This window comes from Citrobacter sp. Cf125, assembly GCF_030333935.1.
GTDB classification, from domain to species: domain Bacteria; phylum Pseudomonadota; class Gammaproteobacteria; order Enterobacterales; family Enterobacteriaceae; genus Citrobacter; species Citrobacter freundii.
In genome coordinates, this window is sequence record NZ_JAOWEY010000023.1 from 726874 (window position 1) to 784544 (window position 57671).

The 57671-nt window shown below is 51.9% G+C and carries 53 protein-coding genes (2 of these 53 only partly in view); 29 read left to right on the top strand and 24 right to left on the bottom strand.

Annotation, left to right across the window (positions count from 1 at the left end):
* The 4 genes from OGV89_RS13970 to OGV89_RS13985 form a co-directional block, all read left to right on the top strand.
* On the top strand, positions 1-1163 hold the 3' portion of the coding sequence (locus OGV89_RS13970; protein ID WP_003025096.1) for a glutamate synthase small subunit. 256 nt of this gene lie to the left of the window's left edge; 1163 of the gene's 1419 nt are visible here — the last part of the coding sequence; its start codon lies off the left edge, out of view; its stop codon occupies positions 1161-1163.
* A gap of 199 nt (positions 1164-1362) precedes the next feature.
* Positions 1363-2445, top strand: coding sequence for a PDDEXK nuclease domain-containing protein (locus tag OGV89_RS13975; protein ID WP_044701329.1), 1083 nt, complete (start codon positions 1363-1365; stop codon positions 2443-2445).
* A 137-nt stretch (positions 2446-2582) separates the two neighbouring features.
* Positions 2583-3833, top strand: coding sequence for a cytosine permease (gene codB, locus OGV89_RS13980; protein WP_003844832.1), 1251 nt, complete (start codon positions 2583-2585; stop codon positions 3831-3833).
* Positions 3823-5103, top strand: coding sequence for a cytosine deaminase (locus tag OGV89_RS13985; protein ID WP_003839918.1), 1281 nt, complete (start codon positions 3823-3825; stop codon positions 5101-5103). The genes codB and OGV89_RS13985 overlap by 11 nt, the downstream gene beginning before the upstream one ends.
* Positions 5104-5161: 58 nt before the next feature.
* On the opposite strand, the gene nanQ is transcribed toward OGV89_RS13985, so the two are convergent.
* The 5 genes from nanQ to nanR all read right to left on the bottom strand — a co-directional run bounded on the left by nanQ (position 5162) and on the right by nanR (position 10028).
* Positions 5162-5629 carry an N-acetylneuraminate anomerase gene (gene nanQ, locus OGV89_RS13990; RefSeq protein ID WP_003025108.1) on the bottom strand — a complete coding sequence of 156 codons (468 nt, stop codon included), beginning with the start codon at positions 5627-5629 and terminating at the stop codon, positions 5162-5164.
* A 2-nt stretch (positions 5630-5631) separates the two neighbouring features.
* Positions 5632-6501 carry an N-acetylmannosamine kinase gene (gene nanK, locus OGV89_RS13995; RefSeq protein ID WP_286558843.1) on the bottom strand — a complete coding sequence of 290 codons (870 nt, stop codon included), beginning with the start codon at positions 6499-6501 and terminating at the stop codon, positions 5632-5634.
* Positions 6502-6607: 106 nt separating this feature from the next.
* Positions 6608-8098, bottom strand: a complete 1491-nt coding sequence (locus tag OGV89_RS14000) for an MFS transporter (RefSeq protein WP_003025119.1) — start codon at positions 8096-8098, stop codon at positions 6608-6610.
* A gap of 110 nt (positions 8099-8208) precedes the next feature.
* Positions 8209-9102: an N-acetylneuraminate lyase gene (gene nanA, locus OGV89_RS14005; protein WP_016151064.1), complete on the bottom strand. Its 894-nt coding sequence runs from the start codon at positions 9100-9102 to the stop codon at positions 8209-8211.
* 134 nt (positions 9103-9236) lie between these two features.
* Positions 9237-10028, bottom strand: coding sequence for a transcriptional regulator NanR (gene nanR / locus OGV89_RS14010; RefSeq protein ID WP_003844825.1), 792 nt, complete (start codon positions 10026-10028; stop codon positions 9237-9239).
* Positions 10029-10388: 360 nt separating this feature from the next.
* Here nanR and dcuC point away from each other — a divergent pair, with 360 nt between their 5' ends.
* Positions 10389-11756 (top strand): anaerobic C4-dicarboxylate transporter DcuC, encoded by a 1368-nt coding sequence (gene dcuC, locus OGV89_RS14015; protein ID WP_032938268.1) that lies wholly within the window; start codon positions 10389-10391, stop codon positions 11754-11756.
* A gap of 56 nt (positions 11757-11812) precedes the next feature.
* On the opposite strand, the gene sspB is transcribed toward dcuC, so the two are convergent.
* The 5 genes from sspB to zapE all read right to left on the bottom strand — a co-directional run bounded on the left by sspB (position 11813) and on the right by zapE (position 15459).
* On the bottom strand, positions 11813-12316 hold the full coding sequence (sspB, locus tag OGV89_RS14020; protein ID WP_003025130.1) for a ClpXP protease specificity-enhancing factor: 504 nt from the start codon (positions 12314-12316) through the stop codon (positions 11813-11815).
* Between the two features lie 5 nt (positions 12317-12321).
* Positions 12322-12960 carry a stringent starvation protein SspA gene (gene sspA / locus OGV89_RS14025; RefSeq protein WP_003025132.1) on the bottom strand — a complete coding sequence of 213 codons (639 nt, stop codon included), beginning with the start codon at positions 12958-12960 and terminating at the stop codon, positions 12322-12324.
* 316 nt (positions 12961-13276) lie between these two features.
* Complete coding sequence (rpsI, locus tag OGV89_RS14030; RefSeq protein WP_003025138.1) at positions 13277-13669, bottom strand: 30S ribosomal protein S9; 393 nt, start codon at positions 13667-13669, stop codon at positions 13277-13279.
* A gap of 15 nt (positions 13670-13684) precedes the next feature.
* Entirely contained in the window at positions 13685-14113 is a 429-nt protein-coding gene (gene rplM / locus OGV89_RS14035) for a 50S ribosomal protein L13 (RefSeq protein WP_003025141.1), read from the bottom strand.
* A 218-nt stretch (positions 14114-14331) separates the two neighbouring features.
* Positions 14332-15459: a cell division protein ZapE gene (gene zapE / locus OGV89_RS14040; protein WP_003839902.1), complete on the bottom strand. Its 1128-nt coding sequence runs from the start codon at positions 15457-15459 to the stop codon at positions 14332-14334.
* Between the two features lie 192 nt (positions 15460-15651).
* Between zapE and zapG the strand changes: the two genes are divergently transcribed.
* The 3 genes from zapG to degS all read left to right on the top strand — a co-directional run bounded on the left by zapG (position 15652) and on the right by degS (position 18743).
* Positions 15652-16050 carry a Z-ring associated protein ZapG gene (zapG, locus tag OGV89_RS14045; protein WP_003025147.1) on the top strand — a complete coding sequence of 133 codons (399 nt, stop codon included), beginning with the start codon at positions 15652-15654 and terminating at the stop codon, positions 16048-16050.
* Positions 16051-16218: 168 nt separating this feature from the next.
* The gene (gene degQ, locus OGV89_RS14050) at positions 16219-17586 is read left to right on the top strand and encodes a serine endoprotease DegQ (protein WP_003025151.1); all 1368 of its coding nucleotides are present in this window, start codon (positions 16219-16221) and stop codon (positions 17584-17586) included.
* A gap of 89 nt (positions 17587-17675) precedes the next feature.
* Entirely contained in the window at positions 17676-18743 is a 1068-nt protein-coding gene (gene degS / locus OGV89_RS14055; protein WP_003025154.1) for an outer membrane-stress sensor serine endopeptidase DegS, read from the top strand.
* A gap of 56 nt (positions 18744-18799) precedes the next feature.
* Here degS and mdh read toward each other — a convergent pair whose 3' ends face one another.
* Complete coding sequence (gene mdh, locus OGV89_RS14060) at positions 18800-19735, bottom strand: malate dehydrogenase (RefSeq protein WP_003025158.1); 936 nt, start codon at positions 19733-19735, stop codon at positions 18800-18802.
* A gap of 436 nt (positions 19736-20171) precedes the next feature.
* Here mdh and argR point away from each other — a divergent pair, with 436 nt between their 5' ends.
* A complete protein-coding gene (gene argR, locus OGV89_RS14065; RefSeq protein WP_003025162.1) occupies positions 20172-20642 on the top strand; it encodes a transcriptional regulator ArgR in 471 nt (156 codons plus the stop codon).
* A 376-nt stretch (positions 20643-21018) separates the two neighbouring features.
* Positions 21019-21285: a peroxide/acid stress response protein YhcN gene (gene yhcN, locus OGV89_RS14070; protein WP_003025165.1), complete on the top strand. Its 267-nt coding sequence runs from the start codon at positions 21019-21021 to the stop codon at positions 21283-21285.
* A gap of 57 nt (positions 21286-21342) precedes the next feature.
* On the opposite strand, the gene OGV89_RS14075 is transcribed toward yhcN, so the two are convergent.
* The 4 genes from OGV89_RS14075 to aaeX all read right to left on the bottom strand — a co-directional run bounded on the left by OGV89_RS14075 (position 21343) and on the right by aaeX (position 24857).
* Positions 21343-21621 carry a barstar family protein gene (locus OGV89_RS14075; RefSeq protein ID WP_003025168.1) on the bottom strand — a complete coding sequence of 93 codons (279 nt, stop codon included), beginning with the start codon at positions 21619-21621 and terminating at the stop codon, positions 21343-21345.
* Positions 21622-21740: 119 nt separating this feature from the next.
* Entirely contained in the window at positions 21741-23708 is a 1968-nt protein-coding gene (gene aaeB / locus OGV89_RS14080) for a p-hydroxybenzoic acid efflux pump subunit AaeB (RefSeq protein ID WP_003025171.1), read from the bottom strand.
* 5 nt (positions 23709-23713) lie between these two features.
* Entirely contained in the window at positions 23714-24646 is a 933-nt protein-coding gene (aaeA, locus tag OGV89_RS14085; protein WP_003025174.1) for a p-hydroxybenzoic acid efflux pump subunit AaeA, read from the bottom strand.
* A gap of 7 nt (positions 24647-24653) precedes the next feature.
* Complete coding sequence (gene aaeX / locus OGV89_RS14090) at positions 24654-24857, bottom strand: p-hydroxybenzoic acid efflux pump operon protein AaeX (RefSeq protein WP_003025177.1); 204 nt, start codon at positions 24855-24857, stop codon at positions 24654-24656.
* 184 nt (positions 24858-25041) lie between these two features.
* Here aaeX and aaeR point away from each other — a divergent pair, with 184 nt between their 5' ends.
* Positions 25042-25971: an HTH-type transcriptional activator AaeR gene (aaeR, locus tag OGV89_RS14095; protein WP_003839896.1), complete on the top strand. Its 930-nt coding sequence runs from the start codon at positions 25042-25044 to the stop codon at positions 25969-25971.
* Positions 25972-26057: 86 nt separating this feature from the next.
* Here aaeR and tldD read toward each other — a convergent pair whose 3' ends face one another.
* The 8 genes from tldD to csrD form a co-directional block, all read right to left on the bottom strand.
* Complete coding sequence (tldD, locus tag OGV89_RS14100) at positions 26058-27503, bottom strand: metalloprotease TldD (protein WP_003025183.1); 1446 nt, start codon at positions 27501-27503, stop codon at positions 26058-26060.
* 161 nt (positions 27504-27664) lie between these two features.
* Positions 27665-31480 (bottom strand): AsmA2 domain-containing protein YhdP, encoded by a 3816-nt coding sequence (yhdP, locus tag OGV89_RS14105; protein WP_286558844.1) that lies wholly within the window; start codon positions 31478-31480, stop codon positions 27665-27667.
* A 111-nt stretch (positions 31481-31591) separates the two neighbouring features.
* On the bottom strand, positions 31592-33061 hold the full coding sequence (rng, locus tag OGV89_RS14110) for a ribonuclease G (protein ID WP_003025190.1): 1470 nt from the start codon (positions 33059-33061) through the stop codon (positions 31592-31594).
* The gene (locus tag OGV89_RS14115; protein ID WP_003839891.1) at positions 33051-33644 is read right to left on the bottom strand and encodes a Maf family protein; all 594 of its coding nucleotides are present in this window, start codon (positions 33642-33644) and stop codon (positions 33051-33053) included. The genes rng and OGV89_RS14115 overlap by 11 nt, the downstream gene beginning before the upstream one ends.
* A 7-nt stretch (positions 33645-33651) precedes the next feature.
* Positions 33652-34140 carry a rod shape-determining protein MreD gene (gene mreD / locus OGV89_RS14120; protein ID WP_003025196.1) on the bottom strand — a complete coding sequence of 163 codons (489 nt, stop codon included), beginning with the start codon at positions 34138-34140 and terminating at the stop codon, positions 33652-33654.
* Positions 34141-35163 (bottom strand): rod shape-determining protein MreC, encoded by a 1023-nt coding sequence (gene mreC / locus OGV89_RS14125; RefSeq protein WP_003844819.1) that lies wholly within the window; start codon positions 35161-35163, stop codon positions 34141-34143.
* Positions 35164-35229: 66 nt separating this feature from the next.
* Complete coding sequence (mreB, locus tag OGV89_RS14130; protein WP_000913396.1) at positions 35230-36273, bottom strand: rod shape-determining protein MreB; 1044 nt, start codon at positions 36271-36273, stop codon at positions 35230-35232.
* Positions 36274-36579: 306 nt separating this feature from the next.
* Positions 36580-38520 carry an RNase E specificity factor CsrD gene (gene csrD / locus OGV89_RS14135; RefSeq protein WP_016151068.1) on the bottom strand — a complete coding sequence of 647 codons (1941 nt, stop codon included), beginning with the start codon at positions 38518-38520 and terminating at the stop codon, positions 36580-36582.
* Positions 38521-38745: 225 nt separating this feature from the next.
* Here csrD and acuI point away from each other — a divergent pair, with 225 nt between their 5' ends.
* From acuI to OGV89_RS14200, 13 genes are all read left to right on the top strand, one after another.
* Positions 38746-39720, top strand: coding sequence for an acrylyl-CoA reductase (NADPH) (gene acuI, locus OGV89_RS14140; RefSeq protein WP_286558846.1), 975 nt, complete (start codon positions 38746-38748; stop codon positions 39718-39720).
* A 119-nt stretch (positions 39721-39839) separates the two neighbouring features.
* On the top strand, positions 39840-40844 hold the full coding sequence (msrP, locus tag OGV89_RS14145; protein WP_044701347.1) for a protein-methionine-sulfoxide reductase catalytic subunit MsrP: 1005 nt from the start codon (positions 39840-39842) through the stop codon (positions 40842-40844).
* Positions 40845-41444, top strand: coding sequence for a protein-methionine-sulfoxide reductase heme-binding subunit MsrQ (msrQ, locus tag OGV89_RS14150; RefSeq protein WP_003839882.1), 600 nt, complete (start codon positions 40845-40847; stop codon positions 41442-41444).
* 392 nt (positions 41445-41836) lie between these two features.
* Positions 41837-42307 (top strand): acetyl-CoA carboxylase biotin carboxyl carrier protein, encoded by a 471-nt coding sequence (gene accB, locus OGV89_RS14155; protein WP_003025210.1) that lies wholly within the window; start codon positions 41837-41839, stop codon positions 42305-42307.
* 10 nt (positions 42308-42317) lie between these two features.
* On the top strand, positions 42318-43667 hold the full coding sequence (gene accC, locus OGV89_RS14160) for an acetyl-CoA carboxylase biotin carboxylase subunit (RefSeq protein ID WP_003025213.1): 1350 nt from the start codon (positions 42318-42320) through the stop codon (positions 43665-43667).
* Between the two features lie 107 nt (positions 43668-43774).
* The gene (locus tag OGV89_RS14165; RefSeq protein ID WP_003025216.1) at positions 43775-44017 is read left to right on the top strand and encodes a YhdT family protein; all 243 of its coding nucleotides are present in this window, start codon (positions 43775-43777) and stop codon (positions 44015-44017) included.
* Positions 44007-45458 carry a sodium/pantothenate symporter gene (gene panF, locus OGV89_RS14170; protein ID WP_003844811.1) on the top strand — a complete coding sequence of 484 codons (1452 nt, stop codon included), beginning with the start codon at positions 44007-44009 and terminating at the stop codon, positions 45456-45458. Before OGV89_RS14165 ends, panF begins: the two co-directional genes overlap by 11 nt.
* An 11-nt stretch (positions 45459-45469) precedes the next feature.
* Positions 45470-46351: a 50S ribosomal protein L11 methyltransferase gene (gene prmA / locus OGV89_RS14175; protein WP_003839878.1), complete on the top strand. Its 882-nt coding sequence runs from the start codon at positions 45470-45472 to the stop codon at positions 46349-46351.
* A gap of 172 nt (positions 46352-46523) precedes the next feature.
* Positions 46524-47255 (top strand): carbonic anhydrase, encoded by a 732-nt coding sequence (locus OGV89_RS14180; RefSeq protein ID WP_230131627.1) that lies wholly within the window; start codon positions 46524-46526, stop codon positions 47253-47255.
* A 298-nt stretch (positions 47256-47553) separates the two neighbouring features.
* Complete coding sequence (gene dusB / locus OGV89_RS14185; protein WP_003025224.1) at positions 47554-48519, top strand: tRNA dihydrouridine synthase DusB; 966 nt, start codon at positions 47554-47556, stop codon at positions 48517-48519.
* Positions 48520-48544: 25 nt separating this feature from the next.
* Positions 48545-48841 (top strand): DNA-binding transcriptional regulator Fis, encoded by a 297-nt coding sequence (gene fis / locus OGV89_RS14190; RefSeq protein WP_000462905.1) that lies wholly within the window; start codon positions 48545-48547, stop codon positions 48839-48841.
* Between the two features lie 88 nt (positions 48842-48929).
* Positions 48930-49814 (top strand): adenine-specific DNA-methyltransferase, encoded by an 885-nt coding sequence (yhdJ, locus tag OGV89_RS14195; protein ID WP_003839873.1) that lies wholly within the window; start codon positions 48930-48932, stop codon positions 49812-49814.
* Between the two features lie 82 nt (positions 49815-49896).
* Entirely contained in the window at positions 49897-50061 is a 165-nt protein-coding gene (locus tag OGV89_RS14200) for a DUF2556 family protein (RefSeq protein ID WP_003025279.1), read from the top strand.
* A gap of 45 nt (positions 50062-50106) precedes the next feature.
* Here the strand turns inward: OGV89_RS14200 and envR are convergent, their stop codons facing one another.
* A complete protein-coding gene (gene envR, locus OGV89_RS14205) occupies positions 50107-50763 on the bottom strand; it encodes an acrEF/envCD operon transcriptional regulator (protein WP_003025283.1) in 657 nt (218 codons plus the stop codon).
* A 419-nt stretch (positions 50764-51182) separates the two neighbouring features.
* Here envR and OGV89_RS14210 point away from each other — a divergent pair, with 419 nt between their 5' ends.
* From OGV89_RS14210 to OGV89_RS14230, 5 genes are all read left to right on the top strand, one after another.
* Entirely contained in the window at positions 51183-52343 is a 1161-nt protein-coding gene (locus OGV89_RS14210) for an efflux RND transporter periplasmic adaptor subunit (protein WP_048999056.1), read from the top strand.
* A gap of 11 nt (positions 52344-52354) precedes the next feature.
* Complete coding sequence (locus OGV89_RS14215) at positions 52355-55468, top strand: efflux RND transporter permease subunit (RefSeq protein WP_003844802.1); 3114 nt, start codon at positions 52355-52357, stop codon at positions 55466-55468.
* A gap of 270 nt (positions 55469-55738) precedes the next feature.
* Positions 55739-55960: a lipoprotein gene (locus OGV89_RS14220; protein ID WP_003025292.1), complete on the top strand. Its 222-nt coding sequence runs from the start codon at positions 55739-55741 to the stop codon at positions 55958-55960.
* A 460-nt stretch (positions 55961-56420) separates the two neighbouring features.
* The gene (locus tag OGV89_RS14225; protein WP_003025295.1) at positions 56421-57446 is read left to right on the top strand and encodes an amino acid ABC transporter substrate-binding protein; all 1026 of its coding nucleotides are present in this window, start codon (positions 56421-56423) and stop codon (positions 57444-57446) included.
* Positions 57447-57515: 69 nt separating this feature from the next.
* On the top strand, positions 57516-57671 hold the start of the coding sequence (locus OGV89_RS14230) for an amino acid ABC transporter permease (RefSeq protein WP_003844801.1). It continues 1026 nt past the right edge of the window; the window shows 156 of its 1182 coding nt (coding positions 1-156); its start codon is at positions 57516-57518; its stop codon lies off the right edge, out of view.

Genomic DNA, 57671 nt, shown 5'->3' on the forward strand with positions numbered 1-57671 from the left:
AGACCAACACCTTGCCGGAAGTCTGTGGCCGTGTATGCCCGCAGGATCGACTGTGTGAAGGATCCTGTACGCTGAACGATGAGTTTGGCGCGGTAACTATCGGCAATATTGAGCGCTATATCAACGATAAAGCGTTTGAGATGGGCTGGCGTCCGGATATGACCGGTGTTCGCCAGACGGACAAGCGCGTCGCCATTATCGGTGCCGGTCCTGCAGGTCTGGCGTGCGCTGATGTGCTGACCCGCAACGGCGTAAAGGCGGTGGTATTTGACCGTCACCCGGAAATCGGCGGCTTGCTGACCTTCGGTATCCCAGCCTTCAAGCTGGAAAAAGAGGTCATGACCCGTCGCCGTGAAATCTTCACCGGCATGGGCATTGAGTTCAAACTCAACGTGGAAGTAGGCCGTGACGTACAGCTCAATGATTTGCTGAAGGATTACGACGCCGTGTTCCTTGGCGTAGGAACCTATCAGTCGATGCGCGGCGGGCTGGAAAACGAAGACGCTGATGGCGTGTTTGATGCCCTGCCGTTCCTGATTGCCAATACCAAACAGTTGATGGGCTTTGGCGAAAGCAGCAATGAGCCATATATCAGCATGGAAGGCAAACGTGTCGTCGTGCTCGGCGGTGGCGATACCGCGATGGACTGCGTGCGCACCTCCGTACGTCAGGAAGCATCGCACGTTATCTGCGCCTATCGTCGCGATGAAGAGAACATGCCGGGTTCGAAACGCGAAGTGAAAAACGCGCGCGAAGAAGGCGTCGAGTTCCAGTTCAACGTCCAGCCTTTAGGTGTGGAAGTGAATGCCAACGGGAAAGTGTGCGGCGTGAAAATGGCGCGCACTGAAATGGGCGAACCGGATGCGAAGGGACGTCGCCGTGCGGAGATCGTCGCTGGCTCCGAGCACGTTGTTCCGGCTGATGCCGTGGTCCTGGCGTTTGGTTTCCGCCCACACAGCATGGAATGGTTGAAAGAGCACAGCGTCGAACTGGATTCACAGGGGCGCATTATTGCCCCGGAACGTAGCGACAACGCTTTCCAGACCAGCAACCCGAAAATCTTCGCCGGTGGCGACATCGTGCGCGGTTCGGATCTGGTGGTCACCGCGATTGCCGAAGGTCGTAAAGCGGCAGACGGGATTCTGAATTACCTGGAAGTGTAAAAGAGCCTTCTCTGGCCCCTGTTCACGTTTGTCGACAGGGGCTTTTTTTCTCCGTATTTCTCCACCATTCTTTGAAAGCTACTCGCAATTAAGACTGCAAGTCTTTGTAATTAGTAGAATGTGGATTGACCACTTCAGCACCCGGGCGTATTGATCGCGGAATATTTTTACACCGTAACTTTCACGAAAGGGATGAAGTATGACCACGCCGACGTCACTTCAGGATGCAGATGACTATCAGCAAATCCATAACGGAATTGTTCGACTACTGGACACCGCGCGGACAGAAACTGTCCGTAGTATCAATGCACTAATGACGGCGACCTACTGGGAAATTGGTCGACGAATTGTTGAATTTGAGCAAGGTGGTGAATCCCGGGCAGCCTATGGCGCTCAGCTTATTGAACGGTTGTCAGTGGATCTAAACCAACGCTATAAACGGGGGTTTTCCATGGTAAACATACGGCAAATGCGTATGTTTTATCTTTATTTTCAACAAATTGAGATTCAGCAGACACTGTCTGGTGAATCTCAAAATCTCATACAACTCGCCAAAACATTCCCACTACCCTGGTCGGCGTATGTCCGCCTCTTGTCTGTTAAAAATGCCGATGCCCGCACTTTTTATGAGAAAGAGACTCTCCGTAACGGCTGGTCAGTACGGCAGCTCAATCGACAAATTGCCACTCAGTTTTATGAGCGGACGCTGTTGTCCCGCGACAAATCCGCCATGTTGCAGAAGGCAGTCCCGACGGAGCCTGAAGTCTTGCCTGAAAAGGCCATCCGCGATCCGTTCATTCTGGAGTTTCTTGGCCTCAAGGATGAGTATTCAGAATCGGATCTTGAAGAGGCGCTGATCAATCACCTGATGGACTTTATGCTGGAGCTCGGCGACGATTTTGCTTTTGTTGGCCGTCAGCGTCGATTGCGCATTGACGATAACTGGTTCCGCGTCGATCTGCTGTTCTTTCATCGTCGTTTACGCTGCCTGTTGCTCGTTGATCTAAAAGTAGGCAAATTCAGCTATGCGGATGCCGGGCAGATGAATATGTATCTGAACTATGCCAAAGAACATTGGACGATACAGGGGGAAAATCCGCCAGTCGGGCTGATTCTGTGCGCAGGAAAAGGGGCGGGGGAAGCGCACTACGCGTTGAACGGCCTACCGAATACCATCCAGGCGAGCGAGTACAAAGTACAGCTACCTGATGAAAAATTACTTGCAGACGAGCTCATTCGTTCACAAACCATGCTGGGAACTCAACTCACAGACGCGGGTTAACTGTCGACCAAGGAAAATCAACGCAATCATCAACACCATAAATAATAACCATGTAAAGATTATACGTAATCGTTTGCTTTATTCTGAGAACTGTATATTATGCGGCGGATTTTTTGGGCAAAATTCATGGAGGCGTTGTGTCGCAGGACAACAATTATAGCCAGGGCCCCGTCCCTCTGGCGGCGCGGAAAGGCGTGGTTCCACTAACATTTGTCATGTTGGGGCTTACATTTTTTTCCGCCAGTATGTGGACCGGTGGCACACTCGGTACCGGTCTTTCCTATAATGATTTCTTCCTGGCAGTTCTCTTCGGTAATCTTCTCCTCGGTATTTACACTGCATTTCTCGGTTTTATCGGCGCAAAAACAGGGCTCTCAACCCACCTTCTGGCGCGTTACTCATTTGGTTTGAAAGGTTCATGGCTTCCCTCACTGTTGTTAGGCGGTACGCAGGTAGGCTGGTTTGGCGTGGGTGTGGCTATGTTTGCTATCCCGGTGGGCAAAGCGACGGGAATTGACGTCAATATCCTGATTGCGGTTTCTGGTCTGTTGATGACCCTGACCATCTTTTTTGGCATCTCGGCGCTGACCGTTTTATCTATCATCGCCGTGCCTGCCATCGTCGTTCTTGGCAGCTACTCCGTCTGGCTGGCGGTGAGTGATGTCGGCGGTTTAGACCATTTAAAAGCGATAGTGCCGCAGACGCCGCTGAATTTCTCCACCGCCCTGGCGCTGGTGGTCGGTTCGTTTGTCAGCGCAGGAACATTAACCGCCGACTTCGTTCGCTTTGGTCGCAACGCCAAAGGCGCGGTGCTGATTGCCATGGTGGCGTTTTTCCTTGGCAACTCCTTGATGTTCATCTTCGGCGCTGCGGGCGCGGCTGCGGTTGGACAGGCGGATATCTCTGACGTGATGATTGCCCAGGGACTGCTGCTGCCCGCGATTGTAGTGCTCGGTCTGAACATCTGGACGACTAACGACAATGCGCTGTATGCCTCAGGTCTGGGATTTGCCAATATTACCGGCCTTTCCAGCCGTACACTGTCGGTGGCTAACGGTATTATCGGCACATTGTGTGCGCTATGGCTTTACAATAACTTTGTCGGTTGGCTGACTTTTCTGTCGGCAGCAATTCCCCCGATTGGCGGGGTGATCATCGCCGACTATCTGCTGAACCATCGTCGCTATGCCGACTTCAGCAAAGCGCAATTTATTTCCGTAAACTGGATAGCGATCCTGTCCGTTGCATTGGGCATTGCCGCAGGTCACTATATTCCCGGTATTGTGCCCGTCAACGCCGTACTTGGCGGCGTATTCAGCTATATCCTGCTGAATCCACTTTTCAATCGCAGCCTTGCTAAATCACCAGAGGTCAGCCATGCAGAATAATAACATCACCCTTCGTCAGGCACGTTTACAGGGACGCGAAGGATTGTGGCAGCTCACGATTGAAAACGGGCGCTTCAGCCGGATTGAGCCACAGGACACCGCCACGTTACCGCAGGGCGAAGTGCTTGATGCCGAAGGCGGCCTGGCCATTCCACCGTTCGTTGAGCCACATATCCATCTGGACACCACGCAAACCGCAGGCGAGCCGAGCTGGAACCAGTCTGGTACGTTATTTGAAGGCATTGAGCGTTGGGCCGAACGTAAGGCAATGCTCACGCACGAAGACGTCAAAGCGCGCGCCATGCAGACGCTGAAGTGGCAGATGGCCAACGGCATCCAGTATGTCCGCACGCACGTTGACGTTTCCGATCCGACGCTGACTGCACTGAAAGCCATGCTGGAGGTGAAGCAAGAAGTCGCGCCGTGGGTAGAGCTGCAAATTGTCGCGTTCCCGCAAGAGGGCATTCTTTCTTACCCCAACGGTGAAGCGCTATTAGAGGAAGCCGTGCGTTTGGGCGCAGACGTCATTGGCGCGATCCCCCACTTTGAATTTACGCGTGAATATGGCGTTGAGTCGCTGCACAAAATTTTCGCTCTGGCGCAGAAATACGATCGGCTTATCGATGTGCACTGCGACGAAATTGACGATGAGCAGTCACGCTTTGTTGAAACCGTCGCGGCGCTGGCGCATCGTGACAATATGGGCGAACGCGTGACCGCCAGCCATACCACGGCAATGCATTCCTATAACGGCGCGTATGCTTCCCGCCTCTTTCGCCTGTTGAAAATGTCCGGCATTAACTTTGTCGCGAACCCACTGGTAAATATTCACCTGCAAGGGCGCTTTGATACGTATCCTAAACGTCGCGGCGTAACGCGCGTCAAAGAGATGCTGGAAGCAGAGATCAACGTCTGCTTCGGCCATGATGACGTCTTCGACCCGTGGTATCCGCTGGGCACCGCCAATATGCTGCAGGTACTGCATATGGGATTACATGTGTGTCAGCTGATGGGATACGGACAGATCAACGATGGGCTGAACCTGGTTACCACCCACAGTGCGAAAACCTTGCACCTGCAGGATTACGGTCTGAACGTGGGAAACTCCGGAAATCTGGTGATTTTAGCGGCAGAAAATGGGTTTGACGCGGTTCGTCGCCAGACACCTGCCCGTTATTCCATTCGTCACGGGCGAGTCATTGCTGAGACAGTGCCAAGCCAGACCACGCTGCATCTGACGCAGCCGGAAGCGGTGACGTTTAAGCGCTAAGTTGTTCTATCCAGTGTCGGATGGCGCAAGCCTTGCCATCCGACACGGTCTCTCATCGTCAGGCTTGTAATAAGCTGGCGCGCACCTTGATCACGACCTTTTTGATTTCCCCCGGCCCCCCCACCATACAGCCCGGTTTATGCGGCTCGCCCGGCATAAAAATCGCAAATCTTCCCGGCTTCAGTACGATCGCCTGCTCATCGGCAATCTCGCTGCACAACTGATAGTCATCCTCAACATGCATCTCATCGCACTGGCGAGCAGAATCGGTCATCCCGAACAGAATGCGTTCTTCGCCAGACAACAGCACCTGAATATCAATGTACTGCTGATGCAGTTCCGCTTTCTTTTGCTCTGGGCTCTGCGTCGCAAACTGCATGACATTCATAAAAATAGTATCGCCCTGCAACGCGTAGCGCCCTGGCGTTTTCTCCTGCGGATTCGCCGCAATGGCAAGCGTTAATGCCTGCTGTAAGACCGGATGTAATCCGGCAGAAGGCAGTGAACGCAACTCATCTGATATCATCATCATTCTCCCTGGGCCAACAGCGCGGCCCCCAGTAATCCAGCGTCATGGCGGTAATGCGCCGCCAGTAATTCCACGTGATAGGCCAAGGGCTCTTGTGCCAGATAATGTTCAACCAGCGCCAGATATCCTTCAGCCAGCCCAACGCTGCCGCCAATCACCACAATCTGGCAATCGGTCGTGGCCTTCACATCGCCGATAAGCCTTGCCAAAGTACGCGCCGAGCGATGGATCAACCTGCTTGCCTGCTCATCTCCTTGCCCGGCGCGGCTAAAAATGGTTTTGGCGTCGCATCCAGCAAGCGTACCTTCGGCTGCAGCCGCGATCCCTCGACCGGAAGCAATCGCCTCGACGCAGCCCACACGCCCGCAGCCGCAGGCCGGTCCATTGAGATCCGCCAGCGTATGTCCTAAGTGTCCAGCTAGACCACCAGACCCGGTGAGTAATTTGCCGTTGCTGATCACGCCGCCGCCGACGCCTGTCGACACGGTGATAAACACCATGTCGCTTATCTCATCCGCCATAGCGTGGTATTCCGCCCAGGCCGCTGCCTGTGCGTCATTGACTGCCAGCGTCGGCAGGCCGGTGATTTGTTCCAGCGTTTGTGTCAGCGGAAAATGCATCAACCCGCCAAGGTTATGCGGATTCAGCGCCAGTAAAGCCCCCTCACGGATAATCCCCGTCGAGGCGATCGCCACCCGATTAGCACGCCCCTGTAGCGGTGCAACCAGTGCTTGCAGCGCAGCGCGCAGCGCCTCCGGCGTTTTGCTGGCGGGCGTCGGCAATTCACGCCGCTCGCGAATTTGCAGATTACTGTCTAACAGCGCGGCAGCCAGTTTGGTACCGCCGATATCAATTGCCAATGTGGTCATGACACCGCCTTCTGCATCGCGGTGATACGCTTTTTATCCCGTTGCTCAAGTAACGACATACTTCTTCCCTTACGCTAATTGCCCGGTTCAACACCGGGCAATGGGATTAACTTTTGGATTTCACCATGGTGCTTTTGTCACCGCCGAACGGTACAGCCCCGCTAAACGGTCGACCATCAATGGCATCATGCGTACGCAACGCTTCAGGACGCAGCCAGCGCTGTACGCGGGACGGCATATCGAGACCAATCAGCAGGATCACCACAAATGTCAGACCGAAAGAGAGCGATCCCAGCGCCGTGCCCAGATCCAGACGTTGGGCAATCAGCGCGCCGATGATCGGTGCCAGAGCCCCACCCAGTGCGCCCACGTTATAGGTGAAGCCCAGGCCCGCCGCACGCTGGTCGGTATCGAAATAGCCGCCAATCAATTTTGGTAAGATCCCGGAGATCCCTTGGCCGAGCATTTGCTGGAAAAACAGCAGCAAACCCAGTACCCAGACGTTTGAACCGCCTATCGCAAACACCGGAATAATCAGCAACTGCGAGGCCAGCAAACTGCAGACATAGGCTTTACGCGTACCCAGCCAGTCGCCAAGAAAACCGCCGACGCAACAGCCGACCGCCGCGCCAAATCCGCTAAAGAACAGCACTCTGGCCACCGTGGAAGGATCGTACAGCAGTTCGGTTTTCAGATAGGTTGGCAACAGTGCCTGAATCGGCCACGAGTACAGGAAGGCGAATAGTACGACCACCATCAGCATGACGCCCGTCGGCCAGCGCTTCCCGCTGCTTTGCACCATAAAGCTAATGAAAATAAACGCACATATCAGGCCGAGGACCGCCACGATAGCCGCATTTTGCAGGTCGCCAGCAAAGCAGAACCACAGCGCGGTTGCAGCGGCGATCGTCATCAGAATATTAATTACCCGATGCTCGCCCCGGTAGAGAATATCCACCATCGTGCGCACTGGCGCTTTGCCTTCGTGTTTCTCTTTCCAGTCTTCCGCTTCCGGAATATTTTTACGCAGCCACAGGGCGAAGATAATTGGCAGGATGCCGATGAAGAACAGCGCACGCCACCCCCAGACCGGAACCACCAGGCTGTAGACCTGCGCGGCGATCACGGCACCAACGGAAAAGCCGGAAATCAGGAAGCCACTGGCTTTATTTCGCAGGTGTTTAGGCCAACTTTCAATAACATAGGTTGCACTGGAGCCGTACTCACCCGCCATTCCCATACCGATAACCAGACGGGCGATAAACATGGTGGTGTAGCCCGGCGCGAAGCCGCAGGCCAGCGTCCCCACGGAGAACAGAATGATGCTGGTGACCATTGCCAGACGGCGTCCGTAACGGTCGCCCATTGCCCCCAGCATTAACCCGCCAAACCAACGGGAGATAAAGGCGGCCGAGATCAGGCTGGCGGCCTGCACCGTCGTCAGTCCGAATTCGCCCTGCACTTCTGTCAGCACCAGGGCGATTAACACAAAATCGAAACCATCAAGCAAATATCCCAGCCAGGCGGCGGAAAATGCCCGCCATTGTGCCCGATTGAGATGGCGATACCACGGGATGCTCTGGGTAGAAGTACTCATTTTACTCTCCCGACGATCTTTGTTGTTGTGCCGGGTGGTGGCTTTGCCTTACCCGGCTTACGGTCGAAAAATCCAGGCCGGGCAAGCGAAGCGCCCCCGGCGACCCGCGATTACGCCTTTTCCGCCAGCAGTTGGTTTGCCAGCGCTTTCAGTTCCGGCAGATAGCGTTCATCTACCGGAGCAAAGGGTTTACGGCACAGTGGAACAGAAACCACATCCATATAGTGCAGTACTGTTTTCAGGCCGCGGAACACGCCAACCTTAATAAGCAGATCGATAACCTTATTGCACTCGGTTTGCAGCTTTTGCGCCGTGCGAATGTCACCTTCTTTGAGCGCTTTCACAATTCCCTGATAACGCCATCCCATGATGTTGTAAGTGCTACCGATACCACCATCTGCGCCTGCTAGCAGTCCAGAAGCGAAGATCTCGTCATAACCGTTATAAAGCACCAGATCGGGATGAGCGCGGCGGATCTGTTCCATCTGATAGAGATCGCCCGAAGTTTGTTTCAGTGCGCCAACGCCCGGCAACGTCACCAGCGTGTTGATCTGATCCAGCGTCAGTTTTACGCCGCTCAGCGCCGGGATGTTATAGACCACCATCGGCAATCCATTCGCTGAATCAATAATTGCGCGGTAGTGATCGCAGTGCTCTTCAAAGCTGAACGGATAGTAAAACGGCGTGACAGCGGAGACAGCATCAAAGCCGTAACGATGCGCGGCGCTCGCCAGTTGCTGGCTTTCTTCCGTACTGACCGTGCCAACATGGGCAATTAACGTCACTTTGCCTTTCGCTTCTTCAGCAACGATTTCCAGCACCTGCTCTCTTTCAGCGCGGTTTTGGACAAAGGCCTCACCCGTTGAGCCACCGACATACAGCCCATCGATCCCCTGACCAATGTTGAAACGCACCAGACGGCGCAGGCTCTCGATGTCCAGTTTCTGTTGGTTATCGAATGGAGTTAACAACGCTGGCATTACGCCTTTTAAATTTCTTGCCATAACGACCTCTGACGATGATTAGTGTTATCTGACCGCATACCTTTATACCTGTTATACCAGATCAAATAAGCAGCAATACAATAGAGAACGCTTATAGTGCGATCTGCTTCACTAAAAGATCGTCAGGATCGCGATTACTTACGCAATTTTTTACTTTTGCTGAAGGCGTGCCAGGTTGCGGAAACGCTATTGAGATGTTCTTGCAGTGCGCGGTCTGCTTCTTCAGGATCGCGCTGACGAATCGCATCGACAATAGCGATATGCTGCTGATAACTCACGTTATTGTGCTCATACAATTCTTGATCGGCAACGGCCGGACGGGCAGCAATTAACCAGTCTAACAGCGCAACATGGATCGCCATAAAGATGGGATTGCCCGGGATCTCCGCCAGTACGCGGTGAAAATCAACGTCCGAACGGATGAACAACGTATTGTCATCAAGCGACTGGCTGTTGATCTCCAGCGCTTTCGCCAGCCTGTCGATTTGCTCATCTGTCGCATGTTCGGCGGCGTATCGAACCAGGCTTGATTCAAAGAACAGTCGCAACTGCTCGAAGTGGGCAATGCCGCCGGGATGTGCGAGGAAATCTTTCGCCATACCAGACAGCTCACTGATGATGGTATCAGCTGAAGGACGCGAAACGCGGGCGCGCTCGCCGTTGTTGATTTGTACCAGACCTTTGCGTTTTAACGCGGCCAGCGCTTCTCGTACAGAAGGACGGCCCACGTTAAAGAAGGCCATCAGCTCCCGCTCAGACGGCAACTGTTCGCCCTCGCCAAATTCCCGACGACGAATCATCTGCTCCAGTTCTTCCTCAACCATTTCAGACAGTTTTTTACGCGCAAGCGGGCGATTGCGTAAGCTACGGCCAATGGTGGATGGAGAGTCTTCAGCTTGCGAATCAAATGCGTTCATAGGGTCCATTCAGCTAAGTCGTGGTGACAAACAACAGCGGGTTTATCCTAACACAGGATCGAAAGCAGGGTGAAATGATGGTCGATCCGCCCCCGCTGGCTTATTGATAACATACGTAACAGCAATATTATTTTAAGCGAGTATCTTCCGCCTATTTTTAATTTAATAGAGTTATATCATCTTCATGAAATTTATGAACATTAACATGATAATTTATCATAACCATCTATTTTATAACGATAAATAATTAAATCCTCGAATTAAAAATAAGATATTCACTCCATAAAAAATGCCCAGAAAAATATAACATCCGTTGGGATAACAGCGTTATTACCGGATTTATCTTCTTCTCTGGCATGGAGTGAAACAATGTTCGGCATCATTATCTCTGTCATCGTTTTATTAACGATGGGTTACCTGATCCTCAAAAACTACAAACCGCAGGTCGTGCTGGCCGCCGCCGGGATCTTCCTGATGATCTGCGGTGTCTGGCTGGGCTACGGCGTGTTGGTCGCTGACGATAAGAGCAGTGGCTATCTACTGGTCGATATTTACAACGAAATTTTGCGTATGCTCTCCAACCGCGCGGCCGGACTGGGGTTATCAATCATGGCGGTGGGTGGTTATGCCCGTTATATGGACAGAATGGGAGCCAGCAGAGCGATGGTTAGCCTGTTAAGCCGCCCGCTCAAGCTAATCCGCTCACCCTATGTTGTGCTTGCCGCCACCTATGTTATTGGTCAGATCATGGCGCAATTCATTACCAGCGCATCCGGGTTAGGTATGTTGCTGATGGTGACGCTATTCCCAACGCTGGTCAGTCTTGGCGTGAGCCGTTTATCTGCAGTGGCGGTCATTGCCACCTCAATGTCTATTGAATGGGGCATTCTGGAAACCAACTCGATTTTTGCCGCGCAGGTCGCGGGTATGAAAATCGCCACTTATTTCTTTCAATACCAGTTGCCCGTCGCGTCGTGTGTCATTGTCGCCGTCGCCATTGCGCATTTTTTCGTTCAGCGTCAGTTTGATAAAAAAGCCGCACCGGAAAGCAACGGATTTGCTGAACAAAAGACGCTGGAAAACGTACCTCCGCTCTATTACGCCATTCTACCCGTCATGCCGCTGATCCTGATGCTGGGCTCGCTTGCCCTTGCGCAAATGGGGCTAATGAAAGCAGAGTTGAATCTGGTGGTGGTGATGTTGATGAGCATGACGCTGACTATGTTTGTTGAATTCCTGCATAAACATAATCTGCGCGAAACGATGGATGATGTGCAGGCTTTTTTTGACGGCATGGGGACGCAGTTTGCCAACGTTGTCACGCTGGTGGTCGCCGGTGAAATCTTTGCGAAAGGGTTGACGACTATCGGGACTGTCGACGCCGTAATAAAAGGCGCAGAGCATTCCGGTCTTGGCGGCATCGGCGTGATGATCATCATGGCGGTGGTCATCGCCGCCTGTGCGATTGTCATGGGGTCAGGCAACGCACCGTTTATGTCTTTTGCCAGCCTCATTCCGGATATTGCCGCCGGGCTGCATATTCCTGCAGTAGTGATGATTATGCCGATGCATTTTGCCACTACGCTTGCCCGCGCGGTGTCACCCATAACCGCTGTAATTGTCGTGACATCAGGTATTGCCGGCGTATCGCCCTTTGAAGTAGTAAAACGTACAGCAATCCCGATGGCAGTAGGATTTGTGGTGAATATGGTAGCCACCATCGCGCTGTTTTACTGATCCCGAAGCCAGAAAACAGAACAGGCCCGAAAGGGCCTGTTTTTTTATTTCACTATTTATTTCACTACGCGCAGCGCCGGACGCCCACCGCGAGGTGGCGGCGGAGTGTCATCAGGATCGTTGTCGTCGCCATTGTCAGGCTTATCGCCATCAATGACCGACATGACTGTTTCACTCTCAAAACCAGACGCGTCGTTGTCGTCATCATTTAAGCTGGCGACATCTTCGTCGTAGGCGGCTTCCGGTTCGAACATCGTACCGGCGCCATTTTCACGTGCATAAATTGCCAGAACAGCAGCCAACGGCACAGACACCTGACGCGGCACACCACCGAAGCGCGCGTTAAAGCGCACTTCATCGTTAGCCAGTTCCAGGTTGCCCACCGCACGCGGTGCAATATTCAGAACAATTTGCCCGTCACGCGCATATTCCATTGGAACCTGCACGTCCTGGAGCGTCACATCCACCACCAGATGCGGCGTGAGCTGGTTGTCTAGCAGCCACTCATAGAACGCGCGCAGCAGATACGGACGGCGTGGTGTTAGCTGTGGCAAATCCATACAGGTTAACCCCGGCCCAGACGCATTTCACGTTCAGGCTCAGTCAGAGAAGCCAGGAAAGAGTCACGTTCGAAGACGCGAGTCATGTACCCTTTCAGTTCTTTCGAACCTGCACCGTTGAATTCAATACCCAGCTGCGGTAAACGCCACAGCAGCGGCGCCAGGTAGCAGTCTACCAGGCTGAACTCATCGCTCAGGAAGTAAGGTTTCTGGCCAAATACTGGCGCAATTGCCAGCAGTTCTTCGCGCAAACGCTTACGCGCGACTTCAGCTTCAGATGCAGAACCGTTCACGATGACATTCATCAGCGTGTACCAGTCTTTTTCAATACGCTGCATGTACAGGCGGCTTTCACCACGCGCAACCGGGTAAACCGGCATCAGCGGCGGATGCGGGAAGCGCTCATCCAGGTATTCCATAATGATGCGAGATTCCCACAGGGTCAGCTCACGATCCACCAGTGTCGGTACGCTCTGATTCGGGTTGAGGTCGATCAGATCCTGAGGTGGATTGTCCTTCTCCACGTGCTCAATCTCGAAACTAACACCTTTCTCAGCCAGCACAATGCGGACCTGATGGCTATAGATGTCAGTAGGACCAGAAAACAGCGTCATTACCGAACGTTTGTTGGCAGCGACAGCCATGAAAACCTCCAGGTATATTCAGAATTTTTACTGCTACCAGCCACTCAGTGGCCAGCCAGAAGTGATGTCACCCAGACTCGGGAAAGTCATTGCTGTTCAAAATACAAACAAAAAATGAACGATACCGGACATTTGGGCAGAAAATTGGATGATAGTTTACCAGATTTTGTGACCTTTGTGGTGAGTCGATTCTTGAAATGGGGAAAAAGAGGTGGCAATCAGCGGATTACCGTGGATCTGAGGCGAGAAATAACGATAAAAAAACCCGCCAAAGCGGGTTTTTTCGCAAATTGTCGTCTGCCGAAGCAGAGTACAATTAACGTTTGGAGAACTGAGGACGACGACGTGCTTTACGCAGACCGACTTTCTTACGTTCAACCTGACGAGCATCACGGGTAACGAAGCCAGCTTTACGCAGTTCGCCACGCAGGGACTCGTCGTACTCCATCAGAGCGCGGGTGATACCGTGACGGATCGCACCAGCCTGACCAGAGATACCACCACCTTTAACAGTGATGTACAGATCCAGTTTCTCAACCATGTCGACCAGTTCCAGCGGCTGACGAACTACCATGCGGGCAGTTTCACGACCGAAGTACTGTTCCAGAGAACGTTGGTTGATTACGATTTTACCACTGCCCGGTTTGATGAAAACGCGAGCTGCGGAACTTTTGCGGCGACCAGTGCCGTAGTATTGATTTTCAGCCATTGCCTATAATCCCGATTAGATGTCAAGAACTTGCGGTTGCTGTGCCGCGTGGTTGTGCTCGTTGCCAGCGTAAACTTTCAGTTTACGGAACATAGCACGACCCAGCGGGCCTTTTGGCAGCATGCCTTTAACCGCGATTTCAAGCACACGCTCAGGACGGCGAGCAATCATCTCTTCAAAGGTCGCTTGTTTGATACCACCGATGTGGCCGGTGTGGTGATAGTACACTTTGTCAGTACGCTTGTTGCCGGTTACAGCAACTTTGTCAGCGTTCAGAACGATGATGTAATCACCAGTATCTACGTGCGGAGTGTATTCCGCTTTGTGCTTACCGCGCAGGCGCAGAGCCAGTTCGGAAGCCAGACGGCCCAGAGTTTTACCGGTCGCGTCAACAACATACCAGTCGCGTTTTACGGTTTCTGGTTTAGCTGTAAAAGTTTTCATTAAAAGCTTACCCAAATAAATAAGTTACACGTTGGTGAACACCCAAACGTTTTGTCAGTTGAGGTTCACACGACATTGTCCAGCAAACCTACCCCTTCGAATAGCCTATGCCGGCGCATAGAAAGTTTTGGGAAAAAAACTCTCTCGTAACGTGGGGTCGCAAGATTATAGAGAAGTCAGGGTCAAAGATCGACCCCTTTATGTGATTTGCGGCAGGTTTAACCGGCTAAATGTTCCCGCTTCAGATACTCTTCGCTTTGCATCTCCTGCAAACGCGACAAACAGCGCTGAAATTCAAACTTCAGACGCTCGCCCTGATAAATTTCATAGAGTGGCGATGCCGCGCTGACCACCAGCTTGACGTGGCGTTCGTAGAACTCATCCACCAATGCGATAAAGCGCCGCGCTTCACTCTCCATCAGCGGGGTCATGACCGGCACATCAGACAACAGTACCGTGTGAAACAAACGCGACAGCGCAATGTAGTCATGCTGGCTACGCGCATCGACACAGAGCGTGGTAAATGACACCGCCAGCGTTTGGTTTTCGACGGCCAGCGTCTGCATCGGACGATGATTGATCTCCAGCGTCGGCGCATGTTCACCTTTGGTTCCCGCTAATGCCAGCCAGAGTTTATCCATCTGTTGGCGGGTTTCCTCATTCAGTGGCGACAGCCACAAATGCGCCTGCGTTAAGGTGCGCAGACGATAATCGACGCCAGCATCAACATTCATGATGTCGCAATGCTGTTTGATAGCATCAATGGCAGGAAGAAAACGCGCGCGTTGTAAACCGTTGCGATACAGCTCGTCTGGCGGAATATTGGAGGTCGCCACCAGCGTAATGCCACGGGCAAACAGTGCCTTCATCAGGCCGCCGAGTAGCATGGCGTCGGTAATATCAGAAACAAAAAATTCGTCAAAGCACAGCACGTCCGTTTCGGCCTTAAAGCGATCGGCGATGATTTCCAGCGGATCGCTCTGCCCCTGTAAGGCAGTAAGCTCTTCATGCACACGCAGCATAAAACGGTGAAAGTGCAAACGCTGTTTACGTTCGCCCGGCAGACTATGGTAGAACAGATCCATCAGCCAGGTTTTTCCGCGCCCAACTCCTCCCCACATATATAAACCACGCACCGGTGTGTTGATCGGCGACTCACGCTTGCCCAGCAATTTGCCAAAACGCGCCATCAGTCCGCTCTCCTGCGGCGCAGGACGTGCTGGCGTCGTAAGTGCCTGGAAAATTGTTTCCAGTCGATTCACGGCTTCTTGTTGTACATTGTCGGGCTGATGACTGCCGTCGTTGAGGGCTTGCTGGTAACGCGATGTCGGGGAAAGGCTTTGCATGATGTTATTGTTATTCCTTGAGAATCGATGTGCCGTCGCTCACGGTTGACGAAAAAAAGGCCGTTCTACATTACGTGATATAAACACGGGATTCCACTTCTACGGGATTAGCGGTTATAGTGGCATAATCAGGCGCAGGCATGGAGCCTAAAGCCAACACCCTACGGAAACACAAGACAACGGGAGATGTTCATGACCTGGGAATATGCGCTAATTGGGTTAGTCGTCGGTATCATTATTGGTGCTGTAGCCATGCGTTTTGGTAATCGGAAATTACGCCAACAGCAGGCATTGCAGTACGAACTGGAAAAAAATAAAGCTGAGCTGGAAGAGTACCGTGAAGAACTGGTGAGCCACTTTGCCCGCAGCGCTGAATTGCTGGATAACATGGCGGACGATTATCGTCAGATTTACCAGCATATGGCGAAAAGCTCCAGCAACCTGCTGCCGGGTATGTCGCCGGAAAACAACCCGTTCCGTAATCGTCTGGCAGAGTCTGAAGCAGGCAACGATCAGGCGCCGGTTCAGATGCCACGTGACTATTCTGAAGGGGCATCTGGCCTGCTGCGTAGTGGCGCAAAGCGCGACTAACCGCACATCGTTAAGAAATTTATTGGGCGCAGCAATTGCGCCCTCCGCTTCTCTTCCCGTCCCAGCTATTATTTAGTCGTTAGCCTCATTGTGACCAAACCGAAAATTCAATAACATCAAACTGTTTTGAATCATCTTCCGTTTACTCAAGGTACGAGAGCAGGATCCATGAAAAAACAAACCCAGCTGTTGAGTGCATTAGCGTTAAGTGTCGGGTTAACTCTCTCGGCGCCATTCCCGGCCGTCGCGTCGATTCCCGGCCAGGTTCCCGGTCAGGCTGCGCTCCCCAGCCTCGCCCCGATGCTGGAGAAAGTGTTGCCAGCCGTGGTGAGTGTAAGGGTCGAAGGCACCGCCACTCAGGGGCAGAAAGTCCCGGAAGAGTTCAAAAAGTTTTTTGGTGATGAACTTCCCGATCAACCTTCCCAACCTTTTGAAGGACTGGGTTCAGGTGTCATTATTGATGCCGCCAAAGGCTACGTCCTGACCAATAATCACGTTATTAATCAGGCGCAAAAAATCAGCGTTCAGCTTAATGATGGTCGTGAATTCGACGCAAAGCTTATTGGCAGCGACGATCAGAGCGATATCGCACTGCTACAAATTCAACACCCCAGCAACCTGACGCAAATTGCCATTGCTGACTCTGATAAACTCCGCGTGGGTGATTTCGCGGTGGCTGTGGGTAACCCGTTCGGTTTGGGTCAAACAGCCACCTCCGGCATTGTATCGGCTTTGGGTCGCAGTGGGTTGAACCTGGAAGGTCTGGAAAACTTTATTCAGACTGACGCCTCTATCAACCGCGGTAACTCCGGCGGCGCATTGCTTAACCTCAACGGTGAGCTGATCGGTATTAACACCGCGATTCTGGCCCCCGGTGGCGGCAGCATCGGTATTGGTTTTGCAATCCCGAGCAACATGGCGCGCACGCTGGCACAGCAGTTGATGCAGTTTGGTGAAATCAAACGCGGTCTGTTGGGCATCAAAGGCACCGAGATGACTTCCGATATCGCCAAAGCGTTCAAACTGGACGTACAGCGTGGCGCGTTTGTCAGTGAGGTTCTGCCTAACTCCGGCTCCGCAAAAGCGGGGGTGAAATCAGGTGACGTCATTACCAGTCTCAACGGTAAACCGCTTAACAGCTTCGCCGAACTTCGTTCACGTATTGCGACAACCGAACCAGGGACCAAAGTCAAACTGGGCCTGCTACGTAACGGTAAACCGCTGGAGGTTGAAGTCACCCTCGATACCAGCACATCATCGTCCGCCAGCGCAGAGATGATTGCGCCTGCGTTGCAAGGGGCCACGCTCAGCGACGGTCAGTTAAAAGACGGTACCAAAGGCATCAGAATTGATAACGTAGAAAAAAGCAGCCCTGCCGCACAGGCCGGACTGCATAAAGATGACGTTATTATTGGCGTTAACCGCGATCGCGTAAACTCGATCGCTGAAATGCGTAAAGTGCTGGAAGCGAAACCGTCGATCATTGCCCTGCAGGTGGTGCGCGGTAACGAGAGTATTTACCTGCTCCTGCGTTAACGCATGCAACCGGACATCAGCCCCTCGTGTGATGTCCGGTAAACTCGTGATATGCTGCAGCCGTTCCCTTTATTAATGACGCCGCCATCATGTTTGTGAAGCTTTTACGTTCGGTCGCGATTGGTTTAATCGTCGGCGCTATTCTGCTGGCCGCGATGCCCTCGCTGCGCAAAATTAATACGCTTACCGCACCGCAGTTCGATAGTGCAGATGAAACGCCCGCCAGCTATAACCCGGCGGTTCGCCGTGCAGCTCCTGCCGTCGTTAACGTTTATAACCGCAGTATGAACAGCACAGCGCATAACCAGCTTGAGATCCGCACGCTCGGCTCAGGCGTTATCATGGATCAGCGCGGCTATATCATTACCAATAAGCACGTCATTAACGATGCAGACCAAATCATCGTCGCATTGCAGGACGGTCGCGTATTTGAAGCGCTGCTTGTGGGGTCTGATACGTTAACCGACCTTGCGGTGCTGAAAATCAACGCCACTGGTGGACTGCCGACAATTCCGATTAATAACAAACGCGTACCGCACATCGGCGATGTGGTTCTCGCAATCGGGAACCCGTACAACCTCGGGCAAACCATCACCCAGGGGATTATCAGTGCCACCGGTCGTATTGGCCTGAACCCGACGGGGCGGCAAAACTTCCTGCAAACCGATGCCTCCATCAACCACGGTAACTCCGGCGGCGCGCTGGTCAACTCGCTGGGCGAGTTGATGGGTATTAACACCCTGTCATTTGATAAGAGCAACGATGGCGAAACCCCGGAAGGGATCGGCTTTGCTATTCCTTTTCAACTGGCAACCAAAATCATGGATAAGTTGATTCGTGACGGGCGCGTGATTCGCGGCTATATCGGCATCAGCGGCCGAGAAATTGCGCCACTACACGCCCAGGGCGGCGGGATGGATCAAATTCAGGGGATTGTGGTTAACGAAGTAGCCCCGGACGGTCCGGCAGCGCAGGCAGGTATTCAGGTTAACGATCTGATTATCTCGGTCAATAACAAACCGGCGGTATCTGCACTGGAAACGATGGACCAGGTGGCAGAGATTCGACCAGGTTCAGTTATCTCCGTGGTCGTGATGCGAGATGACAAGCAGTTGACGCTACAGGTCACGATTCAGGAATATCCGGCGACCAACTAATACGGATATAAAAAAACCGGAGCAAGTGCTCCGGTTTTTTACTTTTGGGCAGTTCGTTACTTAACGAACTCTTCGCCCAGAGTGATATCTTTCTTCAGCGTATCCAGCATACCTTCCAGCGCAGCTTGTTCAAACGCGCTCAGCTTGCCGATAGACTGACGCTCTTCTACGCCGTTTTTACCCAGCAGCAGCGGCTGAGAGAAGAAGCGAGCATACTGGCCATCGCCTTCAACGTAAGCACATTCAACCACACCTTTTTCGCCGCTCAGTGCGCGAACCAGTGACAGTCCGAAACGCGCTGCGGCCTGACCCATAGACAGGGTTGCAGATCCGCCACCGGCTTTAGCTTCCACAACTTCAGTACCCGCATTCTGGATACGTTTGGTCAGGTCAGCTGCTTCTTGCTCGGTGAAGCTTACGCCAGGAATTTGTGACAGCAGCGGCAGAATGGTCACGCCAGAGTGGCCGCCAATAACCGGGACTTCAACGTCGCCAGGCTGCTTGCCTTTCAGTTCCGCAACAAAGGTGTTGGAGCGGATGATGTCCAGCGTGGTCACGCCAAACAGTTTGTTCTTATCGTATACGCCTGCTTTTTTCAGGACTTCTGCAGCGATAGCAACGGTCGTGTTCACCGGGTTGGTGATGATACCGATACATGCTTTCGGACAGGTTTTAGCAACCTGCTGCACCAGATTCTTCACGATACCGGCGTTAACGTTGAACAGGTCGGAACGATCCATACCCGGTTTACGTGCGACGCCCGCGGAGATCAGTACTACATCAGCACCTTCCAGTGCAGGGGTAGCGTCTTCGCCACTGAAGCCTTTGATTTTCACAGCAGTAGGGATATGGCTCAAATCAACGGCCACACCAGGCGTTACTGGAGCGATGTCGTACAGGGAGAGTTCTGAACCTGAAGGCAGTTGGGTTTTTAACAGTAATGCTAGCGCCTGACCGATACCACCAGCAGCGCCGAGGACTGCAACTTTCATCCTAAACTCCTTATTATATTGATAAGCAAAGTGTCTATTGCTCCGCGGCGGCGACCTTAATTCACAAATCCAACGAATACAACAACCACGCGTCAAGAATGCGTAGTCACGCAAATTTGGCTTTTATGCATTTAACTTACGTAAAATAAAACCTAAGTTACGTAATTCAAAACCACCCGCACAGTAGAGCAACTTTCCAACAGGTGCTGACAATATACCCTACCCACCTCTCAAAACAACATCAATTTGATAACATTTAATTTACTTTTAACCTTATTTGCGAGCCGTGACACAGGCATGTTTCTTGATAACGAAATTTGATAAAATTCCGCTCTTTCATAACATTATTTCAGCCTTGAACAAGGCAGACTGTTTGCATAAAAATTCATCTGTATGCACAATAATGTTGTTTCTACCGCCATATTACGGGTGACTTATGCGAAGCTCGGCAAAACAAGAAGAATTAGTAAAGGCGTTTAAAGCGCTGCTTAAAGAAGAAAAGTTCAGCTCTCAAGGCGAAATCGTCCTCGCATTGCAGGATCAGGGCTTTGATAATATCAATCAGTCCAAGGTTTCACGCATGCTGACCAAATTTGGCGCCGTGCGTACCCGCAATGCGAAAATGGAAATGGTGTACTGCCTTCCGGCGGAACTGGGCGTGCCTACAACCTCCAGTCCGCTGAAAAATCTGGTGCTGGATATCGACTATAACGATGCGGTCGTGGTTATTCATACTAGTCCTGGCGCTGCTCAGTTGATTGCACGTCTGCTGGACTCATTGGGGAAAGCGGAAGGTATCCTGGGTACGATTGCCGGTGACGATACCATCTTCACCACCCCAGCTAAGGGTTTTACGGTAAAAGATCTCTACGAAGCCATTCTGGAACTGTTCGAACAAGAACTGTAATACCGCCTCCCCGTCGCCTCGCGGCGGGGGAAAACACTCTCTTTCTACCCCCTTCCGTCTATTTTTAACTGCTATGCATTTAACAAATGGTGCGTTTAACCGTCAAAAACCATTCACATAGTGAATATGAAGGCTTAAAAACGCACATTTTGCAAAAAACCATATCCAATTGATTTTATTTAATTTATTTCTTTTAAAATGTTCGAAACGCTCTTTTTAATTCCATTTGGTTATAAAAAATATTTTTCTTAACACTTAATACCCACAGAAACAATTAGCGCGGTATTAATTTATAAGGTTATTAGTGTATACTTGATTTTGTGATGAGGGTCACGAAACGCAGACCCCTATAAAAGAATTCGACGAGGTAAATATCATGAAAATCAAAACTACTATTGCAACCTTAAGCCTTCTTTCTGTTCTCTCCTTCGGTGCAAGCGCCGCGGTTACTCAGGTGAACTCACAAGAAGCACAGAATCTGCAATCTATGGGTAGCATCTCCGTATCTCAGATCGGTAGTTCACCAATGGACATGCGTCAGGCCATCGCCGCTAAGGCTGAAAAAGCAGGCGCCAGCAGCTATCGCGTCACCGAACTCCGTGAAGGTGCTCACTGGCACGCTACTGCAGAACTGTACAAATAAACCCTCGTCGTCTAAGTCCGACGACTTGCCCCCGCCTGCCGGGGGCTTTTTTATGTCTTACATTGAGTGACGAACGTTAAAACGCAACTGCCCTTCCAGCTCTTCTTCCGCTTCATCGAACAGTAAAATCAGCGCGCCGTATCGCCTGCGCAGCTTGTCCGGTAAATGGACAAATTCAATCTCCAGCGGCAACGGTAAAACTTCCCCGATAACCACCTCCCACAGAGAATCTAAATCAACCACCTTCTCCCTGGCGAGACCGAACGTGCGCGTAAACTCACGATAGAAATCACCCTGGTCTTCTATCTCGTCAAAATCAAATGTATAGATATTCATCTATAGCCACCATCCCGACGCCAGCCACTCTACAGACCGCCAATATGTAGGGGTCTCTCGCATTTTCAGGTAAGTATAGCCATAAAAAAACCGACGCTTTTAGCGTCGGTTTTCAACTCTTAATTACTGACCAGCGCATGCTGGTATTTGTGCAACATCCCACTGAGTCGTTTTACCGGCTCGGTCACCTGCGGTGGTGCTTGCCAGATGATTAATTTCTCCTGATAGATCTCAAGCTCTTCCAGCAACTGGCTAAAATAGCGTCGACGCTTGTCGTCATTTCCTGCGGAAATCACGCGATCGGCAGTGCGGCGAAGCTGGCGGTGGAATGCGGATAAATCCTCGTTCACCGGTACCGGCGCATCGCGCAGGCGCTGGTGTGCGATGATCATGGTCAGCGCCAGGCGAAACTTCGCCAGGTCGCCCGGAAATTTGTTCATCAGCAAAAACAGCTGCTGATAAAGCGCCGGGAGGTGGTTTTCTTTACGACGTACCACGTTGGTGGTCATCGCTGAAACCGCCGCCGAGACAAACTGGTTGAGCAACACACGACCCGTTCTGTCACGAGAGTTATCACGCACCAGCAGAATGACGATAAACGCCAACATGCAGCCAACAATCTGCCCCAGCGCACTGTCAAGGAACTGGCTAAAGTGGAAGGTCATCGGGTTATCCAGCACGATGATATTAATGGTGCTGGCCAGCGCCCCCATCGAACCCAGCCGTCGTTTCTGTACTTCAATCCCCAGAAAGAATCCCAGCACTGCCAGGCTCAGGCACAGCAACAACATGCTTTGCTGCGTATTAGGGATAATCACCAGGAAATAGAGTGCCCCGAGCGGTAACGCCGCCAACGTACCGTAGATAAAGTCTATCGCCACCATGCGCGGGTTGGGCAAACGCATTGCCAGCGAGGTGACGACCGCAATCATCACCATTGCGCCGCTGCCGGATGTCCAGCCGGTCCACAGCCAGAATAAGGTTCCCAGCACACAAGAAAGCGTGGTGCGCCAAAAGTTAACCATCGCATGGTGACGCTCGGCAGATTCCACTTTCACCACCGGTTCACCTTGCAGGATCTCTTCTTCGATAGCGCTAATTTTGGTGTTGCTGACAACTCCACGTTTAAGTAACAGATAGCGCGTTGCCGCCCCGGCCCAGGTGTAAATTGTGACAGGTGTATCACGTTCACCGGTCCATGCAATCACCCGACGCATCCTCTTCAGCTGTTTATGGACATCCTGTACCGTTTCAACCGGCGTATCGAACAACTCGCGGAAGGTATCGGTGATCAGTTCTGGTCGGGTGTTCTGAATAAGATAGGTTTCGCAGGATTGTGTGATAAGCGTAAGCGACAGCGTATTCAATGCCTTGAGTCTGCGGTTAGCCCGTACCCAGCGCGAGGACTCCATATTCAGGTTACTACGCATCCCTTCCAGCGCCGCCGTACGCCGGACTAAATCTCCCCAGGCTTTGTCTACTTCTTCACTGTCGCCATGCTTAATGCACAGCTGCATAAGCTGATATTGCGCCACCAGCAGGCTATCCAGTTCGACATCAATCTCCTGTTTCACCGAACGGGGCGAAAAGAGCAGGTCGGCAACAATAGCACAGACAATACCCATCACAATTTCACTACAGCGTTCGAGCGCAAATTGCGGCGTCAGCAGCGGTTCAGCCTGGATAGTAATGACGATGATCAGCGCCGTATAGCCTGAAAGCCCCCAGGCATAAGAGTTTTCAATCTTCACTAACGACGAGATCCAGGTACAAAAACCGGCCCAGATACAACACACCAGGATCATCAATAGCGGGGCGCGGATCATGCTGATGATAATGATCAGGGCTGCAATACAGCCGATAAATGTCCCGACAATACGCAACATGCCTCGATAGCGGATAGCACCTGAATAAGGTTCTCCGCCAGCGGCAAAGGCCGGACCTGCCGCCACAATGGCCGCGGTCAGCACCGCCCAGCGCGGGGTCTCAAGCTGGAAGTGAAAGCCAACGAACAGCGCCAGTACAATCGCGCAGGCCAGTTTAACCGCAAAGCGGATATGCTGGTTGGCAATGGAGAAAATACCCATCGCGATTAACCAAACTCGCGCAGGCGGTGCGCCATTTTACGGAAGAAAGATTCCTGGCTGGCATCGCGATCCTGCTTGCCGGTAATGACGACGGTCGCCGTCGTCCCGGCAGGCCACAAGGTTCCCTGCTGCTCATCAAGACGAATTCGCACCGGCACACGCTGCGCCAGACGCACCCATTCAAGATTGGAGTCAATGGTCGCCATACCCTTGGCGTCCCGCGTGCTGCTGGCATTCGTTACGCCAGCCGCCACACTATCAACCGTGCCCTTCAGTACATTATTACTGCCAAGCGGGGTGATTTCAGCGCGATACCCAGGGCGGACGCCTTCCAGTTTGGTTTCTTCCATATACGCCAGCACATAGAAAGAATGCTGTTTGACCAACGCCACCGCCGTGGAACCGCGCGTGATAAATTCGCCGCTATAGACGTTCAGGTTAGTCACCCAGCCGTCTGCTGGCGCGCGAATAACGGTACGTTCCAGATCTAATTTCGCCAGATCGCGGGTCGCTTGCGCCTTCGCAAGCTGGTGTAATACGGTTTGCAGGACGTTGTTTGATTGGTCAATCTCTTCACGAGACATAGCCTGCACGCCCAATCGGTTACGACGACCGGCCTCCTGGCGTTTTTCCTGCGCCAGTACCTGATAATAGGCCACGTCAGCTTCGGCCTGCTCGAGGGCTTTCTTATAGCGTGGCTGGTCGATAGTGAACAGGATCTGATCCTTTTTCACCAGTTGGTTATCATGGATGTTAACGTTGGTAATAAGGCCCGCAACATCCGGCGCAATCGCGACGACATCAGCGCTGAAACGCGCATCACGCGTCCATGGCGACTCGGTGTAGAACACCCATGCGCGGAAAATAGCGATGAAGGCCAGAATGACCAGTATCACGGTAATGGCCGTGCGGGAGAGTTTTCTTGTTAGTGTTTTCACTTCAACCTCAAACGAACAGGCGCGTTATTAAATAGAACAGACAGCAATACAGCGCGGTGTTAAACAGAGCCGGATGCCAGACAAAATCATAGATGCCAGTCGGAACAAGCACCCGGCGCACCAGCCAGAAAATCGCCAGTGACAAAAGTAATTCGAAAAAAATCGGTGGGAAGGACAGACCAAACACCACGATAACGGGAAACAGACTCATGTTGACCTTGGTAACGTAAGAGAGTGCAGATGATAGATTTTCTAGCGTATGTCACCGCAGAGAAGGGCAAGGATGAGCCAGGCGAGAGCGACATAGCCGTTATTTGAATAATAATATATTAACGTAACTGTTATGCTGTTATCTATATTATGTGATCTAAATCACTTTTAAGCCAGAGTGAACAATGGAACGATTAAAACGTATGTCGGTGTTCGCCAAAGTTGTCGAAATGGGCTCCTTCACCGCCGCCGCAAGACAGCTACAAATGAGCGTTTCATCGATAAGCCAGACGGTCTCAAAACTGGAAGATGAGCTACAGGTCAAGCTGCTAAACCGCAGCACGCGTAGCATTGGGCTAACTGAAGCCGGTAAAATTTATTATCAGGGCTGCCGGAGAATGCTGCACGAAGCGCAGGATGTTCACGAGCAACTCTATGCCTTTAACAACACGCCCATCGGCACTCTGCGCATTGGCTGTTCTTCAACTATGGCACAAAATGTCCTCGCCGGATTAACCGCCACGATGCTGAAAGAGTATCCGGGATTGACGGTAAATCTGGTGACCGGCATCCCGGCCCCGGATTTAATCGCTGATGGTTTGGACGTGGTTATCCGCGTCGGCGCGTTGCAGGACTCCAGCCTGTTTTCACGCCGTTTGGGGGCTATGCCGATGGTGGTCTGCGCGGCGAAAAGCTATCTCGCACAGTTTGGCACCCCGGAGAAACCTGCCGATCTCAGCAACCACTCGTGGCTGGAATACAGCGTACGCCCGGATAATGAATTCGAGCTTATCGCTCCGGAAGGAATTTCCACCCGCCTGATCCCAGAGGGTCGTTTTGTGACTAACGATCCGATGACATTGGTGCGCTGGCTGGCCGCAGGTGCGGGCATTGCCTATGTACCGCTGATGTGGGTGATCAATGAGATCAATCGTGGCGAAGTGGAGATTCTGCTTCCCCGCTACCAGTCGGATCCGCGTCCGGTCTATGCGCTGTATACCGAAAAAGACAAATTGCCGCTCAAGGTGCAGGTGGTGATTAACTATCTGACAGACTATTTTGTCGATGTAGCGCAGCTGTTTCAGGGAATGTACGGTCGGGGAAAAGAGAAATAAAAAAAGTGTAGGCCGGATAAGGCATTGACGCCGCATCCGGAAAGATGCCCGATGGCACTGGTGCTCATCGGGCATACATCATGATGTTATGCGGTGCCACCCACGGTCAGGTTATCCACCTTCAGCGTCGGCTGGCCCACGCCCACCGGCAGGCTCTGCCCTTCTTTACCGCACACGCCAACCCCGTTATCCAGTTTCAGGTCGTTACCCACCATCGAAATCTGCTGCATCGCTTCGATACCAGAGCCAATCAACGTCGCGCCTTTCACCGGTTTGGTGACTTTACCGTTTTCAATCAGATATGCTTCAGACGTAGAGAACACAAATTTCCCGGAGGTGATATCCACCTGGCCGCCGCCGAAGTTAGGCGCATAAATACCGTATTCAACGGATTCGATGATTTCCTGCGGCGTAGATTTCCCCGGCAGCATATAGGTGTTGGTCATACGTGGCATCGGCAGGTGCGCGTAAGATTCGCGGCGACCGTTACCCGTTGGCGCAACGCCCATCAGGCGCGCATTCAGTTTGTCCTGCATGTAGCCTTTCAGAATACCGTTTTCGATCAGCACGTTGTACTGACCCGGCGTGCCTTCATCATCAATAGCCACAGAGCCACGACGGTCCGCCATTGTGCCGTCATCCACCACGGTGCACAGTTCTGACGCTACCAGCTCCCCCATGTGACCGCTGAATACCGAGGTACCACGGCGGTTAAAGTCGCCTTCCAGACCATGACCGACCGCTTCATGCAGCAGAACGCCAGGCCAGCCAGCGCCGAGTACTACTGGCAGCGTACCAGCAGGCGCAGCTACCGCAGAGAGATTAACCAACGCCATGCGTACGGCTTCTTTCGCCCATGCGTCAGCACGAACTTCACCATCAAGATCGCCCAGGAAATAGTCATAGCCAAAACGACCGCCGCCACCGCTGGCGCCGCGCTCGCGCTTACCGTCCTCTTCCACCTGTACGCTTACGGACAGGCGTACCAGCGGGCGAACGTCAGCGGCCAGCGTACCGTCGGTCGCTGCTACCAGGATCAGTTCATAAACACCGGTCAGGCTGGCGGTTACTTCCTGGACGCGCTTGTCGGCGGCACGCGCCACGCTGTCTACGCGGCGCAGAATATCCAGTTTCTCTTCGCGGCTCATGCTCTGCAGAGGATCAACCGAGGTGTAAAGCGCCTGATGCTCTACAGCTCCCAGCGTTTTTACTTTGCCGTCACCGCTGTCACGCACGATAGTACGGGCAGCATGAGCACTCTGCTCCAGCGCCAGCAGGCTAATCTGGTCTGCATAGGCAAACCCTGTTTTTTCGCCGCTGATGGCGCGCACGCCAACGCCCTGATCGATATTGTAAGAACCATCTTTAATGATGCGGTCTTCTAAAACCCAGGATTCGTGATAGCTCGACTGAAAATAGAGATCGCCGTAATCAAGACGGCGTTCGGCCAGTTGGCCCAGGATGGCAAACAGATCCTGATGTTTCAGGCCATTTGCCGCTAGCAATTGTTCACTTACCAGGTTCAGACTCATCGTTTTGCTACTCATTAGTTACTGTTGTAGGCCTGATAAAACGCGCCAGCGTCGCCATCAGGCACTTCAATGCCGGATGGCGGCGTGAACGCCTTATCCGGCCTACGGACTGCGGTAGAGGATCTATGTTGAGATTGGGGCAATTACTCGCCCCCGTCAAATTATTGCTGGCTTTCTTTGCGCGGCTGACGCAGAACTTCGTTAATCTGCGGCTTATCGACCGGACCGGTGATGCGATAACGCAAAATCGACACTTTGCTCCACAATGGTCCCAGAACCTTACTGGCAGCAAACACCGCCGCGCCGACAATTGGATTGACAGCAAACGCAGCGGCAACGCCTACGGTGGCAGAAATTTCCGGCGCGACAATGGCTTCCATATCCAGCTCCCGGCGCACCAGGTTCACCGAGCCTTTCATCGCAATGTCTGCCTCCAGACCGTCCACCAGCGTGTCATCGGTATGCATCACGCCATCTTTGATCCAGGCCGTGCTGCGAATCGAGTCGAAATAGAAACCTTCGCTGAAAGTATCGCTAAAATCAAAACGCAGTTTACGCAGCAACGCATCAAAGCTCAGCAGTCGCAATAGTTGTCCCGCATGTCCGGTGCTGAGTTCAGTAAGCTCACCTTTGCCCAACCGGGTACGCAAAATCCCATTCAGCGAAGCTTCATCTGGATCCCATGGCGGGTTACGCCAGTGCAGGTCATACTCCACGTTGAACGAAGAGTTACGAATCGGGGTCGATACGCCAAAGAAACTGGCAGCGGAGTCAATTTTACTGCCGCTCAGTTTACCCTTCAGTGACGTTCGTTCTTTGCCCGGCGCGTTCACCCACACGCCATCGGTGGCCAGTCTGGCAAAGCCTGTATCCAACAGACCGTTACTCAGCGTTAGCGTGTCGCCTTTAATCGCCACATCGGCATCAATACGCCCATATTTCTGTCCCCACATCCAGCACTCGGCACAGCGTAACTGAACATCCGGCCAGCCGCGGAAGCTGACGTTGTCCACGGCGGAAAACGGCGAGGCTGGAGTACTATTCAGTGGTGCTTTCGTCGGCGACGCTTTCGCCGCGCTGGGGTTGTAATAAAGATACTTAATATTGGCCAGCCACGGCGCATTATTGCGCATAGCCAGCGTGGCATTAATTTCACGTCCCTGCGCCTGCACGATGGAGCCATTGCTCGCAGGCTCAGACACGATACTCAAGTTATTCCACTGCTGACCGCCCAGGGATAACGATGGCGTACGCACCGTGATGCGCTGCGGGAAGTTGGCGTTGGTGCCAACGTTATCTGCTGCGCCTTTCTGGAACAACGCCAGCCATTGCGCGCCATCCATAGGGGGAAGGTTAAGCTCAATGCCTTGCTGATCGGGTAACGCGGGCACGGTGCGACTTTCCGACGTCCAGATTGCGCGGTCAAGCGTCAGTTTCTGATTCAGCAACCAGCGGCTGTTAAAGTGGTTCTTACTGCCCGCGTTGCCGGTCAGTTCAAAACTGCGCAGATTGCCGTTGGCCTTAACGTTCACCGGTAACGCCTCACCGGCTGCCTTATTCAGCGGAGCAGGTAAGTGACTACTTACATTCTTCAGGTCGCCTTTTAGCTCAATGTCGTAGGTCGGTCCGGCATGATACGGAAGATCGATACCCACCTTGCCATTCCACGCCATGCTGCCGCTTAAGGCATCGTTGACCTGCGCCGGTAAAATCCCCATGCGGGTTGGCTGCCAGTCGCCTTGCAGGTTCACGGCTACCTGATAGGCTTTCGCCCCTTCGGTGGTGGAGAAGTCGACGTTCAGCGGCTGATTAAACCAGTTCGCCGTCATCGGCTCGCTCTTCAGATCGCCGTTGATAAAGCTGAATTTACCATTCAAATTCTTCAGCGTGCTGTCGAGCGGTTTAATAAACAGGCTGTTATTACGCAGGTTGACATCGCCTTTGGCGGTAACCAGCGAGCCGTCTAGCGGAATATCCAGATGTAAGCGAGCATTCACATCGCCATCAATCTGCAACTGCTCAAGCGTGGCGCCGAGGGAGTCCTTCAACGGCGTCTCATCAAAATAAGGTCCGACCGCCTTGCCCGGCCCGTTGATATCGGCATCAATCAGCAGTTTTTCTTTAGCATAGTCGGGAATATTAGCCGTCAGGTTACTGGCCTTCACGCCGCCTAAATTGACGCTATCCGTCTTCATCCACAGACCATCGTTAATGAAGTTAAGTTCAATATTGAGATCGGTTAGCGCAGGCCAGTCGGGCTGGAAAGCAAATTTCGCCTTACGTAGCGGCACCAGAACCTGAAATTGCCCTTCGTTGTGCAGATACGGGAACAGATGTGGGTTACCGCCATACACCAGCGTGGCGTTATCCGCTTCGCCGCCCTGAATAGCGCCGCTGAGGTAGTCAACCAGCTCTTTGCCCATCAAGTTTTCCGGGAAATAGCGCCAGGCCTGAGAGCCGTCGTCGGTGCTAATGCCAGCCAGAATGCCTAACCACGGTTCATCTCCAGTGGGCTGCAGATAGCGAAAACCACCGCGCGCGCGTACCGCTTTCGCTTTAACATCGATGTTGCGCCCATCTAACTGAAAACCTTTATCATTTTTCAGCCAGCTTAGCGTCGCCACGCCATTCTCTATTTCCAGCGGCGCGCGGAAGACAGTTTCATACGGCATTTTGGCTTGCTTCATGGAGGCGGTGAGCGCCCCATTTTCAACACTGCCCGCAAGCGTACCGGAGAAATGCTCAGCCCCCGGTAACAACTTCCACTGTTTCCAGGCCAGATTGGTCCACGATGACAGGATGCGGGTTTTTTCTGTCGCCTGTAACGGGATATCCAGCGCCAGCACATCTATTTTGCCGCTCGGCTGCGTGGCGCGCCAAATATCACCCAGCGCAGGCGATAACCGGGACGCCATCGGGCGCAGACCTTCTAATCCGGCCAGATCCAGATTGCTGGCACGAATGCGAAGCTCGTCGCTGCGCTTGTTATTCTCACCACCGACTTCCTGCTCAGGGATCCAGGCCAGCGTTAATGCGCCGCTCGGCCAGGGTTTATCATCCATGGTAATACGAGTATCGGGAATAGAGAATTGCCAGCCCGCCTCTTCACGGCTGATGTGCGCCGTCAGATTATCGACGGAGAGCGTGTGCGTACGATTTTCACCCAGCCAACTTGCTCCACCTTTTTTCAGCCAGACATCGCCACCAGAAACGACGCCTTTGCTGATCGTCATCCATGCTTCCAGGCTAAAACGCGCGGTTTGTAGCGCGACATTGTCCTGCATCCATTTGCCCAACCACGGTTTGACGTCAATGTCGTCTGCCTGCAACCAGACCCGACCATTATTCAATAGCCCATTATCGTCGCGCAGATCCATCCTCACCTGCATAACGCCGTGCTGTCCGGTCAGGCTGGAGAGGCTGACCTGACCCTCGGCGCGATGCCGATTTTTATTGTTCAGCCAGGTAAGCTGTGGGATCGCCAGTTCAGCACGTTGGCCTGAGAGGGTTATAAAGCTGATATGACTGTCGCGTAGATCGAAATGATCAAACTGACGCAGGAAGAGATTGCTGAGATGGTCGGTTTCAATTCCATCTCCGCCTTCGCTACGCTGGATAGGAGTATTGGTGCGCAACTGCAGTTGCCAAAAGGTGAGATCGCGAAACTGCCAACGCATGTGCAGCAAACTTTGCCAGACATCCAGCGCCAGCGTGACGCGTTTTACCGAAAATTCTCCCCCATCTTTTAGCTGCGCATGGATATTACGCGCTTCAAGCGTAGGACCGAAATTTTGCCAGCTGGCAGAAAGCTGACTGGCGGAAACAGGTAGACCTGTAGCGGATTCAATCTTGCCAAGAATGGCTGGACGCCAGCTATCAAGATGAGGTAACGCAAGGCGCAGTCCACTGACCAGCAGCGCTGCGATGACAACGAATGCGGCTCCAGTGAGCAGTAATATCCCCGGCAATCGCCTCACGCACCTCTCCTTGTCTACCAAAAAATATGACTCACACCCCTTGAGTGAATATTGCCGGATGACGGCGCTTGCGCCTTATCCGGCCTACATGCGCGGGTGCCACTACACGATTTACATCATGACGACGTCGAACTGCTCCTGGTTATACAGCGGTTCGATTTGTACTTTGACCTGTTTGCCGACAAAGATCTCAACCTCCGCCAGCGCATGTGACTCTTCACCTTTCAGGGTTTCAGCCACTGCCGGAGAGGCATAAACCAGGAAACGATCGGAGTCATATGCATGGTGTACCCGCACGATTTCGCGCATGATTTCATAACATACGGTTTCCACCGTTTTCACCGTACCACGCCCATGGCAGGTTGGACACTCGTTGCACAATACATGTTCCACACTTTCACGTGTGCGTTTGCGCGTCATCTCCACCAGGCCCAGCTGTGAAAAACCGTTAATGCTGGTTTTTACACGATCCTTGCTCAGAGCCTGCTCCAGGGAGTGCAGCACCCGGCGACGGTGATCTTCATTATTCATGTCGATAAAATCGATAATGATGATGCCGCCGAGGTTACGCAGACGCAGCTGACGAGCAATGGCCTGCGTTGCTTCAATATTAGTATTAAAGATAGTGTCGTCGAGATTACGATGCCCAACAAACGCGCCGGTATTGATGTCGACGGTGGTCATCGCTTCAGTTTGATCGATGATCAGATAACCGCCGGACTTCAGCTCAACTTTGCGTTCCAGCGCGCGCTGGATTTCATTCTCTACGTCAAAGAGATCAAAAATAGGCTGGCGCCCGCTGTAATGTTCCAGCTTGCTGGTCATCTCGGGGATATATTCCGCCGTAAATTCCAGTAACGCCTCATAGGTCAGACGGGAGTCGACGCGGATGCGGTCAAGCTGCGCATCAGCAAAGTCACGCAACACGCGCTGTGCCAGTGCCAGTTCACCGTACATCTGGTATCGTGTTTGCGGGCGCTTTTTACGCTCCATGACTTTTGTCCAGACGCGCTTCAGGTAGGCAGCATCCGAGGCCAGATCCTCTTCGCATACGCCTTCTGCCGCCGTGCGAATGATGAAACCACCCTGCTCATCGCAGTAATCCGCCACCACTTTTTTCAGACGTTCGCGTTCCGTTTCGCTTTCGATACGTTGGGATACGCCAACGTGCGAGGCCCCCGGCATAAAAACGAGATAACGGGAAGGAAGCGTGATGTCCGTCGTCAGGCGTGCGCCCTTCGTTCCCAAAGGATCTTTTACCACCTGCACCATCAGATCCTGACCCTGGCGCACCAGTTCAGAAATGTCGCGTACGGTGAACTGTTTTTGTTCTTCACCCGCCACGCATTCGGTGTGCGGCATGATGTCAGAAGCGTGAAGAAATGCGGCTTTATCCAGTCCAATATCTACAAAAGCCGCCTGCATACCCGGAAGTACACGACTTACACGACCTTTGTAGATATTGCCTACGATTCCGCGTCGCGCCTCACGTTCAATATGAATTTCCTGCAGAATACCGCCATCAATGTAAGCCACCCGAGTTTCCGATGGCGTTACGTTTACCAACAATTCAGCCGTCATGTTTATCCCTTTTCTCACGCAGTGCGTTAAAATTGGTCAGCAACTCATACGTTTCTACCAGCGGTAAGCCGACTACGGCGTGATAGCTGCCATTTATCTTCCTGACAAAACAGCCACCCAACCCTTGAATACCGTATGCACCTGCTTTATCCATTGGTTCACCGCTGGCAACATAACCCGCGATGTCCTCATCGGTTAGTGCTCTGAATGTCACTTCCGTCACTACCAGGCAGTCCAGACTGTGCTGGCAATCGGCCAGTGCCACGGCCGTCATAACTTGATGCGTTTTGCCCGACAGTTTGCGCAGCATTGCTGCGGCGTGGGCAGCGTCGTGCGGTTTTTCCAGCACTTCGCCATTAAGGATAACGATGGTATCCGCACCCAATACCGGCAAATCGCGCGGTGCCAGCGCTACACCAGCCTGCGCTTTTTCGCGCGCCAGACGGGAAACGTACTGCTGCGCACTTTCCTGCGGGTGCCGCTGTTCTTCAATCCCAGGGATCAGCCGTTCAAACGTAACACCAAGCTGAGCGAGCAACTCCTGACGACGTGGAGAACCTGAAGCAAGATACAGAGTATTCATATCAACCTTATTGCACCGCAAACTGCTGACGGACTTTACGCATCAGTAAGAATAGCCATGGCCAAAGCACGCCATTCACTACACTACTCCAGAACACTTCAGGTCTGAAAGAGACGTTGATCACTAAAAACTCGGCCCAGAAAACAATAATATCCACGACCAGTGATAACAACATGACCACCAGCGCCTGTTGCCAGAGCGCGAGGTTTCGGAATAGCTGGAATTTCAGCGCGACCAGATAAGCAATGATACTCATCGACAATGCGCGCACGCCAAGCGTGGAGCCGCTGATGAGATCCAGTATGGCACCCACCACAAATCCCGTGCCCACATTTACGCGATGCGGCAGCGCCAGGATCCAATACAACAAGATGAGCAGTACCCAGTTTGGCCGGAAAACCAGAATGTCATCCGGCCAGGGCATGACTTGCAGCAACAGTGCAATAAGGAACGAGAGCCAAATAACCCAACGTCCCTGGCTACGATAGCTTGCCACTTACTGTCCTCCCGGCTTACGCGGAGCAGGTTGTGGCGGCGTGGTATCCACAGGCGCAGAAGTCACACCTGTTGCAGGAGTTGGCACTGGCGCAGGCGGCCCCATGGCATCTGGTGCTGGCAGAACTTGCGGCATCATTTGCATCAGACGTTCATTGGCAACGCGGTGTACTTCTTCCGGCGTCATCGGGTTCGCGCCATTACGATCGGCACCCCACAACAGCAACAGATAGCGCAAACGCTGCAGACCCGCGGTCGGGCGAGCCTGAATCACGGTATAAGCGCGCTGAGTGTCCAGCTTAACGGAAGAAACAACAGCAACCGGATAACCTTCAGGGAAACGTCCGCCCAGACCCGAGGTGACCAGCACATCGCCAACGCGAATGTCGGTATTGGCCGGCAGGTGTTCGAGCTGAAGATCGTCAGTGCAGCCGTTACCCGCAGCGATCACGCGAATATCGTTACGCAGAACCTGAATGGGCAGCGCATGCGTTGCATCGCAAATCAGCAGCACACGGCTCGTCAGTTTAGCCACCGCCACGACCTGACCCACAACGCCTTTGTCACTAATAACCGGCTGACCTTCGTAGACGCCGTTAACGCTCCCTTTGTCGATCACCACCTGATCGCTGTAAGGGTCATTAACCGTTGAGATGACTTGCGTCACCATCTTTTGTTCGTCCTGACGCAATGGCGATCCCAGCAGCTCACGCAAACGCGCGTTCTCCTGTTTGTATTGCCCCAGCATCAGCAGTTCGCTATTTTTCAGCAGCAGTTCCTGACGCAATGCCCGGTTTTCAAGTTCGAGTTGGTCACGCGAAGCCAGCGTTTGCGACACGCCGTCAAGTAATTCACGAGGACCATTTGAGATAAAGTAGAAAGGACTGACGGCGGTATCCATGTACGTTCGGATTTGACTAAACGTACCCAAGCGGCTGTCGGCAATAATAACGCCGAGCGCCACCAGCACCGCCAGAATAAGGCGAATCTGTAGCGAAGGGCCACGGCTAAAAATTGGCTTCATAGTCTATGCGTATTCTCGTATCAGAGCGGAAGGGCAACCCGCGGGGGCTACCCAACCTGCATCCGATTACTCTTCGCTGAACAGGTCGCCGCCGTGCATGTCGATCATTTCCAGCGCCTTGCCGCCGCCGCGCGCCACGCAGGTCAGCGGATCTTCAGCAACAACAACTGGAATACCGGTTTCTTCCATTAACAGACGGTCAAGGTTACGCAGCAGCGCACCGCCACCGGTCAGCACCATACCGCGTTCGGAGATGTCAGACGCCAGTTCCGGCGGGCACTGTTCCAGTGCAACCATTACCGCGCTAACGATACCGGTCAGCGGTTCCTGCAGGGCTTCCAGAATCTCGTTGGAGTTCAGGGTAAAGCCGCGCGGAACGCCTTCAGCCAGGTTACGACCGCGAACTTCGATTTCGCGCACTTCGTCGCCCGGATAAGCGGAACCGATCTCGTGTTTAATACGTTCTGCGGTCGCTTCACCGATCAGAGAACCGTAGTTACGACGAACATAATTAATGATGGCTTCATCAAAGCGGTCGCCGCCAATACGAACAGAAGAGGAGTAAACCACGCCGTTCAGGGAGATAACGGCAACTTCAGTGGTACCACCACCGATGTCAACAACCATTGAACCGGTTGCTTCAGAAACTGGCAGACCCGCACCGATCGCAGCCGCCATCGGCTCTTCGATCAGGAAGACTTCACGAGCACCTGCGCCCTGAGCTGATTCACGGATCGCACGGCGTTCAACCTGAGTTGCTCCAACCGGTACACACACCAGTACGCGCGGGCTTGGGCGCATGAAGCTATTGCTGTGCACTTGCTTGATAAAGTGCTGGAGCATTTTTTCAGTCACGAAGAAGTCAGCGATAACGCCGTCTTTCATTGGGCGAATTGCAGCGATATTGCCCGGCGTACGACCCAGCATCTGCTTCGCATCATGACCTACTGCAGCCACGCTTTTCGGCGAACCGGCACGATCCTGACGAATGGCCACAACAGAAGGCTCATTCAATACGATGCCTTGTCCTTTTACATAAATAAGGGTATTCGCGGTACCCAGGTCAATGGACAGGTCATTGGAAAACATGCCACGAAATTTTTTCAACATACTAAGGGATAATCCTGAAAGCTGGGGCGGAAAACAAAATCCGCTTACTTTACCAACCACACGCAGCAGCGACAAGGCGCAAAAATCATCTGCTACGGTGAAAATTAGTGCAGTTCGTTTCCTTTGTTACAAAACCGGCCTGAGTCCATCAGGGCTGAATAAATCAGCAGCACTCCTCGCTTTTGTTTGCAACCTGTCAAAGGTCATTCACCTGCATGTTTGCTGTTACAACCTGGCGAGCAGGCAAGCACACCCCCAGAAGGCACAGCGCGCGTTATTCTACGTGAAAACAAATTAAACGGCAGGTTAAACCGAGTATCTTTGCGAATATTTTTTCACGTTAGTGTCAAGTGGTTGTGATGCAGCAAAAAAATCCCCTTGCCCACCCGCAACTCCGCGTTCTGTCAGCGTATGCCACTCACTACGCGAACGTACGCCCGTAGCGTAAACCTGCGTGGGTGTTCCCGAACAGGCCTCCACCAGGCTTTGAACCAGAAGCTGATTTTCCGTTCGCTTATCAATGTTCCTCACCAGACTTGGATGCAGCTTCAATAACTCAACGTTAAGCTCTTTAATCCAACTGGTGCTCACCAGCGTTAACCCCGCCTGCGTAACGGCAATACGCACGCCCAGCGCATTCATCAATCTGATAACGGGCTGTAACCGGCTGATATGTTGACAGACATCTGCCTCAGCAAGTTCAATAATTATGCGTTTGCGTAATGATTTTTCGCACTGCATCAGCGTATCACGCAGCCAGCGCTGAAAACGTGGGCGAATAAGCGATTCAACCGTTATCTGCATCGCCAGATTTTCCTGCGGCCAGTAACCCAAAAGCAGGGTCAGACGGCTTATCTGCAAACGGTCATACTCTTCAGCCAGGCCAAATTGAAGGACCATCGGCATATATTCCGCCGAAATGACCTCTTCGTTACCATCAAAAATACGGCACATCAGCTCCCGATGGTGCACCCGCCCTTCACGGGTTACTGCAGGCTTTTGATAAATTCTCGGCCCGCCCCGGCTGAGCATCTGTTCGATCAGCGTTCGCCAGCGTACGTTGCCCCGACCTTTTTCCGGCAGCGAGTCATCATAGACCGACCAGCTATTTCCGCCCTGCAATACCGAATTCCGCGTGGCTGCTTCAGCATGATCCATCACTTGCTCCGGCGACTGACCGCTGCGGCAAACGCAAATGCCAATATGAACCATATCGGCACGATCGATCATTTTATTAGCCGGAAGTGCATCTACCGCTTTTAATAATTGCCCGGCAATACTTTCCGCCTCTTTCAACGTGCGGTGTGGCAGCAGGATGGCAAAATCGCTACGGTGGTAGCGCGCCAGCAACGCGCCCGGATAGCGCGTCATAAAAGTCGACAACAAATTGATCAGCGTCGAGATTTGTTCTTCCGCGAGGGTGATTCCCCAGCTATCGCGCAGCAGCGTAAAGTCCGGCAGGCGTACCATCATCACGACGCCATGCGAGCCTACTTTTTCCTGATCTTCCAGCAGCGTGGCCAGTTGGTTATCAAAGAACAGGCGGTTGCTTAGCCCAGTTTTTGTGTCCTGCGCGACATAGGAACGAATCAGCGTATCCAGGCGGCTGCGTTGCTCGCGAGCATTTTGAATTTCAGTCAGCAGCATATCGAGCGCACTGCTGGTGCGCGCAGGCCATTCATAGACCGTTCCCCGCACGTTCGGCCCACGTTCGCCGTTCAGAATACGTGTGGAACGAATCTCCAGCAGCTCCTGACCCGAAAGCTGGCGCTGAAGCCAGCGCACAGACAAAAAGAGCATCAGAATAATGAAAGCAATGGCTATCGTGAGCGGTGCGGTGGTCAGCAGCGAATGGAAATAGTTACCCATCGGATCCTGATAAACCAGACGCAATGACATGCCCGGATGCTTGACCAACGGTACGGTGATCTCGCGGTAGAGATTGTTCGTCCCTGCCGGTCGGTAGCTACTGGTGCGCGAGTGGTCATACACCACGTGTTCGCCCTGCAACAGTTCGATGCGCACGATATCAACAGAAACCATCAGCTCATCGATTTGCGGGGTTAACGCAACGACATCTCTGGAGACCAGATGCGTATCAATCGCCGTCGCGACCGCCTGCACGCGCGTGGTGAACTTATATTGAATAGCGTTATAGAAACTCAGCGAACAGCCGATCAGAGTCACGAAGATCGTTAACCCAGTAAGCAGCGTGACAAAAGCTGAAAATTTCGTCGTTAATCGCATCCTTGTGTTAACTCCGACAGTTATGAAACAGGCCTGAAAGTGATAAAGCGACCCAAAAATGCAAAACTGAACGCAAAATCCGTCCATTTATACATACAGTGTGGGCATACTACCAAATCAGGTATATCTGGCAATTTATTGCGCAGAATCGGCATCATGTTTTGATTAGCGAGTATAGTCTTCATTAATAATTTTCCAATCCACTATACGAATTGAGGACAGGTTATGCAGGCTTTGATCTTAGAACAGCAGGACGGAAAAACCCTCGCATCCGTTCACCCCCTCGACGAAAATCAGCTACCTGAAGGCGATGTTACGGTGGATATCCACTGGTCAAGCCTGAACTATAAAGATGCTCTGGCTATCACTGGCAAGGGTAAAATCATTCGTAATTTTCCGATGATTCCTGGTATCGATTTCGCCGGTACCGTGCGTGCAAGCGAAGATCCCCGTTTTCATGCGGGTCAGGAAGTGTTACTGACCGGCTGGGGCGTGGGTGAAAATCATTGGGGTGGACTGGCAGAGCGCGCACGCGTGAAAGGCGACTGGCTGGTTGCGCTGCCAAAAGGACTGGATGGGCGTAAAGCCATGGTCATCGGTACCGCCGGCTTTACCGCTATGCTGTGCGTAATGGCGCTTGAAGATGCAGGTATTCGCCCGCAAGACGGTGAAATTGTCGTCACCGGCGCCAGCGGCGGCGTGGGCAGCACAGCCGTTGCGTTACTGCATAAGCTGGGTTATCAGGTTGCGGCGGTTTCGGGCCGTGAAAGCACCCACGACTACCTGAAAAGCCTGGGCGCTAACCGTATTCTTGGCCGCGATGAGTTTGCCGAGTCTCGTCCGCTGGAAAAACAGCTGTGGGCTGGCGCGGTGGATACCGTTGGCGACAAAGTTCTGGCAAAAGTTCTGGCGCAGATGAACTACGGTGGCTGCGTTGCCGCCTGCGGCCTGGCGGGTGGTTTCGCTCTGCCGACCACGGTGATGCCATTCATTCTGCGTAACGTTCGTTTGCAAGGAGTGGACTCGGTGATGACCCCGCCGGCACGCCGTGCAGAGGCCTGGGCGCGTCTGGTTAAGGATCTGCCGGAATCGTTCTATGCTCAGGCGGCAACAGAAATTACGCTGGCGGATGCGCCGAAGCTCGCCGATGCCATCATCAATAACCAGGTGCAAGGCCGTACGCTGGTGAAGGTGAAGTAACAGGCCCTGGCGCAGAAATTTACACTTAATTAACCAAATTTCGCGGCACATCTACAGACTCCCTGCCATATTAACTACGCGTCCCCTGTCAGTTATGACGCGTAAGCCGGGAGTCTGTTATGAAGAAATTACGTCCATTTACAGAAGCCGACGTCACTGATGAGTCGGCTTTTTTTATGCAGCGTCGCCAGGTACTAAAAGCATTAGGGATCAGCGCTGCCGCCTTGTCTTTGCCCCTCTCTGCACAGGCCGATCTTCTGAGCTGGTTTAAGGGCAACGATCGCCCGCCCGCACCTGCAGGTAAGCCGCTTGATTTCAGTAAGCCCTCCGCCTGGCAAAATTCACTTCCTTTAACGCCTGCGGATAAGGTTTCTGGCTACAACAACTTCTACGAGTTCGGTCTCGATAAAGCGGATCCGGCAGCCAATGCAGGCAGCCTGAAAACCGATCCGTGGACGTTGCAAATCAGTGGCGAGGTGGCAAAACCACTCACCCTCGATCACGATTCGCTGACCGCCCGTTTCCCGCTGGAAGAACGGATTTATCGGATGCGCTGCGTGGAAGCCTGGTCAATGGTCGTGCCGTGGATCGGCTTTCCGTTACATAAACTGCTGGCGCAGGTTGAACCCACCAGCAACGCAAAGTATGTCGCGTTCGAAACGCTGTACGCACCGGATGATATGCCGGGACAGAAAGATCGCTTTATTGGCGGCGGGCTAAAATATCCCTATGTTGAAGGACTGCGTCTGGATGAAGCAATGCACCCACTCACACTGCTTACTGTGGGGGTTTATGGTAAGGCCCTTCCGCCACAAAATGGCGCGCCCATTCGCTTAATTGTGCCGTGGAAATATGGATTTAAAGGCATTAAGTCGATCGTGAGTATCAAACTCACGCGCGAACGCCCTCCGACAACCTGGAATCTGGCCGCGCCCAATGAATACGGATTTTATGCCAACGTGAATCCGCATGTCGATCACCCCCGCTGGTCCCAGGCCACTGAGCGTTTTATTGGCGCAGGCGGTATCCTGGACGTACAGCGTCAGCCCACGCTGATGTTTAACGGCTATGCCGAAGAGGTTGCATCACTGTATCGCGGACTCAATTTGCAGGAGAATTTTTAAGTGCGTCTGACCGCAAAGCACATTATCGGGCTGAAAGTTTGCCTGCATCTTGCCGGTTTATTGCCGTTTGTCTGGCTATTTTGGGCGGTAAATCACGGCGGCCTGAGCGCCGATCCGGTCAAAGATATCCAGCACTTTACCGGTAGGACAGCTCTGAAATTCTTGCTGGCGACCTTGCTGGTCTCTCCACTCACGCGCTACGCTAAACAGCCATTATTGATACGCACACGTCGTCTGTTAGGGCTATGGTGTTTCGCCTGGGCAACGCTGCATTTAACCAGCTACGCACTACTGGAGCTGGGCATTAATAATCTGGCGTTATTAGGGCGGGAATTACTTACGCGACCTTATTTAACATTGGGCGTTGCTAGCTGGGTCATATTATTCGCCCTCACCTTAACGTCTACGCAAGCTGCACAGAGAATGCTGGGTAAAAAATGGCAGTATCTGCACAACTTCGTCTATCTTGTGGCGATCCTGGCACCCATACATTATTTGTGGTCGGTAAAAATTATCTCCCCTCAACCGATTATTTATGCAGCGCTCGCGGCGGTGCTGTTAGCGTGCCGTTACAAGAAGTTTCGCCAGTGGTGGCGGTAGTTTCACGTTATGTGCAGTGCGTTGCAAAACACGGACGATCCGATTTTCTTTACATGTTAACGGTTGATTATCTTCCCTGATAAGACCAGTATTTAGCTGCCAATTGCTACGAAATAGTTATAATGTGCGACTTTGCTATCCCCGGTAGCGTTTTTAAAGCGCTGAAAGGGTGACAATCGCATATTGAAGGTATATTTTGTCTTTTACCCGAAAATGGCAGAAGATAGCCGCACAATGACTAACAAGTCTGGCAATCTCATTTAATGGCAGCAGCACCCAGTGCAGCGCCTGAGATGCGTGGCATCTTGTCACTCACTGTTATAAAAATGCTATACAGACGGCGGTAAAACGCTTGTCACAATCTCACTAAACAAAGAGTACGGAACCCACTCATGGATATTCGTAAGATTAAAAAACTGATCGAGCTGGTTGAAGAATCAGGCATCTCCGAACTGGAAATTTCTGAAGGCGAAGAATCTGTACGCATCAGCCGTGCAGCGCCAGCTGCAAGTTTTCCGATGATGCAACAGGCTTATGCTGCACCGGTGATGCAGCAGCCAGCTCTGTCTAACGCTGTCGCACAAACTGCCTCTCCAAGTATGGAAGCTCCGGCAGCAGCGGAAATCAGTGGTCACATCGTACGCTCCCCAATGGTTGGTACGTTCTACCGCACCCCGAGCCCGGATGCGAAAGCGTTCATCGAAATCGGCCAGAAAGTGAATGCGGGCGATACCCTGTGCATCGTTGAAGCCATGAAAATGATGAACCAGATCGAAGCCGACAAATCCGGCGTAGTTAAAGCGATTCTGGTAGAAAGCGGTCAACCGGTAGAATTTGACGAGCCGCTGGTCGTCATCGAATAACGAGGCGAACATGTTGGATAAAATTGTTATCGCCAACCGCGGCGAGATTGCCTTGCGTATTCTTCGTGCCTGTAAAGAACTGGGCATCAAGACTGTCGCGGTGCATTCAAGCGCGGATCGCGATTTAAAACACGTATTGCTGGCGGATGAGACGGTCTGTATTGGCCCGGCAGCATCCGTAAAAAGCTATCTGAACATCCCGGCTATCATTAGCGCTGCTGAAATCACCGGCGCGGTGGCAATTCACCCGGGTTATGGCTTCCTCTCTGAGAACGCCAACTTTGCTGAACAGGTAGAACGTTCCGGCTTTATCTTCATCGGCCCGAAAGCCGACACCATCCGCCTGATGGGTGACAAAGTGTCCGCAATCACCGCGATGAAGAAAGCAGGTGTACCAACAGTCCCTGGCTCTGACGGCCCGCTGGGTGATGACATGGACGCTAACCGCGCTCATGCTAAACGCATCGGTTATCCGGTTATCATCAAAGCCTCCGGCGGCGGCGGCGGTCGCGGTATGCGCGTCGTGCGCAGCGATGCCGAACTGGCACAATCCATCTCCATGACCAAAGCGGAAGCGAAAGCGGCTTTCAACAACGACATGGTTTACATGGAGAAGTACCTGGAAAACCCACGCCACATTGAGATTCAGGTGCTGGCAGACGGTCAGGGTAACGCAATTTATCTGGCAGAGCGTGACTGCTCCATGCAGCGTCGTCACCAGAAAGTTGTCGAAGAAGCACCAGCACCGGGCATTACTCCGGAACTGCGTCGCTACATCGGCGAGCGTTGCGCCAAAGCCTGTGTTGATATCGGCTATCGCGGGGCGGGTACTTTCGAGTTCCTGTTCGAAAACGGCGAGTTCTACTTCATTGAGATGAACACCCGTATTCAGGTTGAACACCCGGTAACCGAAATGATCACCGGCGTTGACCTGATCAAAGAGCAACTGCGCATCGCAGCGGGTCAACCGCTGTCCATCAAGCAGGACGAAGTTGTGGTTAAAGGCCATGCGGTAGAATGCCGTATCAATGCCGAAGACCCGAACACCTTCCTGCCAAGCCCGGGTAAAATCACGCGTTTCCACGCGCCGGGTGGTTTTGGTGTGCGTTGGGAGTCTCATATTTACGCAGGCTACACCGTACCTCCGTACTATGACTCAATGATCGGTAAGCTGATCTGCTATGGCGAAAACCGCGACGTCGCTATCGCCCGTATGAAAAACGCCTTGCAGGAACTGATCATCGACGGTATCAAAACCAACGTTGACCTGCAGATCCGTATCATGAATGACGAGCACTTCCAGCACGGTGGAACCAATATCCACTATCTGGAGAAAAAACTCGGACTTCAGGAAAAGTAAGCGTGCGTTAACCAAAAAGGCCGGAAATTCCGGCCTTTTGTTTTTCTCCCCTCCCGCACGTGCCATAAGGTACAATCCCCGCTTTCTTTATCCACAAGGGACAAAAAATGGACGCTCGTTTTGTTCAGGCCCATAAAGAGGCGCGCTGGGCGCTGTGGCTAACCCTTTTATATCTGGTTACATGGTTAGTGACCGCTTACTTACCTGATTCAACGCTGGGTTTTACCGGCTTACCGCACTGGTTCGAAATGGCCTGCCTGCTAACGCCGCTGGTTTTCATCGTGCTGTGCTGGGCGATGGTGAAGTTTATCTATCGCGACATTTCGTTGGAGGATGACGATGCAGCTTGAAGTTATTTTACCGCTGGTCGCCTATCTTCTGGTGGTCTTCGGTCTTTCTGTTTACGCCATGCGTAAGAGAGTGACCGGTACCTTCCTGAATGAATATTTCCTTGGCAGCCGTTCCATGGGCGGGGTCGTGTTAGCGATGACGCTAACGGCAACCTACATTAGCGCCAGCTCGTTTATTGGCGGTCCTGGCGCTGCTTACAAATACGGACTGGGATGGGTGCTGCTGGCGATGATCCAGTTGCCTGCCGTCTGGCTCTCATTGGGGATTCTTGGTAAGAAATTCGCGATTCTGGCGCGTCGTTATAATGCTGTTACCCTCAACGATATGCTGTTTGCGCGCTACCAGAGCCGCCTGCTGGTGTGGCTGGCGAGTCTCAGCCTGCTGGTCGCGTTTGTCGGAGCAATGACCGTACAGTTTATTGGCGGCGCACGTCTGCTTGAAACCGCAGCGGGCATTCCTTACGAAACTGGATTGCTGATTTTTGGCGTCAGTATCGCATTGTATACGGCGTTCGGCGGATTTCGCGCCAGTGTACTGAACGATACCATGCAGGGTATGGTGATGCTGATTGGAACTATCGTTTTGCTGGTCGGCGTCGTCCATGCTGCCGGTGGCCTTAGCAATGCGGTGGTAACCCTGCAGACTATCGATCCTAAACTGGTCTCGCCGCAGGGCGCTGATGACATTTTGTCACCCACGTTTATGACCTCATTTTGGGTATTGGTGTGTTTTGGCGTAATTGGCCTGCCGCATACGGCGGTACGCTGCATCTCTTATAAAGACAGTAAAGCGGTACACCGCGGCATTATCATCGGCACCATAGTGGTGGCGATCCTGATGTTTGGTATGCATCTGGCGGGTGCTCTGGGACGGGCGGTAATCCCTGACCTGACGGTACCAGACCTGGTTATCCCTACGCTGATGGTCAAAGTCTTGCCGCCGATCGCTGCCGGGATCTTCCTTGCGGCTCCCATGGCCGCGATCATGTCGACGATCAATGCCCAATTGCTGCAAAGTTCCGCTACGATCATTAAGGATCTGTACCTGAACCTTCGTCCGGAACAGCTTAAAAATGAAACCCGGCTGAAGCGCATGTCAGCAGTGATTACCCTGTTGCTGGGCGCGTTACTGTTGCTGGCCGCCTGGAAACCACCAGAGATGATTATCTGGCTGAATCTGCTGGCGTTTGGCGGGCTGGAAGCCGTCTTCCTGTGGCCGCTGGTGCTGGGCCTCTACTGGGAGCGGGCAAACGCGTCAGGCGCATTGAGCGCGATGATTGTCGGCGGCGTGCTTTATGCTTTACTCGCCACTTTTAACGTTCAGTTCCTGGGCTTCCATCCGATCGTGCCCTCGTTACTGATAAGCTTGCTGGCTTTCCTGATCGGCAACCGTTTCGGTTCCGCCGACCCGCAAGTCGCCATATTGACTACTGATAAATAAAGAGTTTTGCCATGCCATGGATCCAACTGAAACTGAACACGACCGGTGCCAACGCTGAAGAGTTGAGCGATGCGCTGATGGAAGCGGGCTCCGTTTCCATTACTTTCCAGGATACGCATGATACGCCGGTATTTGAACCTCTGCCGGGCGAGACTCGCCTGTGGGGTGATACCGACGTTATCGGCTTGTTCGATGCAGAAACCGACATGAAAGAAGTTGTTGCCATCCTGGAACAGCATCCGCTGCTGGGTGAAGGCTTCGTGCATAAAATCGAACAGCTCGAAGACAAAGACTGGGAACGCGAATGGATGGATAACTTCCACCCAATGCGCTTTGGCGAACGTCTGTGGATTTGCCCGAGCTGGCGCGACGTCCCGGATGAGAATGCTGTCAACGTGATGCTGGACCCGGGTCTGGCGTTTGGTACAGGCACGCACCCCACCACCTCTCTGTGCCTGCAATGGCTGGACGGTCTTGATCTTAACGGTAAAACGGTTATCGACTTTGGCTGCGGCTCCGGCATTCTTGCCATTGCGGCACTGAAACTGGGTGCGGCGAAAGCCATTGGCGTGGATATCGATCCGCAAGCGATTCAGGCCAGCCGTGATAACGCCCAGCGTAATGGTGTTTCTGAGCGTCTGGAGCTTTATCTGCCGAAAGACCAGCCAGAGGCGATGAAAGCCGACGTGGTGGTCGCCAACATCCTCGCGGGCCCATTACGTGAACTGGCGCCGTTAATCAGCGTACTGCCCGTTGAGGGCGGTTTGCTGGGGCTTTCTGGTATTCTTGCCAGCCAGGCGGAAAGCGTCTGTGAAGCCTATGCCGATCTCTTTACGCTCGATCCGGTTATCGAGAAAGAAGAATGGTGCCGCATTACCGGTCAGAAAAAATAATCCCTTCCGGCGTGGTTATCTGACCACGCCATTTTCAGACAATAGACCAGCACCGCGATACCTCTCCTCGGGATACAATATTTAATTGATTTTGTTAATTTTTATATTGTTTTCGTTGAGTGTACGTATGCATTTCTATCGTTTTACAACAACTTTACTAACAGCATGCTTGATGCCTCTGACAACGCTGGCCACATCATGGGGATATACCGGAGAGAACGGCCCTGCGCAGTGGGGAGAAATCAGCAAAGCGTATGCAACGTGCCAGACCGGAATAAATCAATCACCCATTGATATCCAGACCGCCACCACCAATAAACTCGGCCTTCCTGCGCTCAGCATACAATACGTCGACGGCCCAACAAGATTTCGTAGCATCAACCATACGCTGCAGGCAACAATGAGTCGCTATACCGCAAACTATATTAATATTGATGACAAGATTTATTACCTGAAACAATTAGATTTTCACGCGCCGAGCGAACATACCCTCAACGGTAGAACCTATCCTCTGGAGCTGCAGTTAGTCCACAAAAACCAACACGGAGACATCGCCATCGTAGCGGTCATGTTTGATATCGACGAACCTAACCAGGCGGTTCAAAATCTGTGGGAGTCCTTTCCAACCATGAAGGACAATAGCATGCCCATTTTTTCGCCAGTCAATATCAACCAGCTTTTACCCGACGATAAAACCTACTGGCGCTACCGTGGTTCGTTAACAACGCCACCCTGCACCGAAGGCGTCACCTGGGCTGTCCTGAAAACGCCTGTTGCTCTTTCAGCCGAACAGCTGGATAAATTTCACTACATTGTTGGGCCTGCAAACAATCGCCCGCTGCAGCCGTTGAATGAACGCAAGATTACGGCAAGCTATTCTGGGGATACCGAGATCCTGTACTAAAATGAGGTAGCGATCACACAATGGCGAGGTGATTTGCTGATTAATTCAGCAGAATATCTTGTCAGTACCTTCTGCAGCTGAAGAAAAAATGAGAAGTTACGCAAAATTATATGTGTATATAAAATCGACACATTTTTATAATGCAATGATTTATATGATTAAATATTTTCATGCGTTCACATTTACGGCAATTCATTGATCCACCTCAGTGGATTGGTCAAAGTTTGGCCTTTCATCTCGTGCGAAAAATGCGTAATATACGCCGCCTTGCAGTCACAGTATGGTCATTTCTTAACTCATGCGCATCGGACAATACCAGCTCAGAAATCGCCTGATCGCAGCACCTATGGCTGGCATCACTGACAGACCATTCAGGACGCTGTGCTATGAGATGGGAGCAGGATTGACGGTATCCGAGATGATGTCTTCTAACCCGCAGGTTTGGGAAAGTGACAAGTCTCGTTTACGAATGGTGCACGTTGATGAGCCAGGAATTCGCACGGTGCAAATTGCCGGTAGCGACCCTGTTGAGATGGCCGATGCCGCACGTATTAACGTGGAAAGCGGCGCCCAGATTATTGATATCAATATGGGGTGTCCGGCTAAAAAAGTGAATCGTAAGCTCGCAGGTTCAGCCCTCTTGCAGTACCCGGATTTAGTGAAGTCGATACTAACCGAGGTCGTCAATGCAGTGGACGTTCCTGTCACACTCAAGATTCGCACCGGCTGGGCTCCGGAACACCGTAACTGCGTAGAGATTGCCCAACTGGCTGAAGATTGTGGCATTCAGGCTCTGACCATTCATGGACGCACCCGCGCCTGTTTGTTCAATGGAGATGCTGAGTACGACAGTATTCGGGCAGTTAAGCAGAAAGTTTCCATTCCGATTATCGCGAATGGCGACATTACTGACCCGCATAAAGCCAGAGCTGTACTCGACTATACGGGGGCGGATGCCCTGATGATAGGACGTGCAGCTCAGGGAAGACCCTGGATCTTTCGGGAAATCCAGCATTATCTGGACACTGGGGAGCTGCTGCCCCCGCTGCCTCTGGCAGAGGTGAAGCGCTTGCTTTGTGCGCACGTTCGGGAACTGCACGACTTTTATGGTCAGGCAAAAGGGTACCGAATTGCGCGTAAACACGTATCCTGGTATCTCCAGGAACACGCTCCGGATGACCAGTTTCGGCGCACATTCAACGCCATTGAAGATTCCAGCGAACAGCTGGCGGCGTTGGAGGCATACTTCGAAAATTTTGCGTAAACAGAAATAAAGAGCTGACAGAACTATGTTCGAACAACGCGTAAATTCTGACGTACTGACCGTTTCTACCGTTAACTCTCAGGACCAGGTAACTCAAAAGCCCCTGCGTGACTCGGTTAAACAGGCACTGAAGAACTATTTTGCTCAATTGAATGGTCAGGATGTTAACGATCTCTATGAGCTGGTACTGGCTGAAGTAGAACAGCCCCTGTTGGACATGGTGATGCAATACACCCGCGGTAACCAGACCCGTGCTGCCCTGATGATGGGCATCAACCGTGGTACGCTGCGTAAAAAACTGAAAAAATACGGCATGAACTGATACTAATCAGTTAAATGTTTGTTTTAAAAGGCGCTACTCGGCATGGGGAAGCGCCTTTTTTATTAACTTCACACGGGAGGCTTTGGCGATGAACGCAAGATGTGAACCTGTCTATTTTGGCGATGAATCTAAAAAGATAATCCTGGGTGATGCACTGACCGAACTGAAAAAGCTGTCTTCTGAAAGCGTCGATCTCATTTTTGCCGATCCACCTTATAACATCGGTAAAGATTTTGACGGGATGGTGGAGTCCTGGGATGAAGAGGCTTTTCTGGCGTGGCTGTTTGAGTGCATTGACGAGTGCCATCGCATTCTCAAACCGCACGGCACCATGTACATCATGAACAGTACGGAGAACATGCCGTATATTGACCTCAAATGCCGCCAGCTCTTTACTATCAAGAGCCGTATCGTGTGGTCATACGATAGCTCAGGGGTACAGGCCAAAAATTACTTTGGTTCGATGTATGAACCGATCCTGATGATGGTAAAAGATCAGAAAAACTACACATTTAATCGTGACGATATTCTGGTTGAAGCCAAAACCGGGGCTCAACGCGCGCTAATAGACTACAGAAAAAATCCACCGCAGCCATACAATCAGAAAAAAGTGCCGGGAAATGTCTGGGAGTTCCCACGCGTTCGCTATCTGATGGACGAATACGAAAACCACCCCACCCAGAAACCCAAAGCCCTCCTGGAGCGTATAATTCTGGCATCCTCGAACCCAGATGACAGGGTACTGGATCCGTTTGCCGGCAGCTTCACCACCGGTGCCACCGCCGTGGAATTGGGTCGCAAGTTTGTCGGGATTGAGATCAATGTTGAATACGTAAAAATGGGGCTCAGAAGACTGAGTATCGGTTCTCATTTTTCAGAAATTGAGCTTGCCAAGGTGAAAAAACGTAAGACAAAAAACCTGTCTAAAAAGAGTCGATTGACGGCAAAGAGCGGCGATCTTTCAACAAAGTAAAGGCATTGTAAGTCTGCTTTTCAGGTTACAGATTTCGTGTATATTCCCTGCACGCTTGGGCATGAATACACAGGGTTTGGTAATGATTCGCAAGTATTGGTGGCTGGTTGTTTTTGCAGTATTCGTTTTTCTTTTTGATGCGCTGCTCATCCAATGGATAGAGCTGATGACAACAGAGCACGATAAGTGCCGGAATATGAACTCAGTGAATCCCCTTAAGCTGGTCAACTGCGTCGACCTCGAATAGCGCCACCAACCCCACTTCAGCAGCCGTCAGGCCTGGCGGCTAAAACTACCCCACCTGACTCTCACTCTGCGCTAATTGCCTTACGCTACCATCTGGGCTTAACATTTTTAATACATTATCAACTAATACTGGCGCTTGTTTATAAAGATCATAACTCATTGGATTAATGAGCCAGTTTTTAACAATACCACTAAAACTCCCATGAAGAATAATTATTATAACGTCTAAATCAAGGCTGGTTGCGATAAGTCCGTCGTCCATACATTTTTGCAAGGCAATGCGCATACCCAGATGATTGATACCAATTTTTTCACGAATAGCCTGTTCCGATATCATATCGTTATGGAATTCACATTTATGATATAAAATTTGCATTAATGCCTGCTGGCGAGGATTCTGCGCAATATATTGCAACCCCACAACTAACTTTTCACGCAGTCGCTGTAAAGGATTATCTCCCCAACGGCCAATAAGCTGGTCCTGAATAAGATCGCGCAATGGCGGTTGTTGTAACCATAGTTCATTAAACAATTGCGTCTTGTTTTCAAAATGCCAATACAGCGCCCCCCGCGTCACGCTGGCGGCGTCTGCAATGTCGTTTAGCGTCGTATTGCTTACGCCACGTGCGGCAAACTGTACAATCGCTGTTTCTATCAGGTGCTGCCGCGTTTTGAGGGCATCAGCTTTCGTTTTTCTGGCCATGGTTTCAGCTGTCTGAGGTAAGGGTAAGGTAGAGAATGATTAACTTCCTTATCTAATATTTGCGGTACGGAACAAATGTATCACTTAGCATTTATTTAAACGAGCCCTAAAAAATATTATTACTGACTTTGCACACGAATAAACAAAACAAATACCAACAATCAATATATTCATAAACCAAATGCTTATTTCAATTTGTGTTTATACGCATCATATTATTGCTATTAACACCTCAATGAAACAACAGCCGATTAATCTCTTTTTGCTTTTACGTGCCGTGAATCGCACCCATAAATAAGTATTGCTTACATCGCTAGCTAATAATTTGTAGGATAGCCAACTATTATTTTCTCTTGTGCGCGTTATCGCCCCTGCATTACCCGGTTAATAACGAGCGTTCGGTTTTTTAAGGAATTGAAATGACGAAAAATGCCAGGTTTTCACTCCTGCCCTCATTCATCATCGTCTCCGCTGCATTACTCGCCGGTTGTAACGATCAGGGAGAAACACAAGCTCATCCCGCAGAACCGCAGGTGACTGTTCATGTCGTCGAAAAGGCTCCTTTAGCTGTAACGACCGAATTACCCGGGCGCACAACGGCATTCCGAATTGCAGAAGTCCGTCCCCAGGTCAGCGGGATAGTGCTTAAACGGAATTTCACTGAGGGAAGCGATATTGAAGCCGGACAGTCGCTTTATCAGATCGATCCCGCGACTTACCAGGCCGACTATGACAGCGCCAAAGGTGAACTGGCGAAGAGTGAAGCGGCGGCTGCAATCGCGCATTTAACGGTAAAACGCTATGTGCCATTGGTTGGCACCAAGTACATCAGTCAGCAAGAGTACGATCAGGCAATTGCTGATGCTCGCCAGGCCGATGCCTCCGTGATCGCGGCAAAAGCGGCGGTCGAAGGCGCGCGTATCAATCTGGCCTACACAAAAGTGACATCGCCGATTAGCGGACGCATCGGTAAATCTAACGTCACCGAAGGCGCATTAGTCACGAATGGCCAGGCTACAGAGCTTGCTACCGTTCAACAACTCGATCCCATTTACGTCGACGTAACACAGTCCAGTAACGACTTTATGCGCCTCAAACAGTCTGTTGAACAAGGGAGTCTGCATAAAGACAGCACCAGCAGTACGGTCGAACTGGTGATGGAAAATGGTCAGTCATACCCGCTAAAAGGCTCTTTGCAGTTTTCTGATGTGACGGTTGATGAAAGCACCGGATCAATCACCCTCAGAGCCGTGTTCCCTAACCCAGAGCATACGCTGTTGCCGGGCATGTTTGTGCGCGCACGCATTGATGAAGGTGTTCAGCCAAATGCCATTCTCGTTCCGCAGCAGGGGGTAACGCGTACGCCTCGCGGCGATGCCACCGTAATGGTCGTCAATGACAAGAGTCAGGTTGAGTCTCGCGCAGTCGTTGCTGCACAAGCCATTGGCGACAAATGGCTTATCAGCGAAGGCCTGCAACCGGGTGACAAAGTTATCGTGAGCGGCTTACAGAAAGCACGTCCAGGCGTTCAGGTTAAAGCAACCGCCGATACCGAAACTCCTACCACGAAAGCCCAATAAGGTAAGCGGACATGGCTAACTTTTTTATCAGGCGTCCTATCTTTGCCTGGGTACTGGCTATCATTCTGATGATGGCGGGTGCTCTGGCAATCATGCAACTGCCCGTGGCACAGTACCCGACCATTGCGCCTCCTGCGGTCGCCATTTCTGCCACTTATCCTGGTGCAGATGCGCAGACGGTTCAGGATACAGTCACACAGGTTATCGAACAGAATATGAATGGTATCGATAACCTGATGTATATGTCCTCCACCAGCGACTCGGCCGGGAGTGTGACTATTACGCTGACTTTCCAGTCCGGTACCGATCCCGATATCGCGCAAGTACAGGTGCAAAATAAACTGCAGCTCGCCACTCCGTTACTGCCGCAAGAAGTTCAGCAGCAAGGGATCAGCGTCGAGAAATCGAGTAGCAGCTTTTTGATGGTCGCGGGTTTTGTTTCTGACAACCCACAAACCACACAGGATGACATTTCCGACTACGTCGCTTCGAACGTTAAAGACTCAATCAGCCGTCTGAATGGCGTGGGTGACGTGCAGCTGTTTGGTGCACAGTACGCCATGCGCATCTGGCTGGATGCAAACTTATTGAACAAATATCAGCTCACGCCGGTTGATGTGATCAATCAGTTGAAGGTACAGAACGATCAGATTGCCGCAGGTCAGTTAGGGGGGACGCCTGCATTACCTAACCAGCAGTTGAACGCCTCTATCATTGCGCAAACGCGACTGAAAGACCCTGAAGAGTTCGGGAAAGTGACTTTACGCGTGAACAGCGATGGTTCGGTTGTTCACCTGAAAGACGTCGCGCGTATCGAGTTGGGTGGGGAAAACTACAACGTCGTGGCGCGTATTAACGGTAAGCCTGCATCCGGCCTTGGGATCAAGCTGGCAACCGGGGCAAACGCGCTGGATACCGCGAACGCTATCAAAGCCAAGCTGGTTGAACTGCAACCATTCTTCCCGCAGGGAATGAAGGTGGTCTACCCATACGACACGACGCCGTTTGTGACCATCTCCATTCATGAAGTGGTAAAAACGCTGTTTGAAGCGATCGTGCTGGTGTTCCTGGTCATGTATTTGTTCCTGCAAAACATCCGGGCAACGCTCATTCCAACCATCGCTGTCCCCGTCGTATTGTTGGGCACATTCGCCGTACTTGCCGCGTTTGACTACTCGATAAACACCCTGACGATGTTCGGCATGGTGCTCGCCATCGGTCTATTGGTCGATGATGCGATAGTGGTGGTGGAAAACGTGGAACGCGTGATGATGGAAGATAATCTGCCGCCTAAAGAGGCGACGGAAAAGTCCATGTCACAAATACAGGGGGCACTGGTTGGTATTGCCATGGTGCTGTCTGCGGTATTTATCCCGATGGCCTTCTTTGGCGGTTCAACTGGGGCTATCTATCGGCAGTTCTCCATTACCATCGTTTCCGCCATGGCGCTTTCTGTACTGGTAGCGCTGATCCTGACTCCTGCGCTTTGTGCAACATTGTTGAAGCCGGTATCGGCTGAGCATCACGAGAAAAAAAGCGGTTTCTTTGGCTGGTTTAATGCCAAATTCGATCACAGCGTCAATCACTATACCAATAGCGTCAGCGGTATTGTGCGTAAAACAGGGCGTTACCTTGTCGTCTATCTGATCATCGTGATCGGAATGGCGGTTCTGTTTATGCGCCTGCCGACCTCCTTCCTGCCAGAGGAGGATCAGGGTGTGTTTATGACAATGATTCAACTTCCGGCAGGAGCTACGCAAGAGCGCACCCAGAAAGTACTGGATCAAGTTACTCAGTACTACCTGACCAATGAGAAAGCTAACGTCGAAAGCGTCTTCACGGTTAACGGTTTTAGCTTCAGCGGTCAGGGGCAAAACTCAGGTCTGGCATTCGTTAGCCTCAAGCCCTGGAATGAACGTAGCGGCGAGGAAAATAGTGTTGAAGCGGTCATTGCACGCGCCACACGCGCGTTCAGCCAGATCCGCGATGGGTTAGTCTTCCCCTTCAATATGCCCGCTATTGTTGAACTGGGTACCGCAACCGGCTTCGATTTTGAGCTGATCGATCAGGGCGGTCTGGGGCATACTGCGTTGACGCAAGCGCGTAACCAACTACTGGGAATGGTGGCTAAACACCCCGATCTGTTGGTTCGCGTTCGTCCTAACGGACTGGAAGATACTCCGCAGTTTAAGCTGGATGTTGATCAGGAGAAAGCACAGGCACTGGGGGTATCGCTGTCGGATATCAACGAAACTATCTCCGCATCACTGGGCGGCTATTACGTCAATGACTTTATTGACCGCGGTCGTGTGAAAAAAGTGTACGTTCAGGGGGATGCAAAATACCGCATGCTGCCAGCGGACATCAATAATCTGTATATCCGCAGCTCCAATGGCGAAATGGTTCCGTTCTCTGCGTTCAGTGCATCACATTGGATTTATGGTTCACCGCGACTGGAACGTTACAACGGTATGCCATCCATGGAAATACTGGGCGAAGCGGCACCAGGGCGAAGCACTGGTGAAGCAATGGCGCTGATGGAAAGTCTGGCGGAAAAACTGCCGAATGGTATTGGTCATGACTGGACGGGTATGTCTTATCAGGAAAGGCTGTCGGGTAACCAGGCGCCTGCGCTGTATGCCATCTCGTTAATCGTAGTATTCCTTTGCCTTGCCGCATTGTATGAAAGCTGGTCTATTCCTTTCTCGGTGATGCTGGTTGTACCGCTCGGTGTTGTAGGCGCATTGTTAGCCGCATCACTGCGCGGGATGAATAACGATGTGTATTTCCAGGTTGGCTTACTAACCACTATCGGCCTCTCGGCTAAGAACGCCATCCTGATCGTCGAGTTTGCCAAAGACCTGATGGATAAAGAAGGCAAGGGGTTGATTGAAGCGACGCTGGAGGCATCGCGTATGCGTCTTCGTCCTATCCTGATGACATCCCTGGCCTTTATTCTGGGGGTTATGCCTCTGGTTATCAGTCACGGAGCAGGTAGTGGTGCACAGAATGCGGTCGGTACAGGTGTTATGGGAGGAATGCTGACCGCAACATTGTTGGCTATCTTCTTCGTCCCCGTCTTCTTTGTTGTCGTGAGACGGCGTTTTAGTCGGCACAACGATTAATTTGTAAAATAAAGGCGTCTACGGACGCCTTTTTTACCTACGATGCTCCTCTTTATTTATTAGTAAGATAGCCATGTATTTCATTTAAACTATCCCTCTAAACTCGCCTACGACCTTTCTTTTTATCCATTATTTTTACAATCCACATGAATTGAGATTATTCCTCATGTCAGTCCTTTTTTAAGAAGTGGTAAAATAATCACCGAGTTCGCAGATGGCTTAGCGTTTGTCTTTGCTTAATTAGCGAAACGCTTATTTTGAGGTAACACCATGAAAAGATTAATATCCGTTGCATTGCTTACCGCATTCCTGGCTGGCTGTGCACACGATTCTCCTTGCGTACCTGTATACGACGATCAGGGGCGCCTGGTTCATACCAATACCTGTATGAAAGGCACTACCCAGGATAACTGGGAAACAGCCGGAGCCATCGCCGGTGGTGCTGCAGCCGTTGCCGGACTAACACTTGGGATTGTCGCCCTGACCAAATAAATCATCTCAAAAGCGCGGTTATTACCGCGCTTTGAGCACTAAGCATAAAATCTACATATAAAACAAAACGTTGCTTAATAGCGACTGACATATAATAAAATTATTATAGATTTCCCTCACACATCCACGATTTAAAATTAGCATTTTTTCTGTTTTTCGTTACACCACAGTTTCTTTTCATTATTCTCACGCCATTAATATTAACGCCAGAAATCGTTATCACGCGTCCTGTCTGATTTTTAAATTTTTTGCGCCGAAATGTGGCTTACGTTTCAATTTTGCACCACTTCAGGGCGCTGCATTTATTTTTTCCTGTCTACACTCTGCATATTGCGTCAAATAATCAGGCGCAAAAAACTGGCACTACCTTTGCTTAAAAGAGTATGGCCAAAGCCACAGACAGGTAAAAGACGTTTTCAGAACGTTTCCATAACAATAATTCCTCCACACAGGATGCTCTATGAAAAAGATGATAATCGCCAGCCTGGCTGCGGCCGGCGTGCTGCTTGCTGTTGCAAATCAGGCGCATGCCGGCGCAACACTTGATGCCGTAAAGAAAAAAGGGTTTGTGCAATGTGGGATCAGCGACGGCTTGCCTGGCTTTTCTTACGCCGATGCAAGCGGCAAGTTCTCGGGTATTGATGTTGATGTATGTCGTGGCGTTGCCTCCGCCGTATTTGGTGATGATAGCAAAGTAAAATATACCCCGCTCACCGCCAAGGAACGCTTTACTGCATTACAGTCTGGTGAAGTCGACATGCTCTCTCGTAATACCACGTGGACCTCCTCTCGTGATGCCGGTATGGGTATGTCCTTCACTGGCGTAACGTATTATGACGGCATTGGTTTTCTTACCCACAATAAAGCAGGTCTGAAGAGCGCTAAAGAGCTGGATGGCGCAACGGTCTGTATTCAGGCGGGAACCGATACCGAACTGAACGTGGCCGACTACTTTAAAGCCAACAATATGAAGTACACCCCCGTCACCTTTGACCGCTCGGATGAATCAGCCAAAGCTCTGGAATCTGGACGTTGCGATACGCTGGCTTCCGACCAGTCTCAGTTGTATGCCCTACGCATCAAGCTGAGCAATCCTGCGGAGTGGATCGTCCTGCCAGAAGTTATTTCTAAAGAACCGCTGGGACCTGTCGTACGTCGTGGGGACGATGAGTGGTTCTCCATTGTTCGCTGGACGCTGTTCGCCATGTTGAATGCGGAAGAAATGGGTGTTAACTCGAAAAACGTCGATGAAAAAGCGGCTAATCCAGCAACTCCGGATATGGCTCACCTGTTGGGTAAAGAAGGGGATTATGGCAAGGATCTGAAACTTGATAACAAATGGGCCTACAACATTATCAAGCAGGTTGGTAACTATTCGGAGATCTTTGAACGTAACGTTGGATCGGAAAGTCCGCTGAAGATCAAACGTGGACAGAACAACCTCTGGAATAACGGTGGCATCCAATATGCGCCACCGGTGCGCTAATGCGTAGTGATGTAACGGGCGCCGCAACTGCGGCGCTCAGCCCAGAGTCATAGTTACTGAGGTTTTCTTATGTTCCATCGCCGCTCAACCGTAAAAGGATCGTTATCCTTTTCTAACCCTGCGGTCCGCGCCTGGTTATTTCAAATACTCGCCGTCATTGCGGTTATCAGCATTGCGGTCTATCTCATTCATAACACGATAAATAACCTGAACAATAGCGGTATT

What these genes read in the sequence shown, in the direction of transcription:
- OGV89_RS13975 (WP_044701329.1), top strand. Translation starts at nt 1,363, where the DNA reads ATGACCACGCCGACGTCACTTCAGGATGCAGATGACTATCAGCAAATC.
- OGV89_RS13985 (WP_003839918.1), top strand. Translation starts at nt 3,823, where the DNA reads ATGCAGAATAATAACATCACCCTTCGTCAGGCACGTTTACAGGGACGC.
- nanQ (WP_003025108.1), bottom strand. Translation starts at nt 5,629, where the DNA reads ATGATATCAGATGAGTTGCGTTCACTGCCTTCTGCCGGATTACATCCG.
- nanK (WP_286558843.1), bottom strand. Translation starts at nt 6,501, where the DNA reads ATGACCACATTGGCAATTGATATCGGCGGTACCAAACTGGCTGCCGCG.
- OGV89_RS14000 (WP_003025119.1), bottom strand. Translation starts at nt 8,098, where the DNA reads ATGAGTACTTCTACCCAGAGCATCCCGTGGTATCGCCATCTCAATCGG.
- nanA (WP_016151064.1), bottom strand. Translation starts at nt 9,102, where the DNA reads ATGGCAAGAAATTTAAAAGGCGTAATGCCAGCGTTGTTAACTCCATTC.
- nanR (WP_003844825.1), bottom strand. Translation starts at nt 10,028, where the DNA reads ATGGACCCTATGAACGCATTTGATTCGCAAGCTGAAGACTCTCCATCC.
- dcuC (WP_032938268.1), top strand. Translation starts at nt 10,389, where the DNA reads ATGTTCGGCATCATTATCTCTGTCATCGTTTTATTAACGATGGGTTAC.
- sspB (WP_003025130.1), bottom strand. Translation starts at nt 12,316, where the DNA reads ATGGATTTGCCACAGCTAACACCACGCCGTCCGTATCTGCTGCGCGCG.
- sspA (WP_003025132.1), bottom strand. Translation starts at nt 12,960, where the DNA reads ATGGCTGTCGCTGCCAACAAACGTTCGGTAATGACGCTGTTTTCTGGT.
- rpsI (WP_003025138.1), bottom strand. Translation starts at nt 13,669, where the DNA reads ATGGCTGAAAATCAATACTACGGCACTGGTCGCCGCAAAAGTTCCGCA.
- rplM (WP_003025141.1), bottom strand. Translation starts at nt 14,113, where the DNA reads ATGAAAACTTTTACAGCTAAACCAGAAACCGTAAAACGCGACTGGTAT.
- zapE (WP_003839902.1), bottom strand. Translation starts at nt 15,459, where the DNA reads ATGCAAAGCCTTTCCCCGACATCGCGTTACCAGCAAGCCCTCAACGAC.
- zapG (WP_003025147.1), top strand. Translation starts at nt 15,652, where the DNA reads ATGACCTGGGAATATGCGCTAATTGGGTTAGTCGTCGGTATCATTATT.
- degQ (WP_003025151.1), top strand. Translation starts at nt 16,219, where the DNA reads ATGAAAAAACAAACCCAGCTGTTGAGTGCATTAGCGTTAAGTGTCGGG.
- degS (WP_003025154.1), top strand. Translation starts at nt 17,676, where the DNA reads ATGTTTGTGAAGCTTTTACGTTCGGTCGCGATTGGTTTAATCGTCGGC.
- mdh (WP_003025158.1), bottom strand. Translation starts at nt 19,735, where the DNA reads ATGAAAGTTGCAGTCCTCGGCGCTGCTGGTGGTATCGGTCAGGCGCTA.
- argR (WP_003025162.1), top strand. Translation starts at nt 20,172, where the DNA reads ATGCGAAGCTCGGCAAAACAAGAAGAATTAGTAAAGGCGTTTAAAGCG.
- yhcN (WP_003025165.1), top strand. Translation starts at nt 21,019, where the DNA reads ATGAAAATCAAAACTACTATTGCAACCTTAAGCCTTCTTTCTGTTCTC.
- OGV89_RS14075 (WP_003025168.1), bottom strand. Translation starts at nt 21,621, where the DNA reads ATGAATATCTATACATTTGATTTTGACGAGATAGAAGACCAGGGTGAT.
- aaeB (WP_003025171.1), bottom strand. Translation starts at nt 23,708, where the DNA reads ATGGGTATTTTCTCCATTGCCAACCAGCATATCCGCTTTGCGGTTAAA.
- aaeX (WP_003025177.1), bottom strand. Translation starts at nt 24,857, where the DNA reads ATGAGTCTGTTTCCCGTTATCGTGGTGTTTGGTCTGTCCTTCCCACCG.
- aaeR (WP_003839896.1), top strand. Translation starts at nt 25,042, where the DNA reads ATGGAACGATTAAAACGTATGTCGGTGTTCGCCAAAGTTGTCGAAATG.
- tldD (WP_003025183.1), bottom strand. Translation starts at nt 27,503, where the DNA reads ATGAGTCTGAACCTGGTAAGTGAACAATTGCTAGCGGCAAATGGCCTG.
- rng (WP_003025190.1), bottom strand. Translation starts at nt 33,061, where the DNA reads ATGACGGCTGAATTGTTGGTAAACGTAACGCCATCGGAAACTCGGGTG.
- OGV89_RS14115 (WP_003839891.1), bottom strand. Translation starts at nt 33,644, where the DNA reads ATGAATACTCTGTATCTTGCTTCAGGTTCTCCACGTCGTCAGGAGTTG.
- mreC (WP_003844819.1), bottom strand. Translation starts at nt 35,163, where the DNA reads ATGAAGCCAATTTTTAGCCGTGGCCCTTCGCTACAGATTCGCCTTATT.
- mreB (WP_000913396.1), bottom strand. Translation starts at nt 36,273, where the DNA reads ATGTTGAAAAAATTTCGTGGCATGTTTTCCAATGACCTGTCCATTGAC.
- csrD (WP_016151068.1), bottom strand. Translation starts at nt 38,520, where the DNA reads ATGCGATTAACGACGAAATTTTCAGCTTTTGTCACGCTGCTTACTGGG.
- acuI (WP_286558846.1), top strand. Translation starts at nt 38,746, where the DNA reads ATGCAGGCTTTGATCTTAGAACAGCAGGACGGAAAAACCCTCGCATCC.
- msrP (WP_044701347.1), top strand. Translation starts at nt 39,840, where the DNA reads ATGAAGAAATTACGTCCATTTACAGAAGCCGACGTCACTGATGAGTCG.
- accB (WP_003025210.1), top strand. Translation starts at nt 41,837, where the DNA reads ATGGATATTCGTAAGATTAAAAAACTGATCGAGCTGGTTGAAGAATCA.
- accC (WP_003025213.1), top strand. Translation starts at nt 42,318, where the DNA reads ATGTTGGATAAAATTGTTATCGCCAACCGCGGCGAGATTGCCTTGCGT.
- OGV89_RS14165 (WP_003025216.1), top strand. Translation starts at nt 43,775, where the DNA reads ATGGACGCTCGTTTTGTTCAGGCCCATAAAGAGGCGCGCTGGGCGCTG.
- panF (WP_003844811.1), top strand. Translation starts at nt 44,007, where the DNA reads ATGCAGCTTGAAGTTATTTTACCGCTGGTCGCCTATCTTCTGGTGGTC.
- prmA (WP_003839878.1), top strand. Translation starts at nt 45,470, where the DNA reads ATGCCATGGATCCAACTGAAACTGAACACGACCGGTGCCAACGCTGAA.
- OGV89_RS14180 (WP_230131627.1), top strand. Translation starts at nt 46,524, where the DNA reads ATGCCTCTGACAACGCTGGCCACATCATGGGGATATACCGGAGAGAAC.
- dusB (WP_003025224.1), top strand. Translation starts at nt 47,554, where the DNA reads ATGCGCATCGGACAATACCAGCTCAGAAATCGCCTGATCGCAGCACCT.
- fis (WP_000462905.1), top strand. Translation starts at nt 48,545, where the DNA reads ATGTTCGAACAACGCGTAAATTCTGACGTACTGACCGTTTCTACCGTT.
- yhdJ (WP_003839873.1), top strand. Translation starts at nt 48,930, where the DNA reads ATGAACGCAAGATGTGAACCTGTCTATTTTGGCGATGAATCTAAAAAG.
- OGV89_RS14200 (WP_003025279.1), top strand. Translation starts at nt 49,897, where the DNA reads ATGATTCGCAAGTATTGGTGGCTGGTTGTTTTTGCAGTATTCGTTTTT.
- envR (WP_003025283.1), bottom strand. Translation starts at nt 50,763, where the DNA reads ATGGCCAGAAAAACGAAAGCTGATGCCCTCAAAACGCGGCAGCACCTG.
- OGV89_RS14210 (WP_048999056.1), top strand. Translation starts at nt 51,183, where the DNA reads ATGACGAAAAATGCCAGGTTTTCACTCCTGCCCTCATTCATCATCGTC.
- OGV89_RS14215 (WP_003844802.1), top strand. Translation starts at nt 52,355, where the DNA reads ATGGCTAACTTTTTTATCAGGCGTCCTATCTTTGCCTGGGTACTGGCT.
- OGV89_RS14220 (WP_003025292.1), top strand. Translation starts at nt 55,739, where the DNA reads ATGAAAAGATTAATATCCGTTGCATTGCTTACCGCATTCCTGGCTGGC.
- OGV89_RS14225 (WP_003025295.1), top strand. Translation starts at nt 56,421, where the DNA reads ATGAAAAAGATGATAATCGCCAGCCTGGCTGCGGCCGGCGTGCTGCTT.